The organism is Rhodococcus sp. TAF43, from assembly GCF_052113525.1.
GTDB lineage: Bacteria > Actinomycetota > Actinomycetes > Mycobacteriales > Mycobacteriaceae > Prescottella.
Genome location: NZ_JBFRDL010000028.1, coordinates 1 through 56441 on the forward strand (window position 1 = coordinate 1; position 56441 = coordinate 56441).

Annotated in this window: 43 protein-coding genes and 4 tRNA genes; 23 read left to right on the forward strand and 24 right to left on the reverse strand. The window is 68.3% G+C overall.

The window, feature by feature from the left end:
• Nucleotides 1–388 precede the first annotated feature (388 nt).
• The 7 genes from AB4Z09_RS17575 (at nt 389) to AB4Z09_RS17605 (ending at nt 8165) form a co-directional block, all read left to right on the forward strand.
• Nucleotides 389–1702, forward strand: coding sequence for a sodium:solute symporter family transporter (locus AB4Z09_RS17575; protein ID WP_442240296.1), 1314 nt, complete (start codon nt 389–391; stop codon nt 1700–1702).
• Between the two features lie 63 nt (nt 1703–1765).
• Nucleotides 1766–1897, forward strand: coding sequence for a putative transporter small subunit (locus AB4Z09_RS17580; protein WP_217487143.1), 132 nt, complete (start codon nt 1766–1768; stop codon nt 1895–1897).
• A 108-nt stretch (nt 1898–2005) separates the two neighbouring features.
• Nucleotides 2006–2569: a PadR family transcriptional regulator gene (locus AB4Z09_RS17585; RefSeq protein ID WP_114724085.1), complete on the forward strand. Its 564-nt coding sequence runs from the start codon at nt 2006–2008 to the stop codon at nt 2567–2569.
• A 19-nt stretch (nt 2570–2588) separates the two neighbouring features.
• A complete protein-coding gene (locus AB4Z09_RS17590) occupies nt 2589–4619 on the forward strand; it encodes an FAD-dependent oxidoreductase (protein ID WP_442240297.1) in 2031 nt (676 codons plus the stop codon).
• A 45-nt stretch (nt 4620–4664) separates the two neighbouring features.
• Nucleotides 4665–5468 carry a mycolate reductase gene (cmrA, locus tag AB4Z09_RS17595; RefSeq protein ID WP_114724083.1) on the forward strand — a complete coding sequence of 268 codons (804 nt, stop codon included), beginning with the start codon at nt 4665–4667 and terminating at the stop codon, nt 5466–5468.
• Between the two features lie 141 nt (nt 5469–5609).
• Nucleotides 5610–6953, forward strand: coding sequence for a diaminopimelate decarboxylase (gene lysA, locus AB4Z09_RS17600; RefSeq protein ID WP_442240298.1), 1344 nt, complete (start codon nt 5610–5612; stop codon nt 6951–6953).
• A gap of 93 nt (nt 6954–7046) precedes the next feature.
• A complete protein-coding gene (locus AB4Z09_RS17605; RefSeq protein WP_442240299.1) occupies nt 7047–8165 on the forward strand; it encodes an NDMA-dependent alcohol dehydrogenase in 1119 nt (372 codons plus the stop codon).
• A gap of 24 nt (nt 8166–8189) precedes the next feature.
• Here the strand turns inward: AB4Z09_RS17605 and AB4Z09_RS17610 are convergent, their stop codons facing one another.
• On the reverse strand, nt 8190–9932 hold the full coding sequence (locus AB4Z09_RS17610) for a helicase HerA-like domain-containing protein (protein WP_442240300.1): 1743 nt from the start codon (nt 9930–9932) through the stop codon (nt 8190–8192).
• Nucleotides 9933–10016: 84 nt separating this feature from the next.
• On the opposite strand from AB4Z09_RS17610, the gene orn reads away from it, so the two are divergent.
• The 3 genes from orn to AB4Z09_RS17625 all read left to right on the forward strand — a co-directional run bounded on the left by orn (nt 10017) and on the right by AB4Z09_RS17625 (nt 11272).
• On the forward strand, nt 10017–10616 hold the full coding sequence (gene orn / locus AB4Z09_RS17615) for an oligoribonuclease (RefSeq protein WP_114724110.1): 600 nt from the start codon (nt 10017–10019) through the stop codon (nt 10614–10616).
• Nucleotides 10617–10699: 83 nt separating this feature from the next.
• Nucleotides 10700–10772, forward strand: a tRNA-His gene (locus tag AB4Z09_RS17620).
• Nucleotides 10773–11131: 359 nt separating this feature from the next.
• Entirely contained in the window at nt 11132–11272 is a 141-nt protein-coding gene (locus AB4Z09_RS17625) for a hypothetical protein (RefSeq protein ID WP_429519314.1), read from the forward strand.
• An 85-nt stretch (nt 11273–11357) separates the two neighbouring features.
• Here the strand turns inward: AB4Z09_RS17625 and AB4Z09_RS17630 are convergent, their stop codons facing one another.
• Both AB4Z09_RS17630 and AB4Z09_RS17635 read right to left on the reverse strand, forming a co-directional pair.
• Nucleotides 11358–11591: a hypothetical protein gene (locus tag AB4Z09_RS17630; RefSeq protein ID WP_114724079.1), complete on the reverse strand. Its 234-nt coding sequence runs from the start codon at nt 11589–11591 to the stop codon at nt 11358–11360.
• Nucleotides 11592–11637: 46 nt separating this feature from the next.
• Nucleotides 11638–12882 (reverse strand): L,D-transpeptidase, encoded by a 1245-nt coding sequence (locus tag AB4Z09_RS17635; protein ID WP_442240301.1) that lies wholly within the window; start codon nt 12880–12882, stop codon nt 11638–11640.
• A 274-nt stretch (nt 12883–13156) separates the two neighbouring features.
• Here AB4Z09_RS17635 and AB4Z09_RS17640 point away from each other — a divergent pair.
• Both AB4Z09_RS17640 and AB4Z09_RS17645 read left to right on the forward strand, forming a co-directional pair.
• Nucleotides 13157–13229 (forward strand) — tRNA-Lys (locus tag AB4Z09_RS17640).
• Between the two features lie 41 nt (nt 13230–13270).
• Nucleotides 13271–13343 (forward strand) — tRNA-Lys (locus AB4Z09_RS17645).
• 158 nt (nt 13344–13501) lie between these two features.
• Here the strand turns inward: AB4Z09_RS17645 and AB4Z09_RS17650 are convergent.
• On the reverse strand, nt 13502–13723 hold the full coding sequence (locus AB4Z09_RS17650; protein WP_031936604.1) for a DUF3618 domain-containing protein: 222 nt from the start codon (nt 13721–13723) through the stop codon (nt 13502–13504).
• Nucleotides 13724–13909: 186 nt separating this feature from the next.
• Between AB4Z09_RS17650 and bcp the strand changes: the two genes are divergently transcribed.
• Nucleotides 13910–14380, forward strand: a complete 471-nt coding sequence (gene bcp, locus AB4Z09_RS17655; protein WP_442240302.1) for a thioredoxin-dependent thiol peroxidase — start codon at nt 13910–13912, stop codon at nt 14378–14380.
• A 10-nt stretch (nt 14381–14390) separates the two neighbouring features.
• Here the strand turns inward: bcp and AB4Z09_RS17660 are convergent, their stop codons facing one another.
• Both AB4Z09_RS17660 and AB4Z09_RS17665 read right to left on the reverse strand, forming a co-directional pair.
• On the reverse strand, nt 14391–15764 hold the full coding sequence (locus AB4Z09_RS17660; RefSeq protein WP_442240303.1) for a dipeptidase: 1374 nt from the start codon (nt 15762–15764) through the stop codon (nt 14391–14393).
• 58 nt (nt 15765–15822) lie between these two features.
• Nucleotides 15823–16551: a TetR/AcrR family transcriptional regulator gene (locus tag AB4Z09_RS17665; RefSeq protein WP_442240304.1), complete on the reverse strand. Its 729-nt coding sequence runs from the start codon at nt 16549–16551 to the stop codon at nt 15823–15825.
• A gap of 104 nt (nt 16552–16655) precedes the next feature.
• Between AB4Z09_RS17665 and AB4Z09_RS17670 the strand changes: the two genes are divergently transcribed.
• From AB4Z09_RS17670 to AB4Z09_RS17680, 3 genes are all read left to right on the forward strand, one after another.
• Entirely contained in the window at nt 16656–17609 is a 954-nt protein-coding gene (locus AB4Z09_RS17670; protein ID WP_429519307.1) for an ATP-binding cassette domain-containing protein, read from the forward strand.
• A complete protein-coding gene (locus tag AB4Z09_RS17675) occupies nt 17606–18406 on the forward strand; it encodes an ABC transporter permease (protein WP_397484757.1) in 801 nt (266 codons plus the stop codon). Before AB4Z09_RS17670 ends, AB4Z09_RS17675 begins: the two co-directional genes overlap by 4 nt.
• 105 nt (nt 18407–18511) lie before the next feature.
• Nucleotides 18512–19165 carry a TetR/AcrR family transcriptional regulator gene (locus AB4Z09_RS17680; RefSeq protein WP_397484756.1) on the forward strand — a complete coding sequence of 218 codons (654 nt, stop codon included), beginning with the start codon at nt 18512–18514 and terminating at the stop codon, nt 19163–19165.
• A 22-nt stretch (nt 19166–19187) separates the two neighbouring features.
• Here the strand turns inward: AB4Z09_RS17680 and AB4Z09_RS17685 are convergent, their stop codons facing one another.
• Both AB4Z09_RS17685 and AB4Z09_RS17690 read right to left on the reverse strand, forming a co-directional pair.
• Nucleotides 19188–20780 (reverse strand): MFS transporter, encoded by a 1593-nt coding sequence (locus tag AB4Z09_RS17685; protein WP_429519304.1) that lies wholly within the window; start codon nt 20778–20780, stop codon nt 19188–19190.
• Between the two features lie 7 nt (nt 20781–20787).
• Nucleotides 20788–21222, reverse strand: coding sequence for a hypothetical protein (locus AB4Z09_RS17690; RefSeq protein ID WP_114724072.1), 435 nt, complete (start codon nt 21220–21222; stop codon nt 20788–20790).
• Between AB4Z09_RS17690 and AB4Z09_RS17695 the strand changes: the two genes are divergently transcribed.
• On the forward strand, nt 21221–21358 hold the full coding sequence (locus AB4Z09_RS17695) for a hypothetical protein (protein WP_174911557.1): 138 nt from the start codon (nt 21221–21223) through the stop codon (nt 21356–21358). The two genes, AB4Z09_RS17690 and AB4Z09_RS17695, sit on opposite strands and share 2 nt — an antisense overlap.
• 215 nt (nt 21359–21573) lie before the next feature.
• On the opposite strand, the gene acpS is transcribed toward AB4Z09_RS17695, so the two are convergent.
• Nucleotides 21574–21975, reverse strand: a complete 402-nt coding sequence (acpS, locus tag AB4Z09_RS17700; RefSeq protein ID WP_114724071.1) for a holo-ACP synthase AcpS — start codon at nt 21973–21975, stop codon at nt 21574–21576.
• Nucleotides 21975–31289 carry a fatty acid synthase subunit beta domain-containing protein gene (locus tag AB4Z09_RS17705; RefSeq protein WP_442240305.1) on the reverse strand — a complete coding sequence of 3105 codons (9315 nt, stop codon included), beginning with the start codon at nt 31287–31289 and terminating at the stop codon, nt 21975–21977. The genes acpS and AB4Z09_RS17705 overlap by 1 nt, the downstream gene beginning before the upstream one ends.
• A 446-nt stretch (nt 31290–31735) precedes the next feature.
• Here AB4Z09_RS17705 and AB4Z09_RS17710 point away from each other — a divergent pair, with 446 nt between their 5' ends.
• Nucleotides 31736–32443, forward strand: coding sequence for a hypothetical protein (locus AB4Z09_RS17710; RefSeq protein ID WP_442240306.1), 708 nt, complete (start codon nt 31736–31738; stop codon nt 32441–32443).
• A gap of 78 nt (nt 32444–32521) precedes the next feature.
• Nucleotides 32522–32603, forward strand: a tRNA-Leu gene (locus tag AB4Z09_RS17715).
• Between the two features lie 68 nt (nt 32604–32671).
• Here AB4Z09_RS17715 and AB4Z09_RS17720 read toward each other — a convergent pair.
• Both AB4Z09_RS17720 and AB4Z09_RS17725 read right to left on the reverse strand, forming a co-directional pair.
• Nucleotides 32672–33937, reverse strand: coding sequence for a glycosyltransferase (locus AB4Z09_RS17720; RefSeq protein WP_442240307.1), 1266 nt, complete (start codon nt 33935–33937; stop codon nt 32672–32674).
• Nucleotides 33934–34677: a TetR/AcrR family transcriptional regulator gene (locus tag AB4Z09_RS17725; RefSeq protein ID WP_442240308.1), complete on the reverse strand. Its 744-nt coding sequence runs from the start codon at nt 34675–34677 to the stop codon at nt 33934–33936. The genes AB4Z09_RS17720 and AB4Z09_RS17725 overlap by 4 nt, the downstream gene beginning before the upstream one ends.
• A gap of 363 nt (nt 34678–35040) precedes the next feature.
• Here AB4Z09_RS17725 and AB4Z09_RS17730 point away from each other — a divergent pair, with 363 nt between their 5' ends.
• Nucleotides 35041–36123: an ester cyclase gene (locus tag AB4Z09_RS17730; protein WP_442240309.1), complete on the forward strand. Its 1083-nt coding sequence runs from the start codon at nt 35041–35043 to the stop codon at nt 36121–36123.
• A gap of 95 nt (nt 36124–36218) precedes the next feature.
• Here AB4Z09_RS17730 and AB4Z09_RS17735 read toward each other — a convergent pair whose 3' ends face one another.
• From AB4Z09_RS17735 to AB4Z09_RS17785, 11 genes are all read right to left on the reverse strand, one after another.
• On the reverse strand, nt 36219–37304 hold the full coding sequence (locus AB4Z09_RS17735) for an amidohydrolase family protein (protein WP_442240310.1): 1086 nt from the start codon (nt 37302–37304) through the stop codon (nt 36219–36221).
• Between the two features lie 8 nt (nt 37305–37312).
• Nucleotides 37313–38893 (reverse strand): signal recognition particle protein, encoded by a 1581-nt coding sequence (gene ffh, locus AB4Z09_RS17740; protein ID WP_442240311.1) that lies wholly within the window; start codon nt 38891–38893, stop codon nt 37313–37315.
• Nucleotides 38894–39083: 190 nt separating this feature from the next.
• Complete coding sequence (locus tag AB4Z09_RS17745) at nt 39084–41621, reverse strand: [protein-PII] uridylyltransferase (protein WP_442240312.1); 2538 nt, start codon at nt 41619–41621, stop codon at nt 39084–39086.
• Nucleotides 41611–41949: a P-II family nitrogen regulator gene (locus AB4Z09_RS17750; protein ID WP_114724063.1), complete on the reverse strand. Its 339-nt coding sequence runs from the start codon at nt 41947–41949 to the stop codon at nt 41611–41613. Before AB4Z09_RS17750 ends, AB4Z09_RS17745 begins: the two co-directional genes overlap by 11 nt.
• Nucleotides 41950–42007: 58 nt before the next feature.
• Nucleotides 42008–43267 (reverse strand): ammonium transporter, encoded by a 1260-nt coding sequence (locus AB4Z09_RS17755; RefSeq protein WP_442240318.1) that lies wholly within the window; start codon nt 43265–43267, stop codon nt 42008–42010.
• Nucleotides 43268–43472: 205 nt separating this feature from the next.
• Nucleotides 43473–44036, reverse strand: a complete 564-nt coding sequence (locus AB4Z09_RS17760; protein ID WP_442240313.1) for a phosphodiester glycosidase family protein — start codon at nt 44034–44036, stop codon at nt 43473–43475.
• Between the two features lie 150 nt (nt 44037–44186).
• Nucleotides 44187–44633, reverse strand: coding sequence for a hypothetical protein (locus tag AB4Z09_RS17765; RefSeq protein ID WP_442240314.1), 447 nt, complete (start codon nt 44631–44633; stop codon nt 44187–44189).
• Nucleotides 44634–44828: 195 nt separating this feature from the next.
• Complete coding sequence (gene ftsY, locus AB4Z09_RS17770; protein ID WP_442240315.1) at nt 44829–46334, reverse strand: signal recognition particle-docking protein FtsY; 1506 nt, start codon at nt 46332–46334, stop codon at nt 44829–44831.
• A 128-nt stretch (nt 46335–46462) separates the two neighbouring features.
• Nucleotides 46463–46996 (reverse strand): glutathione peroxidase, encoded by a 534-nt coding sequence (locus tag AB4Z09_RS17775; protein ID WP_114724105.1) that lies wholly within the window; start codon nt 46994–46996, stop codon nt 46463–46465.
• Between the two features lie 80 nt (nt 46997–47076).
• On the reverse strand, nt 47077–50682 hold the full coding sequence (smc, locus tag AB4Z09_RS17780; protein ID WP_442240316.1) for a chromosome segregation protein SMC: 3606 nt from the start codon (nt 50680–50682) through the stop codon (nt 47077–47079).
• A 22-nt stretch (nt 50683–50704) separates the two neighbouring features.
• Entirely contained in the window at nt 50705–50986 is a 282-nt protein-coding gene (locus tag AB4Z09_RS17785) for an acylphosphatase (RefSeq protein WP_114724059.1), read from the reverse strand.
• A 269-nt stretch (nt 50987–51255) separates the two neighbouring features.
• Here AB4Z09_RS17785 and AB4Z09_RS17790 point away from each other — a divergent pair, with 269 nt between their 5' ends.
• Together AB4Z09_RS17790 and AB4Z09_RS17795 are read left to right on the forward strand one after the other, a co-directional pair.
• The gene (locus AB4Z09_RS17790) at nt 51256–52605 is read left to right on the forward strand and encodes a lipase family protein (RefSeq protein WP_114724058.1); all 1350 of its coding nucleotides are present in this window, start codon (nt 51256–51258) and stop codon (nt 52603–52605) included.
• Between the two features lie 495 nt (nt 52606–53100).
• Nucleotides 53101–54039, forward strand: coding sequence for a hypothetical protein (locus AB4Z09_RS17795; protein ID WP_442240317.1), 939 nt, complete (start codon nt 53101–53103; stop codon nt 54037–54039).
• Nucleotides 54040–54415: 376 nt separating this feature from the next.
• Here the strand turns inward: AB4Z09_RS17795 and AB4Z09_RS17800 are convergent, their stop codons facing one another.
• On the reverse strand, nt 54416–55024 hold the full coding sequence (locus tag AB4Z09_RS17800; protein ID WP_174911596.1) for a leucine-rich repeat domain-containing protein: 609 nt from the start codon (nt 55022–55024) through the stop codon (nt 54416–54418).
• Between the two features lie 721 nt (nt 55025–55745).
• On the opposite strand from AB4Z09_RS17800, the gene AB4Z09_RS17805 reads away from it, so the two are divergent.
• Nucleotides 55746–56210, forward strand: coding sequence for a hypothetical protein (locus tag AB4Z09_RS17805; RefSeq protein ID WP_147283604.1), 465 nt, complete (start codon nt 55746–55748; stop codon nt 56208–56210).
• Nucleotides 56211–56441: the final 231 nt, after the last annotated feature.

Sequence of the window (56441 nt, forward strand, 5' to 3'; positions counted from 1 at the left end):
TACGGGGACGTAGACTTGGCCACCTGAAAGGTGCCTGAAAGGTGCTCCTTGATCACGCGATTGTTCAACCTTAGACAAGTCGAATTATCGCAGGTCGGAGCACCTTTCTTCGTCAGTGACACAGGTGTTCAGCCGAATTACCGTGAAAGCGGCAGGCTAGTGTTCTTCTACGGCGGAACATTTCTCATCTCCCTCCGCATCGGCCGGAAGAGGGAAAACGCCGACAACTTCATGACGGCCGGAAACCAGGTCGGTTTCGGCATCTCCGCGGCCAGCATGACGGCCACCTGGATCTGGGCATCGTCGATGTACGCATCGGCGACTGGCGCCCCGGGCCCACACCCTCGCGGAGATCATGTACGCCCGGCACGGGCGATCGAGCCAGCTCATGCTGGCCGGATCCAACGTCGTCGGCAGCCTCATCAGCCTGATGTCGAACTTCCTCGCGGGCGGCGTACTCATCTCCCTGCTGTCACCGCTCAACTTCATCCAGGGTGCGCTCGTCATCGCGGGCGGTGTGCTGCTGTACACGTTGTGGTCGGGATTCCGGGCCTCCGTGTTGACCGACGTGATCCAGTTACTGGGCATGCTCGGCGCCGTCGCCATCCTGATCCCGATCGTCTTCTTCGCCGCGGGATTCCCGGCAGCGTTCGAGACGGGTGCCGCGAATCTGACTCCCGCCCAGGGCAACTTCTTCTCGAGTGAGGCGTTCTTCAATCAGGGCGCCCCCTACATCGCCGCCGTCCTCGCCTACGCGATCGGAAACCAGACCATCGCGCAGCGACTGTTCGCGGTCCGCGAGGACCTCATCAAACCGACGTTCATCACCGCCGCGGTCGGATACGGCGCCACGGTGATCGGCATCGGCATGTTCGGCGTCCTCGCGTTGTACCTGGGCAGCGATCCGCTGGACGGGGACGTCAACAACCTCATTCCGCAGATGGCGGGCACCTACCTGCCGGCGGTACTGGTCGCACTGTTCTTCCTGCTCATCCTCGGAGCCTTGTCGTCCACCGCGGACTCCGATCTGGCGGCGCTGTCGTCGATCGTCATGACCGACGGGTACGGCCACACCGTCGCCGGCCGAGCGGCCGCCGATCCACGCCGGATGCTGCTGATCGGCCGCGCCACCATGGTCGTCGCGACCGCGCTGGCCGTGGCGTTCGCGAGCATGCGACTCAACATTCTCGATCTCCTGGTGTTCGTCGGCGCCCTGTGGGGCGCGCTGGTCTTCCCGGTGATCGCGAGCTTCTACTGGAACAAGGTCTCCAACAAGGCGTTCACGATCTCGACCCTCGCCGCAGTGGCCACGTTCCTGCCGGTGCGCTTCGGTTGGTTCCCCACCGACGGGGCGAGCGGGTTCCTCATCGACGTCGTGTCCGTCGTCGGCGTCGGTGTGGTGCTCGCCCTGATGGCCTTCGGGTTCTTCGGACTGCGCGTCGCGAAGATCGTCGGCGCGGTCGCGATCGTCGTGGTCGCGCCCTTCGGCATCGGCTTCCTGCACGACTACGCCACCCTGAGCGGCTCACTCGTCGCGTACGCCGTGAGCACGGTGGTCTGTTACGTGATGTCGGTGCGCAACCCCGAATCGTTCGACTTCGCGACGATCAAGGAACGGGTCGGCGACTTCGACAGCGAGCCCGGGTCCACCGACATCGACGACGACCGTCCGTCGCTGGGGGAAGCGGCCGTCCGGGGCTGACCGCTCCGAACCGGCCCCGGCTCGATCCGACTGCAGACTCGATCCGATTACAGAGGAGTACCTGTGAACACCGTGTTCCTGACCGTCTACGTCCTGATATGGCCGATCGTCGTCGCCGCGACACTGTTCGTCATCACCCGCGGCGCCGTCCGCGAGTGGGCCGCCGCCCGCAGGAAGGGCGAGCGCCTCGTCTGACCCGACGCGCGTGACCTCGGGGTGTCCCGGACCGAACTAGGTCCGGGGCACCCCGCACGCGTTATACGCACAGTTGCATATTCACCTCGTTGCATACAGACTGGGGACGTGGCACTCGAACACGCGATCCTCGTCTCCCTCAGCGAGCAGTCCGGCTCCGGATACGAACTCGCGCGCCGATTCGACAAGTCGATCGGCTTCTTCTGGAGTGCCACCCACCAGCAGATCTACCGCGTACTCAAGCGGATGGACGACGCCGGCTGGGTCACGGGAGAGGCGATCGCACAGGACGGCCGCCCGGACAAGAAGGTGTACCGCGTATCCAGCGCGGGCCGGGCCGAGCTGGCCCGCTGGATCGCCGAGCCCACCGAGCCCGGCCACCTGCGCAACGAACTCGCCGTGAAGATCCGCGGCGCCGCGTACGGCGACATGGCGTCGCTCATCGCAGAGGTGCGCCGGCACCGCGACGAGCACGTCGCACGCCTGGACCTGTACCGCAGGATCCAGGACCACGACTTTCCCGAATCCCGCCGTCGCGCCGGGTCCGTCCTGCACCAGTACCTCGTCCTGCGCGGCGGCATCCGCGTCGAGGAAGGGTTCGTCGGCTGGTGCACCGAGGTGCTCGCCGCCCTCGAATCCGAACAGCATCCCGATTCTTCTTCACAGCCCTGACCTGACCGAAAGGCCCGGCATGACTTCCCAGTTCCCGCATCTGCTCTCGCCACTCGACCTCGGATTCACGACGCTGAGGAATCGCGTGATCATGGGGTCGATGCACACCGGCCTCGAGGACCGCGCGAAGAACACCGCCCGCCTGGCCGAGTTCTACGCCGAACGCGCCCGCGGCGGCGTCGGCCTCATCGTCACCGGCGGCTACGCCCCCAACCGGACGGGCTGGCTGCTGCCCTTCGGCGCGAAGCTCACCAACCGGTTCGAGGCCCGTCGGCACCGCGTCATCACCCACGCCGTCCACGACGAGGGCGGCAAGATCGCGCTGCAGATCCTGCACGCCGGCCGGTACAGCTACCAGCCGCTGAGTGTGTCCGCGTCGTCGATCAAGGCGCCCATCAACCCGTTCCGGCCGCGGCGCCTGACGAGCCGTGGCGTGCGCTGGCAGATCCGCAACTTCGTCCGCTGTGCCCGTCTGGCCCGTTCGGCCGGGTACGACGGCGTCGAGATCATGGGCGGCGAGGGCTACTTGATCAACCAGTCCCTGTCCGAGCGCACCAACCGTCGCACCGACGAGTGGGGCGGCACCCCCGAGAAGCGTCGCCGGATGGCTGTCGAGATCGTGCGCCGCACCCGCGCCGCCGTGGGCCCGCACTTCATCATCCTGTTCCGGCTGTCGATGGCCGACCTCGTCGAGCGTGGACAGAGCTGGGACGAGATCGTCGCGCTCGCACAGGAAGTCGAGGCCGCCGGCGCCACCATCATCAACACCGACATCGGCTGGCACGAGTCGCGGGTGCCGACGATCGTGACGTCGGTACCGCGCGCAGCGTTCGCCGACATCACCGACAAACTCGCGAAGCACGTGTCCATCCCGGTCGCGGCGTCCAACCGCATCAACATGCCCGAGACCGCCGAGGAGATCCTCACCCGCGGCGACGCCCGGCTGATCTCGATGGCCCGGCCGATGCTCGCCGACCCCATGTGGGTCCGCAAGGCCGAGGCCGGCGCACCCGACGAGATCAACACCTGCATCGCCTGCAACCAGGCGTGCCTCGACCACGCGTTCGTCAACAAGCACGTCTCGTGCCTGCTCAATCCGCGTGCGGGGCGCGAGACCGAGCTGGTCCTGCTGCCGACGCGACGAAAGAAGACCCTCGCGGTCGTCGGCGCCGGACCGGCCGGACTGTCGGCGGCACTCAACCTCGCGCAACGCGGCCACACCGTCACCCTGTTCGAGGCACGTGACGACATCGGCGGCCAGTTCGGTATCGCGCAGAGGATCCCCGGCAAGGAGGAGTTCGCGGAGACCATCCGCTACTACCGCCGCCAACTCGACCTCGCGGGTGTCGACGTCCGGCTCGGCACCCGCGTCACCGCCGCCGACCTGATCGCCTCCGGCTACGACGAGGTGGTCCTCGCGACCGGCGTGACCCCACGCGTCCCGAACATCCCTGGCGTCGACCACCCGAAGGTGCTGTCGTACGCCGAGGTTGTGCGGGACAGGAAGCCGGTCGGCAGGACGGTCGCGGTGATCGGCGCCGGCGGCATCGGCGTCGACGTAAGCGAGTTCCTCACCCACGAGCACTCCCCCACTCTGGACCTGAAGGAGTGGAAGCAGGAGTGGGGCGTCACCGATCCCGAGTCCGCTCCCGGTGCGCTGACGACGCCGCGGCCCGCACCGTCGCCACGCGAGGTGTACCTGCTGCAACGCAAGCCCGGACGGATCGGCGCCGGGCTCGCCAAGACCACCGGCTGGGTGCACCGCGCCGCGCTGAAGGCGAAGGGCGTGCACGAGCTGTCGGGCGTCAACTACGAGCGCATCGACGACGCCGGTCTGCACATCACGTTCGGCGAGAAGCACGAGCGTCCTCGGACGCTCGACGTGGACACCGTCGTGATCTGCGCGGGGCAGGAGTCGGTGCGCGACCTCGTCGACGAACTGACGGTCGCCGGTGTGACCACGCACATCATCGGCGGCGCCGACGTCGCCGCCGAACTCGATGCCAAACGCGCGATCGAGCAGGGCACCCGGCTGGCGGCGAGCATCTGAGCGCATGACCACCACGAATCCGGGCACCGACTACGCTGCATTCTCGTGAGCCTGCCGAACCCCACCCCAGACGCCCGCGCGGTCGTGACCGGCGCCTCCTCCGGCATCGGCGAGGCCCTCGCCGCCGAACTGGCCGCGCGCGGACACTCGCTGATCCTCGTCGCCCGCCGAGGCGACGTCATGGAGAAGCTCGCCGCCCAGCTGCGCGAGAAGTACGGCGTCGAGGTCGAGGTCCGCGCCGTGGACCTGTCCGACCGCGAGGGCCGCGCCCCGCTGGTGACCGAGCTGTCCGAGCGCGAGATCTCGATCCTGTGCAACAACGCCGGTATCGCGACGTTCGGTCCCGTGAGCGAGCTCGATCCGTCGTACGAGCGCGACCAGGTCGAGCTCAACTCCGTCGCCGTGCACGACCTCACCCTCGCGGTCCTGCCGGGCATGGTGGCGCGCAAGTCGGGCGCGATCCTGATGGTGGGCTCGGCGGCCGGCAACATGCCGATCCCCAACAACGCCACCTACGCCGCCACCAAGGCGTTCGTGAACACGTTCTCCGAGTCGCTGCGCGGCGAACTCAAGGGCAGCGGCGTCAACGTCACGCTGCTCGCGCCGGGCCCGGTGCGCACCGAGACCCCCGACCCCGCCGAGGCGTCGATCGTCGACAAGCTGGTCCCCGACTTCCTGTGGATCTCGAGCGAGTACGTCGCGAAGGTCTCGCTGGACGCGCTGGCCGAGAACAAGATGCGGATCGTGCCGGGCATCCTGAGCAAGGGCATGTCGGTGGCCGGGCAGTACAGCCCGCGCGCCGTCGTCGCCCCGATCGTCGGCACGTTCTACCGGAAACTGGGCGGCTGACGCACCGCGCGTCAACCGCGCGTCAGGGCTCGGGCGGGCGCCGTCAAGTACCCGTCAAGAACCGACCGATGAGCACGAGACCGGCGTAGTCCTGAAGGTGACCCCGCTCCACCTGGATGCGGGCACCCTCAGGAGACGCCGGTGACCCTGCTCGATCTCTTTCCGTCCCTTCGCACGACGATGACGCCGCGACTGGATCCGGCGCTGTGGCCGACCACCACCGACCACGACGACCGGGGCCGGATCCGGGTCGGCGGAGTCGCGCTCGACGACATCGCCGACCAGTTCGGCACACCCACCTACGTCCTCGACGAGACCGACGTGCGGCACCGTTGCCGCGCATACCGCGCCGCGTTCCCCGAGGCCGAGATCGCCTACGCGGGCAAGGCCCTGATGATCCGCGCGGTCGCGGACTGGGTGACCCGCGAGGGGCTGTCGATCGACGTGTGCTCGGGCGGCGAACTCGCGATCGCGCTGTCCGCGGGCGTCGATCCGGCTCGGATCATTCTGCACGGCAACGCCAAGACCGCGACGGAACTGCGGGCCGCGGTGGACGCCGGAGTGGGTCGGATCGTGGTGGACTCTCTCACCGAGATCCGCCTCCTCACCGCGATCGCGAACCGGCGCGTCCAGGTGCTGGTGCGGGTCACGCCCGGCATCGACATCAACGGCCATCGCGCGGTGGCGACCGGGGTCGACGACCAGAAGTTCGGATTCCCGTTGTCCCACGATCAGGCGGGCGATGCCGCGCGACTGGTCCTCGAGCAGCCGAACCTCGAACTCGTCGGCCTCCATTGCCATCTCGGGTCCCAGATCGCCGACGCCGAGTACTTCCGGTCCGCCGTCGCCCGCCTCGTCGGGCAGATGGCGCAGATCCGCAGCGATCACGGCGTCATCCTGACCACCCTCGACCTGGGCGGCGGACACGCCGTGCCCTATCGTCCCGGCGACCCGGAGTGTGATCCGGCGGTCCTGGCCGCCGTCGTCGACGACGCCCTCGACGACGCCTGCGCGCGCAACCGCTTCCCCCGCCCACAGATCGTGCTCGAACCGGGACGGGCGATCGTCGCCCGGGCCGGGGTCACCCTGTACCGCGTTGTGTCGACGAAGACTCATGCCGGCGGACGCACCTTCRTCGCCGTCGACGGCGGCATGAGCGACAACCCCCGGGTCGCGCTGTACGGCGCCCGGTACGACGTCGTGATCGCCAACCGGCATCCACTGGGCCGCCACACCACGGTGACCGTGGTGGGACGGCACTGCGAGGCCGGCGACGTCGTCGCCGAGGACGTCTCACTCCCCGTCGACCTGCATCCCGGGGACGTCCTCGCCGTGCCGTGCACCGGCGCCTACCACCACAGCCTCGCCTCGACGTACAACGGCGTCGGCCGGCCACCGGTAGTCGCGGTGCGGGACGGGCACATTCGCGAGCTGATCCGCCGCGAGACCGTCGCCGACCTCATGGCGCGCGAATCCGACGCCTGACCGATTCCAGTGAGTGGGATCACATCCGCCACGCGGACCCGCCGGGACTGATAGTGATGCACAACACACTGTTATGTCCACTGGGAGGAACCTGTGAAGACCCGCGGCGCCGTCATCACCGAAGCACCTGGGACCTACAAGGTCGTCGAGCTCGAACTCGCCGGCCCACGACAGAACGAGATCATGGTCAAGATGTTCGCGTCCGGCCTGTGCCACTCGGACGATCACCTCGCCAAGGGCGACCACGCTTACAGCCACCTGCCGATCTGCGGCGGTCACGAAGGCTCCGGCATCGTCGTCGAGGTCGGACCGCACACCGACGGCTGGGAGGTCGGCGACCACGTCATCTTCTCGTTCCTCGCGGGCTGCGGGCGGTGCCGCTGGTGCGCGAAGGGGCTGCAGAACCTCTGCGACCGCGGCGCCACCATCATGAGCGGAAGCCGCCCGGACGATCCGGAGAGCTTCCGGCTCTCGATGGACGGCACCCCCGTGGCGCAGATGTGCGGGCTCGGCACCTTCAGCGAGTACTCCACCGTGCACGTCGATTCCGCGGTCAAGGTCGACAAGGACCTCCCGCTGGACAAGCTCTGTCTCCTAGGGTGCGGTGTCGGTACCGGCTGGGGTGCGGCCGTCAATTCCGCCGAGGTCTATCCCGGCCACACGGTCATCGTGGTGGGTATCGGCGGGATCGGCATCAACGCCGTCCAGGGCGCGGCTCACGCCGGCGCGGCGCACATCATCGCCGTCGACCCGGTCGAGTTCAAGCGCACCACCGCCCTCGAACTCGGCGCCACCCACGCGGTCGCGACGATGGAGGAGGCCACCGAGATCGCCCGATCGTTCACCAATGGTCAGGGCGCGGACTCCGCGATCGTGACGGTCGGCGTGACCACTGGTGAGCATGTGGCGCAGGCATTTTCGTCCATCCGCAAGGCGGGCACCGTCGTCGTCACCGGTCTCGGCAAGGGCACCGACATCGGCATCCCGGTCAGCCTGCTCGAGCTCACGCTCTACCAGAAGCGCATCCAGGGTTCGCTGTTCGGCGCGTCCGCGCCGAGTGCCGACATCCCGTGGATGGTCGAGCTGTACCGCAGCGGCAAGCTCGAGCTCGACAAACTGATCACCACCACCTACACGCTCGACAACATCGCCCAGGGGTACATCGACATGCACGAGGGCAAGAACATCCGCGGCGTCGTCCTGTTCGACTGACCGCCACCTCGGTGCCGGGCGCACTCACCTCCGTCGCCTGCGCCCGGTACCGAAGATGCTCCGCGAGATCTCCCGCCCGGCAGCCGACGCCGCCGACCGGAGGAAACTCTTGACCGCCGTGTTGCCGAGGATCTGCTCGGCAACACTCGGCCCCTCGTTCGGGGCGGGCGGCGGCGGCAGATCCGGAAGGTCCGGCAAGGGCGGCACATCCAACGTCGGGTCGAGGTTCGGCGCGCCCACGACCTTCGCCGTCAGCAATTCGTACGCCGACTCCCGGTCCACGGTCTGCCCGTACTTCGCCTGCAACCCGCTGGCGCCGGACGCCGCCCGGATCCCGTCGTCGCCGATCGTGTCCATCAGCGACCGCGGCGGCCGGATCCTCGTCCACGCCACCGGAGTCGGAGCGCCCTTCTCCGAGAGCACGGTGACGATCGCCTCACCGGTCCCCAGCGAGGTGAGCGCCTTCTCGAGATCGTAGTGCGCGGTCTTCGGATACGTACGGACCGTCTTGGTCAGTGCCTGCTGGTCGKCCGGGGTGAAGGCGCGCAGCGCGTGCTGGACCCGCGCACCGAGCTGCGAGAGCACGGCATTGGGGACATCGGTGGGCAACTGGGTGCAGAAGAAGACGCCGACGCCCTTCGACCGGATCAGCTTGACCGTCTGCTCCACCTGCRCCAGGAACGCCTTGGACGCGTCCTTGAAGAGCAGGTGCGCCTCGTCGAGGACGAAGACCAGCTTCGGCTTGTCGAGGTCGCCTTCCTCCGGCAGCGTCTGGAACAGGTCGGCCAGCACCCACATCAGGAACGTCGAGAACATCGCCGGACGCGCGGCCTGCGCGCCGAGTTCGAACAGCGTCACCACCCCGCGCCCGTCGGCGCCCATCCGCAACAGATCCTCGGTCTCGAACTCGGGCTCACCGAAGAAGGTGTCACCGCCGTCGGCCTCGAGATTGACCAGCGCGCGCAGGATCACACCCGCGGTGGCCGCCGACACGCCCCCGATGCCCTCGAGGTCGGCCTTGCCCTCGTCGGACGTGAGATGCGCGATCACCGCGCGCAGGTCCTTCAGATCCAGCAGGGCGAGCCCACGGGTGTCGGCCCAGTGAAAGATCAGCCCCAGCGTCGACTCCTGGGTCTCGTTGAGTCCGAGGACCTTGCTGAGCAGGATCGGCCCGAAACTCGTGACGGTGGCACGCACCGGGATCCCGATGCCCTCGGTTCCCAACGACACGAACTCGACCGGGTAGCCGGTGGGCACCCAGTCCGGGTCCCCGGTCTCCGCGGCTCGACCGGTGATCTTGTCGTTCGGTTCCCCCGGCGCGGACAGCCCGGACAGGTCGCCCTTGACGTCCGCCATCACGACGGGAACACCTGCCGCCGAGAGCTGTTCGGCGATGCCCTGCAGTGTCTTCGTCTTGCCCGTGCCAGTGGCGCCGGCGATCAGTCCGTGGCGGTTGACGGTCGCCAGCGGAATCCGCACGCGGGCAGCCGCATCCACTGCACCGTCGACGACGACCGTCCCGAGCTCGAGGGCCGCTCCCTCCGACGCGTATCCGGACGCGATCTCGGCGGCGGCGCCGAACCCCTCGGCCGAACCCCCGTTGTCCGGACCGGCCTTCGCGCCTTCACGCTCCGCCCGCTCCGCGTCGGCCGCCTCACGCTCGGCCGCTTCCGCAGCCGCTGCCGCTTCCGCAGCGACGCGAGCCGCCTCCTCGGCGGCCGCTTTCGCGATCCGAGCCTTCTCCGCCGGCGTCGGGTCAACCGTCATGTGGTGTCCTCCTCGAGCAGAAAGCGTGCGGGAAGTTCTCCACCGTGGACAATATCCCGCCCGGGCGTGACTACTGTGTTTCTCGTGCAGGACAAATTGGTATGGATCGATTGTGAAATGACGGGCCTTCGGCTCGGTACGGACAAGCTCATCGAGATCGCGGCATTGGTGACCGACAGCGACCTCAACATCCTGGGTGAAGGCGTGGACATCGTGATCCACGCCGACGACGACGCTCTGGCGGACATGCCCGACGTCGTGACCCAGATGCACGCCAAGTCCGGACTGACCGAAGAGGTACGCGCGTCGACGGTGACCGTCGCCGAGGCGGAACAGATGGTGCTCGCCTACATCCGCGAGCACGTGCCCGTCGCCGGCACCGTGCCGCTGGCAGGCAACTCCATCGCGACCGACCGCGGCTTCATCGCCCGGGACATGCCCGAACTGGACGGGCACCTGCACTACCGCATGATCGACGTCAGCTCGATCAAGGAGCTGTGCCGCCGCTGGTACCCGCGGATCTACTTCGGCCAGCCGGAGAAGGGCCTCTCGCACCGGGCCCTCGCGGACATCAAGGAATCGATCCGCGAACTGCAGTACTACCGGCGCACCGCGTTCGTGGCGGATCCGGGCCCCTCGACCACCGAGATCGCGGCCGTCGCGAAGGAGTTGGGACCGGCCTGACCAGCCGATTGGCACTTTCCTCGATCGACAGGCTAATATTCATCTCGCTGCAGCAACCGGTTCCGCCGGAAGCGACAGCGATGGTGACTGTAGTTCAGTTGGTAGAGCACCAGGTTGTGATCCTGGCTGTCGCGGGTTCGAGTCCCGTCAGTCACCCCGAAGAAAGGCCCCCGGCATCGCCGGGGGCTTTTCTCGTTTCTCCGGCGGCACCTCACCCTCACGTCGTGCGCTCCGCCGCCACCGCGCGTTCTGCGCACCGATCGCCCGCCGAGGCCCTCCGAAGTCCGCCACATACACAAAAGGCGAGATAGCAACGCCGGCGTGATGCAGTTCACTTTTCAAGTACCCGGCGACACACACAAATCGCCCTGAACAGGAAAAACTCACAAGTCCCACTCAGTGGGACCTCCAATTAACCGTTTGTTCATCCGGCCCCTACTGTGACGCACAGCATCATCGATGCCCGGGCGTGAATGCCGTCATGCCTGCACCCTTTCACGACAGGAGTCTCCCTCATGGGTTCCCTCGACACGAAGACCATCGCCGATCTCGGCAACATCCAGAAGGTCATCACCGCAGGTGGCGGCGTCATTGCCGGCCTCGGTGCAGTCATGGGCCTCGTGCTTGCACTGGCCGCCTTCGCCCCGGCAGCCTGATCAGCCCGGCCTTCAAACGACTCCGGCCCGCCTACCGACGATCTAGTCGGCAGGCGGGCCGGAGTCGTTCTGCTATTTGCTGCTGTCAGTCGAACAGCGTCGGCGAGTCGCCGCTGTCCGCGTCGTCTACCGAACGTGCGGCGCGCGCACCTGGTTCAGCCTTACGCACCACGGTCAGCGTCGTCGTCCGACGCGAGAGCCGGTGCCCATCCGCGTGTTCGAGCAACGCCATGCCATGCCGGACCTCGAGAACAGTCCACGGGCCCGCATGGCCCGCCGCCTGAACGAGATCCCCGACTCCCACCGCTACCACGCTCAGCTCCCGTTCCTTCGGACGATTCGGTCACACCCAGAATAATCGCCCGCTACGCGTTGCCGGCCCGCCAGGTCTCCCAAGGGATGTTCCAGTCCCCGAGTCCGTCGGTGCCCGACAGGGTGCCGCCCACCGTGTTCTTGACCAGGACGATGTCGCCACGCTTGGTGTTGTCGTAGATCCACTTCGCGTTGGACGGGCTCATGTTCAGGCAGCCGTGGCTGGTGTTGGTGTTGCCCTGCTCGCCGAGGGACCACGGCGCGGAGTGGAAGAAGATGCCGCTGTACGACATTCGCGTGGCCCAGTCGACCGGCGTCTTGTAGCCGTCCGGCGAACTCACCGGGACACCGTAGGTCGACGAATCCATCACCAGGTGATCGAACCGGTCTCCGACGATGTAGACCCCGTTGTCCGTGGGGGTGCTGTTCTTGCCCATCGACGTCGGCATCGTCTTGACATCGCGAYCGGACACGTTGACGGTGACCTGCTTGGTGTCGTCGTCGGCGGTGATGACCACGGCGTCGCCGATCGTGAACGACGAGTGCACGTCCTCCTGCCCGAACAATCCCTTGCCGAGATCTCGGCCGTACGCCTTGACGTCGACGGTGACCGTGGTGCCCGGCGCCCAGTAGTTCTGCGGCCGCCAGCGCACCTCACGATTGTTGAGCCAGTAGAAGGCGCCCTCGACCGGCGGCGCGGTGACGATCTCGATCGCGCCCTCCGCAGCCTTGCGGTCGGGGATGTTCTCGTCGAACTGGATCGCGACGGGCTGGCCGATACCGACGACGCTGCCGTCGCCGGGCATCACGTACGGCTTGGTGAGGTTCCCGGGGGCACTGGTCGTGAACGACAGAGTGGTCGATGTCGAGCCACCGAGTCCGTACGCGTCGGCCTGGAGCGTGTACTTGCGGTTGTATCCGAGTGGTTCGGTGTTCGTCCACGACAGCCCGTCCGGAGCCACCGCTCCGGCGACCGTCTTGCCGTCCGGGTTGCGCAGCGCCACGTTCGCCAACCGGCCGTCGGCCACCCGGACCGAGACCGGGTCGCCGGGCGAGAAGCCCACGGCGCCGTCCACGAYGGTGGTGGTGAGCTTCGGCTGGATCAATGCGACGAGCGGATTGGAGTCGACCGGCCCGGTATCGGAAGTGGAGGCGCCGGCCGCACCGGTCGAGATGGTGCACCCCGTGACGAGCATCACCATCCCCAGAGCCGCTGCGACCACTGCCGCGGCGGCAGGCAGCCTCGATCTCGTCGCTCCACCCCCGCGCCGACGACCCTCACCGCGACTGACCTTCATGAAAACCCCACTTCACACTGCACACCTACCGAGGCAAGTCCCTTCGACCCACCCCACCCACGTGCCGACCAGACAATCCCTCCGGCACCCGCGCTCCTGCATGATGCCAGGTTCGCGCAGCCGACTTCCCCGACGTGCCGGACACGTGAGTAACGGTCGAATACCAATCGCCACCTGCGGCTCGAGGGTTACAGGACCACTGATTTGCTTTCGCTCGAAGCCGTCCGCTAATGTTCTCCTCGCACCGAACGAGGGACACCTCGCGACGAGCAATGCGCCTATAGCTCAGTTGGTAGAGCAAGTGACTCTTAATCACTGGGTCCGGGGTTCGAGTCCCTGTGGGCGCACGCTAGTTCACTAGCAGCCGGTTCTCCGGCAAAATGGGCATGCGCCTATAGCTCAGTTGGTAGAGCAAGTGACTCTTAATCACTGGGTCCGGGGTTCGAGTCCCTGTGGGCGCACCGTGAAAGGCCCCCGCACATCATGTGCGGGGGCCTTTCGTCGTTTCCGATCGAAGGCTCGATGCCTCCGAAACGACGAACGGGACGTCAGGTCACACGATCCCGGGGAATGTGTGACCTGACGTCCCGTTCGAGCTGCCGGACCTGGTCCGGTCGCGTCAGCGGAAGATCTTGCGCAGCACCAGCAACCCGACGACAGCACCGGCACCGATGAGCGCCGCCTTCACGGCGGGCTCGTTCAACTTCGCGAGGACACTCTGCTTGGTCGTCTCGACGAGCCGCTTGGGGTTGGTGCGGACGGCGAGCACGTCGAGTGTCTGCGCGAGTTGATTGCGGGCGTTCTCGATGTCCCGCTCGATGCTCTCGGTGTCCCTGGGCACGTGTCCTCCAACTGGTTCGAATCGGTGCGGCGGTGATGCTGCTGTGCCGGTCACGCTACCGGCACAGCTCGACACAACCGTAGAGCAGAAGGGAGTGCGGGGCGTCGTGCGGACCGTCGCTCGTGCCGTCCGCGCCCGTCCGCGGTCGGCCACAGCCGTCGGGGGCCTTCGGTAGCCTCAGTCGCTGTGACCGAGAACAGGCTCGCCCCCGGCGACATCGCACCCGACTTCACCCTGCCCGACGCCGACGGCAACGAGGTGTCGCTCGCCGACTACCGCGGCCGCAAGGTGATCGTGTACTTCTACCCCGCCGCGAGCACGCCGGGCTGCACCAAGCAGGCGTGCGACTTCCGCGACAGCCTCGCCGAACTCAACGAGGCCGGTCTGGACGTCGTCGGCATCTCCCCCGACAAGCCCGCCAAGCTCGCGAAGTTCCGCGACAACGAGGGCCTGACCTTCCCGCTGCTGTCGAATCCCGAGAAGACGACGCTCACCGCATGGGGCGCGTTCGGCGAAAAGAAGATGTACGGCAAGGTCGTCCAGGGCGTCATCCGCTCGACGTTCCTCGTCGACGAGAACGGCAAGATCGAGGTGGCCCAGTACAACGTGCGCGCCACCGGCCACGTCGCCAAGCTCCGCCGCGACCTGTCGGTCTGACGCCGCCCCGTCAGCCGAGGCCCTGTAGGAACAGGGCCTCGGCGACGGCCAGATTCTCGATCTCCGACGGGTCAACGCTCTCGTTGGGCGCGTGGATCAGCGCCCGCGGCTCCTCGACACCCATCAGCACGATCTCGGCGTCCGGGAGCTGTCCGGCCAAGGTGTTGCACAGCGGGATCGTGCCGCCCTGCCCCGCCACCGCGACGTCGGCGCCGAACGCCTCCGCGAGCGCGGACGTCAGAGCGGTGTAGCCGGGCCCGGACGTCTTCGCCCGGAACGGCGACCCGACCGCCTCACGTTCCACCGTCACGTGGGCGCCCCACGGCGCCGCTTTCTCGAGATGCGCGATGAGCGCGTCCTGCGCCTTGTGCGGATCCATCCCCGCCGGCACCCGCAGATTGAGCCGGGCCGACGCCCGCGGCTGGATCGCCGCCGCGGACCCGACGACCGGCGGAGCGTCGATCCCGAGGATCGTCAGCGCCGGACGCGCCCACACCGCGTCCGCGACCGAGCCCGAACCGGTGAGCCGGACCCCGTCCAACACGCCGGCATCCGCCCGGAACTGGTCCTCCGGATAGTCCACACCGTCCCAGTCCTGCGCGGTGTCGAGCCCGTCGACGACGGTGTTGCCGCCGTGGTCCCGCAAGGTGGAGAGCATCTGGACGAGCGCTGCCAGAGCGTCCGGCGCGGAACCGCCGTACATGCCCGAATGCAGTTCGCCCGCGAGGGTTTCCACATGCACCACGACATTCGCGATTCCCCGCAGACTCGTCGTGAGGGTGGGCCGGCCGACTGCGACATTGCCGGTGTCCGCGATCACGACCACGTCCGCGGCGAACAGTTCGGGCCGCTGCTCGACCAGATCCTCGAGCCCCCCGCCGCCCATCTCCTCGGCGCCCTCCGACACGATCCGGATCCCCACGGGCAGCGGCTCCCCTGCTCCCGCGAGCGCCCGCAGCGCGAGCAGGTGCATGACGACGTTGCCCTTGCAGTCCGCGGCACCGCGCCCGTACCACCGGCCCTCGCGCTCGGTGAGTTCGAACGGCGGCGTCGCCCACAGCGCCTCGTCGCCCGCAGGCTGGACGTCGTAGTGGCTGTAGAGCAGCACCGTCGGCGCACCCTCGGGTCCCGGCTGATGCCCGACGACCGCGCGGGAACCGTCGGACGTCCCGATCAGTTCGACGTGGCCGATCCCGGCCGCCCGGAAGGCGTCGGCGACCCAGTTCGCGGCGGCGGCGCACTGCTCGGGCGGGGCCTGCCTCGGATCCGCGATGGACCGCAATGCCACGAGCGCGGCGAGTTCGTCACGCGCGGTCGGCATCAGCTCCCGAACCCGGGCCCGGATCTCGTCCGACTTCTGCACCACCACGGCCACCTCCAGCATTCTCGACGCGTCGCATCCGAGCCTACGAGCCGGAGACGGCCGACGTGGCGTACTGCCGCTAGGTGTCGTACTGCGCCACGAGACGTTCGACGCCATCGAGGAGCAGCGACAGCGCGAACCGGAAATCGGCGTCCTGCCAATCGACGTCGTCCTCCGCGAACGCACCGCTGTCCAGCGCCGACATCAGGGCCGGAAACTGCGCCGGGTCGAGGACCCTCGGCAGGATGCTGGCGTAGTTGTCCTCTTCCGCGTCGGGGACCAGATCGATGGTGAACCGGGCCCGGCCGATGACGTGTACCGAGACGTTCAGCGCAACCTGCACCTTGAGCGGCTCGGGCAGCGTCGTCGATGCCAGAGTTCCGAGAGCGGCCTCGAGCCACGCGATGTTGTTCGGCCCGAGAGGGGCCCCGCTGATCGGCAGGTGCAGCCACCACCGGTGGCGCATGAGCGTGTCGTACTCGGCGCGCGCCCACACCTCGAGCCCCTCCCGCCACGACAGCTCCGGCGGAATCGTCGGCGGCGGGCCGATGACGCGATCGGAGATCAACTCGAGCAGTTCGTCCTTGCTCTCGACGTACCGGTACAGCGACATCGTGGTGAAGCCCAGACGCTTGGCGACCCGCGCCATCGACAGCGCCGCCACGCCCTCGTCGTCGGCGAGTTCGATGGCGGCATCGAGGATCTCGCTCACGCTCAGGCCCCGCTTGGGGCCACGGCTGCCGGCTTCGCCCAGTCCCCAGGCGAGTTCGACGATCCGAGGCAGCGCCGCGCCCTCAGTGGTCTCCATCCGCGTCACCGCTCCTCTCTCGAGCCGACTCTTGCGCTCATCCTAAAACTGCGTATGTTGTAAACAGTTGTGTATCACGTACGCAGTTTTGGGGAGGACGGCTCATGAACCGACCACAGACCACGCACGCCATCTCGGCGACCGGGTTACGGAAGACCTTCGGCGACCGCACGGTGCTGGACGACGTGGATCTCCACGTGCCCACGGGCAGCGTGTTCGCGCTGCTCGGCGCCAACGGCGCCGGCAAGACCACCACGGTCCGCATCCTGTCGACCCTGCTGCCGTTCGACGCCGGGCAGGTCGAGGTCGCGGGACACCACCTGCCGTCGCAGGCGCGTGCGGTCCGCGCCGACATCAGCGTCACCGGCCAGTACGCGTCGGTCGACACACTGCTCACCGGCCGCGAGAACCTCACCCTCATCGGCGACCTGCATCACCTCGGTCGCCGTGAATCACGGCGCCGCGCAGACGAACTCCTCGAGCAGTTCGACCTCACCGACGCCGCGAACCAGCGTGCCGACACCTACTCCGGTGGAATGCGACGACGCCTCGACCTCGCGATGAGCCTGGTCGCGCGGCCGCGGGTGCTGTTCCTCGACGAACCGACGACCGGGCTCGACCCCCGGAGCCGTCGAGACATGTGGGCGATGGTGCGCGAACTGGTCCGCGACGGCACCACGATCCTGCTCACCACGCAGTACCTCGACGAGGCCGACGAGCTCGCCGACCGGATCGCCGTCCTCGACGCCGGAAGGATCGTCGCCGAAGGCACCGCGGACGAGCTCAAACAGCTGGTACCGGGCGGGCACGTGGAGATCGCCGTCCACGACCCGGCCCAGCTCGCGCGGGCGAGCGCAGCGCTGTCCGACGCCGTCGTCGACCTCGACGCCTCGACGCTGCAGATCCCGACCGACGGCAGCATCCGCTCCCTCAAGGCGCTCCTCGACCGCATCGACGACCCGACGCTGTCCGTCGATCGGTTCACCCTGCACACCCCCGATCTCGACGACGTGTTCTTCGCCCTCACCGGTGGAGCCCGCAAGGAGGAAGTCCGATGACCGTGCCATCTACGACATCGACCCTGACCGTGAACGAACCCGTGTTCGCACTGTCCGACTCCTGGACGATGTTGTGGCGGAACCTCACCCACATCTCGCGCAGCCCGGACACGATGCTCACGGCCCTCGCCCTGCCGATCATGTTGATGGTGATGTTCGTCTACGTGTTCGGTGGCGCGATCGACACCGGCGGCGCCTACATCGATTACGTCGTGCCGGGCATCATCCTGTTGTGCGCGGCCTTCGGCGCGTCCACGACGGCGGTGAGCGTCTCCAGCGACATGACCGACGGCATCATCGACCGGTTCCGCACACTGCCCATCGCACGGTCCGCGGTCCTGAACGGACACGTGCTGGCGAGCGTCGTGCGGAACATGATCACGACCGCGATCGTCGTCGCATTCGCGCTGCTGATCGGGTTCCGCCCGACGGCAGACCCCGTGCGGTGGCTCGGGGCGATCGGGATCATCGCGTTGTTCGTGTTCGCGCTGTCGTACCTGTCGACCGCGCTCGGGTTGCTCGCGAAGAACCCGGAAGCCGCGAGCGGCTTCACGTTCGTCATCCTGTTCCTGCCCTACGTCAGCAGCGCGTTCGTGCCGGCTGCCACGATGCCGAGTTGGCTGCAGTGGTTCGCCGCGAACCAGCCGGTCACCCCCGTCATCGAGACGGTTCGGGGGCTGCTGATGGGCACGCCGATCGGCGACAGCGCCGTGCTGGCCGTCCTGTGGTGTGCCGCCGTCACCGTCGTCGGATTCGTCGGCGCCACGGTGCTGTACCGCAGGCGGACGACGCGTTAGCGGTACCGCGGGAAACACCAGAACGGGCAGGTCGTCGAATCTGACGGCAAAGACCGATAATCTGTGCTCGTGGAGTCCACTACCAGCCGCCGTCCCCCTCGCAGGGTGGACCCCGCGCTGGAGGTCCAGAGCGACCCCCAGGAACTCATGCCCCGGCGGCGCCCGACGCAGGAGCGCAGCCGCCGCAAATTCGACGCCCTACTGGCCTCGTCGCGGGAACTGCTGGTCGACGTCGGCTTCGAGTCGTTCACGTGCGAGGAGGTGGCGGCCAGGGCGGATGTGCCGATCGGCACGCTGTACCAGTTCTTCGCGAACAAGTACGTGATCGTGTGCGAGCTCAACCGCCAGGATCTCGTGGGCGTGCAGCAGGAGTTGGAGGCGTTCAACGGCGAGGTACCGTCGCTCGACTGGCTCCGGTTCCTCAACAAGTTCGTCGATCACATGGCGGGGCTGTGGACGTCGGATCCGTCGCGGCGTGAGGTGTGGCTGGCGATGCAGTCGACGCCGTCGACCCGGGCCACCGGCGTGATCCACGAGAAACAGTTCGCCGAGCAGGTCTCGCGAATGCTGGCGCCGCTCACCCCGCACACGCCCCGCGAGCGCCGCAAGATGATGGCCGAGGTCCTGGTCCACGTCGTCTACTCGATGTTGAATTTCTCGGTACAGGACGGCCAGAGCCACGCCGACGCCGTCGCCGAACTCAAACGGCTCATGGTCGCGTATCTGCTGGTGGCCGAGAAGGAATCACGCTCGACCTGAGGTCCACCGCACCCGACCGGGGTCAGCGGGCCTCCACCTCCGCCACACCGTCGTAGCCACCGCTGGTCCTGCCACGCACCCGCACTGCTGCGACGACCGTGATGGCGGCCGCGACGAAGATCATGCTCGCGGAGACCAGCAGCGCCGTGTCGAGGCCGGCATGGAACGCCGCGTACGTCGCGTCGATGACCTGGTCGACGATCGGACCGTAGGCCGACGACGCCTCCTCACTTCCGCCGGCCGGCACGGCCCCGGTCTTGATCGCGTCGATGACGATGGACTGGAAGTTGGCGGGAATGTCCAGATCGTTGAGCCTGCCGGTGAGGTCCTCCGTCAGGTGGGAGTTGACCAGCGCGCCGAGCGCCGCGACCCCCACTACGGCCCCGATCTGACGCATCGTGTTGGTGGCCGCAGCCGCCATCCCCGAGTGCGCGGCGGGCACCCCGGACAGGACGGCAGACGTCAACGGCACCACCGCGATCCCGAACCCGAGACCCGCGACGGTGAGCGCGCCGGCCAACGGAACGAAGGACGGGTCGCCGCTCAGTGCCGCTCGGGTGAGCAGGATGCCCACCGCCGCCAGAATGCACCCCACGATCATGGGCACCGCGGCCGAACTGCGGGCCACCCAGAATCCGCACAGCGCGGAGCCGACCACGATCGCGACCGCCATCGGCGTGAACATCGCCGCGGCGTGCAGTCCCGAATAGGCGTAGACCTCCTCGAGATACAGCGCGGTGAAGAAGAAGATGGAGAACACCCCGAAGTAGACGGCGAACGCGACGATCAGCGCGCTGCGCACCATCGGCGGGTGCAGGTACCGGAAGTCGAGCATCGGGTTGCGGACCCGCAACTCGACGATCACGAAGGCGACCAACGAGATTCCGCCGACGACGAACAGTGTGATCACCGACGGTGCGTCGTAGCCGACGTTCTCCCCCGAGATGCCCGCAAAGATGACGCATCCGAGGAAGGTGGAACCCAACACGAACCCCGCCAGGTCCAGTCGCCCCGGCTGCGGATCGGAACTCTCGGGAACGAATCGAACAGCCGCGACGAACAACACGGCGCCGAGGACGAGGTTGAACCAGAACACCGCGCGCCAGTCGTACGTGCCGACCAGCAGACCGCCGACCACCGGGCCCAGCGCGAGCGCCAGACCGGACACACCGGCCCACGCACCGAGCGCCTTGGCACGGTCGCTCCGATCAGGGAACACGTGGCGGATCACCGACAGCGTGCCCGGCTCGGATGCGGCCGCTCCCACGCCCATCACCGCGCGCCCCACGATGAGCACCGCGACGGTCGACGCGACCGCCGACACCGCCGAACCGACGCAGAAGATCACGATGCCCGCGACCATGACCCGCTTGCGTCCCCACCGGTCGCCGAGCGAACCCGCCGTCAGCATCAGAGACGCGAACACCAGCGTGTAGGCGTTCACGACCCATTGCAGCGACACCACACCCGCATGCAGGTCCGACTGCACGCTGCCGAGCGTGACACTGACGATCGTGGTGTCGAGGAACGTCAGGAACAGCACCGCGCAGACAGTCGCGAGCGCGGCGCGCGGTTGCGCCGTCGCGCCGATCGGCGCGACGACACCGCGGCTCATGTCGAACTCAGCTCGGTGTCGCCGCCGATGTCGTCGGCTGTCCGCACACCGGCGGCGGGTTTCCCTCGAGGGTCAGCAGGTCGCAGAACGTGCCCTGTGCGACCTTCCACTGGCCGTCCTGCTCGACGGCCTCACCGATCCGGTCTGCCAGCACGGGTTGACCGTTCATCTCGATCGTGTACGTGACGGTCGCGTGGCCGGGGGCGTCCATGTCCACGTTCGTCACGGTCGCCGTGGTGCCCTTCGCCATCGGCGATTCGGCCTGCGCGTTGATGGTGTCGGCGAACGCCTCGCCGTTCTGCACCAGCAGGATCTTCTGGCCTCCCGATGTCTCCCCGGAGAAGAATGCGACGAAGGCGTCGTTCACGTCCTTCGACGCCCCGGTCATCGGCATCGCCGTCCCCGTCCCGCTCGGGGAGGTCATCCCCGTCCCGAATGTCATGGACGCGGATGTCATGGAGGCGCTGGTCGAACCGGACGAGTTGTCGTCGTTCGACGAGCACCCGGTCACGGCCAGCAGTGCCGCGAACCCCACCGCGGTCACCGCCCGGATCGTGCCGGGCCTGCGGAAAATCTGATCGTTCTGTGTCGAGTGGAACACGGTTTAGCCCTTCCGTCTCGGATCACCCCGGAACAGGTTCGGAACAGCCTCGCCTCCGTTTCTACGCCGATTACCGTCCCTCGACCCCCTGTTCGGCGGCAATCCGGCGCGATTTCCGCCCGCGGTCCGGCAGAAACGACGAGACCGGCCGACGGATTTCTCCGTCGGCCGGTCTCGTTCGTCCGGGTCCGGTCAGGCGATCGGGTCCGGCTCCTCGATCACGACCATCGCTCCCGCCACGTCCCCGTCGTGGGTGAGCGACAGGTGGATCTTCGCGGACGGCAGGAACTGCGCGGCCTCGTCGTGCAGCTTGATCGTCGGGCGCCCCCAGGCGTCGTTGACGACCTCGACCTGCACGTAGGCGTTGTCGCCGACGGCCGGCGGCCGGGCGAACCGGGAGGCCGCCCACGCCTTGATCACGGCCTCCTTCGCCGCCCAGCGCACCGCGTAGTGCCGGGCCGGTTCACTCTTGGCCTCGCAGTAGCGCCGCTCCCCCGGACGGAAGCTCGACTTCATCGCCGTACCGGGACGCTTCAGCTGCTCCTCGAACTCCGAGATCGTGACGACGTCGAAGCCGATTCCGAGAATGGCCATCACTGGCACCCCGGATTCCCGAGGCGGTACACGTGATCGCTGCCCAGGCGCGCATCCTCGGCGAGGAGCATGTCGGCCTCGAGCTGCCGGGATGCCTTGGCGGGCACCGAGTCCCCGCCGAAGCGACGGTCCGCCGGACGCTCGTACAGGCTGTCGCCACCGCACATCGCCGCGGCCAGACGGCGCTGACCGTCGACGGTGCGCTGCTGTGCCTGCGCCAGGTAGGCCTCGCGCTGGTCCGCCGGGATCGACTCGACGAACGCCTGCGGGTGAACCACCGCGATCAGGCCCGACACGTGACCGAAGCCGAGGCTGGTCAGCAGGCCGGCCTTGAGCGCGAACTGGTCGCCGAAGCGCAGCGGGGTCCGCGGCCACACCAGGTGCGAGAACTCCGCCATCTTGTCGTCGACGCAGTCGAGGCTGCGGTTCGGCGGGATGACGCCCTGGCCGAGGACCTGGCACAGGCCGATCAGCTGGAACGCCGCCGCACCACCCTTGGCGTGACCGGTGAGGGTCTTCTGCGAGATCACGAACAGCGGGGCACCCTCGCTGCGGCCCAGGGCCGCGGCCAGACGCTCGTGCAGTTCGGCCTCGTTCGGGTCGTTCGCCGCGGTCGAGGTGTCGTGCTTGGAGACCACCGAGATGTCGTCGGCGGTGACACCGAGCGCATTGAGCGACAGCGCGAGCTGCGAGTCCTGTCCCCCGCGTCCGGCGCCGAGGGCACCGATGCCGGGGGCCGGGATCGACGTGTGGACACCGTCGGCGAACGAACCCGCCCACGCGACCACACCGAGGACCGGCAGGCCCATCTCCAGGGCCAGGTCGCCCCGGGCCAGCAGGATCGTGCCGCCACCGGCCGACTCGACGAATCCGCCGCGACGGCGGTCGTTGGCCCGCGAGAAGCGACGATCGCTGATGCCCTTGGCGGTCATCTCGTCCGACTTCGCGGTCGCCGACATGTCACCGAAGCCGATGATGCCCTCGATACCGAGGTCGTCGAAGCCACCGGAGACGACCAGCTTGGCCTTGCCGAGCCGGATCTTGTCGACGCCCTCCTCGACGGAGACCGCAGCCGTGGCGCACGCCGCAACCGGATGCACCATCGCGCCGTAGCCACCGACGTACGACTGGACGACATGCGCCGCAATCACATTCGGCAGGGCTTCCTGCAGGATGTCGTTCGCGCGGGACTCACCGAGCAGCGTGTCGATGTACAGCGAGCGCATCGACGTCATGCCGCCCATACCGGTGCCCTGGGTGTTGGCGACGAACGCCGGGTGCACCCAACGGAGCAGTTCGGACGGGGTGAAGCCGCCGGTGAGGAACGCGTCGACGGTCGAGACGATGTTCCACAGGCCCACACGGTCCACGGATCCGGCCATGTCGGCGGGGATGCCCCACTTGGTGACGTCGAACCCGGTCGGGATCTGGCCGCCGACCGTGCGGGTCAGCTTCGCCTTGCGCGGCACGCGGATCTCGGTGCCGGCCTTGCGGGTGACGGTCCAGTCGCCGCTCTCCGCGTCGACCGCGGCGGTCGTGTTCTCCGGATCGGAGTCGACGAACGCCCGGGCCTCGGCCTCGGAGCCGACCACGAACGACAGGTCCTTGTCGATGAACACCGACGTCAGCAGCGGCGCCGTGTTGTCGACCATCGCGCCCTCGTCACCGTAGGTGCGGATACCGCACCGCTCGACGACGGCGTCGTGGTAGCGGTCGGCGATCTCCGCCTCCGGCACCAGGTCTCCGGTCTCGGCGTCGTACCAGCCGGCGACGGGATCGTTCTCCCACGTCACCAGGCCGGTGTTCCATGCCAGCTCGAGTACGCCGGCCGCCGAGAGCTGCTCGTCGACCTCCATCTCGAAGCGGGTCCGGGACGAACCGTACGGGCCGAGCTCACCGGCGCCGACGATCACGACCAGATCGGCAGGATCGACGTCCAGCTCGGGCCAGGACCCGACGGCCGGCAGTTCGACCGCACGCGGCGGAGCAGGCAGCGCCGCAATGGAATTCGCGTCGACACCGGCCTCGTCGGCCTTCTTGCCGGCGTTCTCGGCCGCCTCGGCGGCCTCCTTCGCCAGCGCGGGCAGATCCAGGTCGACCTCGGCGAGTCCGCCGGTCAGGTCGACCACACGCGGTGCATCCGCAGCAGCACGCCGGACGTCCGCCGTGCACGAGCCCAGCAGTTCGGTGGCCATCTCGTCGGTGGACCAGGTGCGCACGCCCTTGGCCTCGACGGCCTCGACCATCGGGTCGTTGCCGCCCATCAGGCCGGTGCCGCGCACCCACCCGATCAGCGCGTGGACGATCGTGACCCGCTCGGCCCACGTGCGCTCGGCCGACCAGCGTCCGACGACCGCGTCGAGCGCGGCCTTCGACTCGCCGTACGCGCCGTCGCCGCCGAACAGGCCGCGGTTCGGGGAACCGGGCAGCACCACGTGCAGGTGGGTGTCGACGTCGCTGTCGTAGCCGATCTTCGACAGACCGCCGATCAGTCGCTCCACCGACCACAGCAGGACCCGCATCTCCATCTCGGCGCGGGCGCCGGCGTCGGAGAGCTCACCGGCCACGCGAGGTGCGGCGAACGGGAACAGCATCGTCGGAGTCATCGCCTCCTTGATCAGCTTCTTCGCGCCACCCGCGGTCTCCGTCTGGACCGTGCCGACCCAGTCGATGAGCGCGTCGACGTCCGCGTAAGACGCCATGTTCGCGGGGACCACCCACAGGGCGGCACCGGCGCGGGCGTTGTCGGCGTAGAGCTTCCGGTAGAAGCCCAGCCGCGCGTCGTCGAGGCGCGAAGTGGTCACGACCACCGTCGCACCGCCGCCGAGCAGCTTGCCCGCCACCGAAGAGGCGATCGAGCCCTTGCTCGCACCGGTGACGACCGCGATCTCACCGGACCACTGGCCGGCCTCGTCGATCGGGGCGATCGCGACCTGCGCGATGCGGCCGTAGATCTCGGCGAGCGTGGTGCGGCCGCCGTCGGTGGCGCGCTGCTGCCACCACTGGGCGTGGGCAGCCACGGCAGCACCGGCACCGTCGAAACGCTCGACGGTCAGCTCGGTCTCGCCGATCCAGGCACGGGCCAGGTCCTCGCGAGCGGTGGCCCAGCGGTCGTCGATCAGGACGGCCTTCTTGGCGTCGAACGCGGGGGCGACCAGGCGCGGCCAGTCCGAACCCAGCTCGGCCGACACGAGGTCGACGAGCGCGGTGTCCTCGGTTGCGACCGCGGCCGCCGCCGCGTCGCTGAAGCCGAGCTGCTCGAGCACCAGACGGGCAGCAGAGGCGAGAACGCCGTTGCGACCGGTGATGTGCTCGGTGAACTCGCCGAGCGCGGCAGCGTCGACGGTTCCGCCTGCACCGCCACCGGCGGCCGGCAAGGAAACTGCGAGACCGCGTCGCGAGGCGACCGACTGCACGGCCGCGTCGACGAGCGCGTCGACCGCTGCGCCGTCGGCGATCGCACCCTCGTGCAAGCCGCCCATCGCGCCACCGCGGACGCTGGAGCCGTCACGGGTGCCGAGTGCGACCTCGGCGGTCACGTGGTGGGCCCAGCCGTCGCCGAGCTCCCAGACCTTCTTGACGCGGTCCGCGATCGCGGCGGGGCGGCGACCGGACGGGCCGAACACCTTCCGCAGGTGATCGTTGATCGAGTCGGACAGCACCGGGCCGAACGGCTTGTAGGTGCGCGCCAGGCGGTCGACCGTCACTGCGAGCGAGCCCATGTCGGCATCCGCGGCGCCGTCGATCGCGCCGAGCGACAGCTCGGCGCCGAGGTCGACGAGCAGCTGGTTGCGGCGCGAGGACACGCCGTCGCACAGCGCCTCGATGGTGTCGGCGGGACCGATCTGGTCCGGGCGCAGCTTGGTCCACAGGGCGATGAGCACCTTGGTGGCGTCGGCGGCCTTGAACGCGATGTCGTCCGGGCGCGGACCACCGGCCGGCGCGGCCGGGGCCGCGGCGGGCGCGGCGACAGCCGGAGCGGCTGCCGCTGCGGGAGCGGCACTTTCGATGGGCTCGTCATCCTCCACCGGCGCCGGGTCGACATCGGTGCTGTAGACGACGGACGCCTCACGCTCGATGTTGAGGACCTCGACCGTGCTGTTCGCATGCTCGGGCAGCTTCATCGTCTGCGACGCGAGGTTCGCGACGGTCGGGGTGGCACCCAGACCGATCTCGACGAACCGCTCCACCCCGAGGCCGCCGTCGGCCTCGTCGGTGAACAGCAGGTCCTGCGTCTCGATCCAGCGGACCGGGCTCGCGAACTGCCAGGCCAGCAGCTCGACGAGGATGACGCGGGTCAGCGCGACGGGGCGCTCGCTCCAGCTGTCGAAGTCGGCGAGCACGGCCTGCAACTGCTGCGACGGCACCAGGTCGGCGATCTCCTGGACGAAGTCGCGGCCCAGGTTGAACAGCTTCGGCACCAGGTTCGGGATGTAGCGGCCGATCAGCACCGACGGATCGATGTCCTGCGGCAGCAGCTCGTCGAGCTTGGCGCGGAAGTCGTCGACACCGCCCCGCAGCACGGTCGAGTGGAACGGCACGTCGATGCCGGGCACCACGATGAACGCGCGCTTGCCGCCGAAAGCCTCACGGCGGATGTCGATCTCACGCTCGAGCGCGGCGAGACCGTTGACCGTGCCGGCGATCGCGTACTGCGAACCCTTCAGGTTGAGGTTCACGATCTGCAGGAATTCACCCGTCGCGTCCGCGACGCCTCCGACGAAGGCCTGCAGCTCGTCGTCGGCGACACCGATCTGCGACGGACGGATCGCGGCCATGCGGTAGTCGCTGCGGCCGGCCGCGTCGCGCGGGACCAGCTCGTGCATCGCCGAACCGCGCTGGAACACGACCTCGAGCAGCGCCTCGAGCGGCAGCACACCGGCGACCGCGGCGAGCGCGTTGTACTCACCGACCGAGTGGCCGGCCAGGTACGAACCCTCCACGTAGGCACCGGATTCGCGCAGCTCCGCGACCTGGGCCACGCCGAGGGTGGCCATCGCGACCTGCGTGAACTGGGTCAGGTGCAGCACGCCGTCCGGGTGGCGATGCTCGACGCCCCGCGCCTTGACCAGCGTCGGGTTGTCACGGACCACGGCCAGGATCGAGAAGCCGAGGGCCTCACGGGTGTGCTTGTCGGCGCGCTCCCACACCTCGCGGGCGGCCTTGCTGCGGGCGCGGGCGTCGAGGCCCATGCCCGGGCGCTGGATGCCCTGACCGGGGAACGCGTACACCGTCTTCGGCGTGGCGGTGCGGCCGGTGGCGACCATCACCAGGTCGCCGTCGACACGGCAGCCCACCTCGACGATCTCGGCACCGCGGTCGGTCGCGACACGGTCGACGCGGACGTCGATCTCGGCGCCGGGACGGACCATCCCGAGGAAGCGGGCGGTCCACGCGGTGAGACGACGAGCCGGAGTCTTCGACTGCGGATCGACGGCGGTGACGGCCTGCTGTGCCGCGGCGGACAGCCACATGCCGTGCACGATCGGGCTGCCGAGCCCGGCCAGCAGTGCGGCCGCGTCGGACGTGTGGATCGGGTTGTGGTCACCGGAGACGCGGGCGAACGCCGCCATGTTCCGCGGCGCCACCATCTTCAGGTCGCGGCGACGGCGACGCGGGGTCTCGGCGACGTCGTCGCCGAGCGAACCGCCGGCGCGGGCCGGATCGGCCAGCTCACCCTTGCCGGTGCGACCGCGGATCGCGAAGCGCTCGGTGAGCGTCGCGACGGCCGGGGCGTCGAGGCCCTCGCCGAGCATCGCGCCGACCTCGACGCGGACCTCGACGACGCGACCCATGTCGGTGTCGACGATCTCGCCGGCCTCGGCACGGACCACGAGAATGCTGGTCTCCGTGGGCAGTTCACCCACCAGGTGCACGGCGTGGTCGAGGTGGACCAGGTCGAGCATGCCCTCGATGACGTGGACGCCCGCCGTGGTGGTCGCGGCACCCAGAGCGGCGAACACGGCCGGCCAGCAGGCGCCGACGACGACGTCGGGCACCGCATTGCCGCTGGTGCTCACGGTCTCCGGCAGGCCGACGCCGGTGACACCGGCGTGGTCGGCGACCAGGTCCGGGGTCCACGCGAGGTTGATGTGCGCGACACCACCCTTGACCGCCGGAAGCTCCTGTCCGGCAGCGACGCCGAGCAGTGCGGACATCGACGCCTCGGCGTCGGCCTCGGTGACGACCGGGGCACCGCCGTCGCGGACCGCGGCCGGGACGGTGATCCGGATCTCGACGGCCTTGCCCAGCGCGAGCGGGACCGTGAGGTCAACGTGCTCGGCGCCGGCGACGACCAGGCGGGCGCCGGTCTTGTCGTGGCTCGCGACGGTGTCGGACTCGATGGTCCACTCGGCGACCTCGCCGAGGCGACGGACCGGGTTCTGCGTCAGGCGCGCGGCCCACAGCACGTCGGGCGCGGTGAGGACGGCGTCGAGCAGACCCGTGCCGAAGCCACCGTGGCGACGACCCGCGACCTGGGCCGGGGTGACACCGGTCGCGACGAGCTCGTCGGCCGTGGCCTTCTCGAAGCGGTCGAGCAGATCGCCCACCGGCTCGTCGACGCGGGTGATGCCGGCGACCGCGACGGTGCCGGGGATGACGCACACCTGGTCGGCGCCGTAACGCGGATCGTGAGCCTGCCACAGCGAGTCCGAGCGCCACCAGCGACGGACGTCGCCGTCGACGACGGGCACGAAGTTGACGGGCTTACCGGGCGTCTTGCACAGCGCGGTGAAGAACGGGACATCGGCCGGGTGCAGCACCGTGGTGGCGTAGTCCGGGTATGCGGCCTCGAGCGCGCACAGCGCGGCGAACGGCTGGTCGAGCGTGGCCGAATCCGCGAACAGGGTCTCGATCGGTCCGCGGTCGTTGCGGTGCAGGCGGGCCTCGGCACGCTGGAGCATCTCACCGAAACGGGCACGCCACGAGACGTCCAGCCACACCGACTGCGTGGCCTCCGCGATCGCGTCCTGCACGTCGCCGCCGCAGTCGAACGCCTGCGGGGAGTCGACGCCGACGGCGAGCTCGAGGTAGCGGCGCAGCCACTGCTGGTAGGTCATGGCCGCGACGTCGCCGAAGTACGGCTTGGCGGTCACGTCCAGCGCGGCGATGATCTCGTCGCGGCGGGCAGCGACGGCCTCGGCGTCACCGGCGACCTCGTCGAGCAGACGACCGGTGCGCGATGCGGCGTTGTCGATCTCGTGGATGTCGGCGCCGAGCTGGCTGCGGCCGGAGGCCATGCCGCCCTCGGCGGTGCCCGCACCGACCCAGTCGGGGGTGCCGGGGGTGTCGACCAGCAGCTGCTTGACCTCGGGCGAGGTGGTGGCCTCGAGGGCTGCCATCGCGGCGGTGCCGACGAGGATGCCGTCGAGAGGCATTGCCGGGAAGCCGTATTCGGTGGACCAACGGCCGGTCAGGTAGTCGGCGGCCCGCTCCGGGGTTCCGATGCCGCCGCCGACGCAGAGCACCAGGTTCTCCCGGGTGCGCAGCTCGGCGTAGGTGTCGAGCAGCAGGTCGTCGAGGTCCTCCCACGAGTGGTGACCACCGGCGCGGCCGCCCTCGATGTGGACGATGACGGGGTACGTCGGGACCTCGTTGGCGATACGGATCACCGAACGGATCTGCGCGACGGTGCCCGGCTTGAACGCAACGTAGCTGAAGCCGGCCTCGGTGAGCTCCTCGATGATCGAGACGGCTTCCTCGAGCTCGGGGATGCCTGCGGTGACGACGACGCCGTCGAACGGGGCGCCCGCGGCCCGGGCGCGCGGCACGAGGCGCTTGCCGCCCACGTGCAGCTTCCACAGGTACGGATCCAGGAACATCGAGTTGAACTGCACGGCGCGCCCCGGCTCGAGCAGGCCCTTCAGTTCCTCGACGTGGTCGGCGAAGATCTGCTCCGTGACCTGGCCGCCGCCGGCGAGCTCGGCCCAGTGACCGGCGTTGGCCGCGGCGGCGACGATCTTCGGATCGACCGTCGTGGGGGTCATGCCGGCGAGCAGAATCGGCGAGCGACCGGTGAGCTTGGTGAACGCGGTCTCGACGGCGACGCGGCCGTCCGGCAGCTGAACTGCTTTGGGCGCGAACTCGGTCCACGCGCGCGGTACCTCGGGTGCGGCGCCCGGAGTGAGCAGGTTGCGGTGACCGCCGCGGGTGGACGCGGCGATGATGCCGACGCCGTGGCCGCGCAGGCCCGCAGAGGTCATGCGGGTGAGCAGGTCGCCGGGGCCCAGGTCCAGGATCCACGCGGCACCGGACTCGACGGCGCCGTCGACCGCGTCGACCCAGTCGACCGGATCGACCAGCACGGCCTGCGCGAGGGCGCGCACCTGCTCGGCGTCGAGGCCGCAGCGGGTGGCCCAGCCACCGATGATGTCGACGGCCTCGTTCAGGGCCGGGTGATGGAAGCCGACCTCGACGGACAGCGACTCGAAGACCGGCGAGAACACGGCGCCGCCGCGAGTCTTGGCGTCACGGGCGCGGGTCTCGTCGGCCGCGATCTGCTCGCAGCGCTGCTGCACGCGGGCCAGCTGGGCCGGCGGACCGGACAGCACGACACGACGGCGGCCGTTACGGATCGCCATGACGGCGGCGCGCTCAGGCTCCTGGCCCTCGGCGAGCTCGGCGACGATTGCCTCGAGACGATCGGGGTCGACGTTCGAGACGGCCAGCATCGGCGCGCGGTCGGCGGTGGCGATGATGCCGCGGCGACGGCCGACGAGACCGGCTCCGGCGCCGATGAGCTGGGCGGTGGCGAGCAGCGCACCATCAGCGGCACCGCCACCCTCCACGGCGGCGGCAGCGATGAGGCCCTGCGAGTGGCCGATCGTCGCGACCGGGGCTGTCTCCGCCGGATCGAGGCCCTGCTGCTGCAGCGCACGCAGCGCCGCGAGCTGGGTCAGGAAGACGCCGGGCAGCGACACTGCGGCGGAGGTGAGTGCGGCCGCGGACGGGCCGGCGGGCGCGCCGGCAGTGTCTTCATCGTCCGCGAGTTCCTGCTCGAGGATCCACGCGATCGGATCGAAACCGACCGGGCGAACCACCAGAAGGTCCTGCGCGACCGGCGCGAGGAGCGCGGCAGCCTCGTTCACCAGCTCGGTGAGCGTCGGCTCCAGGCCGCTGTCACGTGCGAGCTCCGCGAGGGCGCTCAGCCACGGCGCGCCCTGGCCACCGAAAGCCAGTGCGTACGGCTCGCCTGCCCGCAACCGGTCCACGAGCGGACCCTGCGCGGAGGACCGGGCAGAACCCCGATCCGATCCGAACTGGCTGCTCTCCCTCGAGGTTCGTCCGTTTCCTGCAGTGTCGTCGATCGTCACTGAAGTTAAGTCCTCTCCTGGTTCCCTGACGGGAGGTAGGTCGTGGTCGGCCGCCCTCGGCAGAGCTGTCGCGGCGATGTCGCGGCACCCCTCGAACACGCTTCGAAATCCAGCGAATCCGGGCGCGTCAAGGTTGGCACAAAATCATGAGGGAAGCCTCACGTTTGCCACCGACCCCCTTCCCTACCAGCGAGTATCAAGTGACATTGCGCACAGGATCGCGCGAAAGTGACCCGCCAGTAGACCGTGTAACTGCGGGTCACAGGCCATGCATGGACGTCCACAAACCTGAGGGAACCCTCACGTTGATTGTTATCAATTCGTGACCTCCTTGACGGCGGGCCTCGAACGTGCGGTCGGTTCGAAATCGGGGGTCGCGGTCGCGTCGGAGTCTGTCGGGATGCCCGGATAGCGTCCGCCCGGACAACCGAACACCAGGGGGGAACATGGATACACCGGAGGTTCACGGACTCGCCGATGCATTCGTAGATGATGCATTCGTCGATGCACTCGTCGAACACATCGCCGCGACACTGCCGAGCGAGCGGTCGCAGTGGCCGCCGGCCTGGCCGGAGGAGGCCGAGGCCGCCCTGCTCGACGCCGTCTTCTCGGCACGGGCAACGTACGGCACACCGCGCACCGGTGTCCGACGCGTGATCGAGAACTGGCGCTGTCATCGCAGCACGCGACTCGACGACATCAGCGCGCTGGCGGACTTCGCCGACACCCCGGACCGACTCGCCGAGATCCTGGGCAACCGGCAACGCGTTCCGGGCAACTACACCACCAAGGCCGAGGCGACCGCTCTCGCCGCCGTAGGCCTCGCGCACGCCGGCATCGACACCTCCCGGAAACTGGCCGACGGGCGGGGCGCCTGGTCCGTCATCACCGCCATCCCCGGACTCGGCACCACAGCATGGGAGACGTTCGTGTTGCGCCTCGGGCTCATCGGCCCTCGAACGCTCGAGGCTCTGTGCATGTTCGTCACGGAGGCAACCGGATCGGCGCAACCGGTCACCGAGTCCCATGCCCTGGAGTTGCTGGCCGGCGCCGCGGAGACGGCCGACCTCGATCCGGCAGCGCTGCTGAACGCGGTATGGCGGCACCAGCGGGCACAGGCCGGCAGGCGGGCACCGAAGCCGTTGTCCGCGTAGACGAACAGCCGTACGCCGACCGTCGGCCGGTCCTGACGATGGAGACCGGTCGACGGTGGCGTAGTCTGACAAGCGCTCGCGCGAGTGGCGGAATTGGCAGACGCGCTGGATTTAGGTTCCAGTGTCTCAGGACGTGGGGGTTCAAGTCCCCCCTCGCGCACTCAAATCAAACGAAATGACCCCCGACTCGGTTTCATGAATCTCGGGTCGGGTGTCATTGCCTGTTCGTCAGTGGCTCTCATGCATGCCCCTGCGGGCGAGGTCGAGGATCGCTGCAGCACTGTTCACGGCGCCGACTGGCTGCGCCAGCGGCTGCACCGTACGGGCGGCGTGCCGGAGACTCTCGTCGTGCAGCAGGCGCTCCACGATATGGGGCAGTCTTCCGCGACGGATGTCCCGCGGGGTGAACCGGAGGGCGTTGCCGTACCGGGCGCACTCGTCGAGGTTGATTCGCTGTTCCGACTGCAGGCCGATCCCCGCGAAGGGCGCTCCGGATGCGCAGGCGGTCTGCACGGTGCCCTCGCCACCGTGAATGATCGAGGCGTCGATCATCCCCGCCAGCAGGTGCGCGGGCAGGAAGTCGTACACCTGCACGTTTTCGGGGAGGGCCGCGCAGTCGTCCTCGGTGACGTATCGCCCCGCGCTCGACACGATGTCGATGTCCATCCGGGAGAGCTGTTTCAGCACCTCGAGCACGAGTCGTCGTCCCGCGGACGACCCCATACCGATGTACACGGCGGGTCGCTTCCTTTCCGCAAGAGACGCTACGCGATGCGGAAGCTCGCCAGCACTCTGAGCGAAGAGGGGGCCGACCGCGATCTCCCGGGCCGCGAGGGGCCGCTGGTCGGCGAACGGAAACAATGACGCGATCAGATTGAGGTCTGCGTCGAGCGCTGCCAGCGTGCGCTCGGGCAGGTGGACGGCATGCTCGGCGGCAACGCGGCGGAAGGAGCCAGGTTTCCACCGGGCCTTGGTAGCGGCCTGGCGCAAGAACCATGCGGCTGCACGGTTCACGTCAGCGGCCACCGCACCCTGGCCGGCCGTCAGCGGGAACATGGTCATCCGGGTCAGGTGACCATGGCTCATCGCATAGGGACGGACATACACGAGAGGAACCCGCGCCGCCCTCGCCGAGATGAACAGCGTCAGCGTGGTGCCGATCACGATGCAATCGGGCCGCCACCGTTCGATCAACGCGAGTTCACTCGCAACCCGCGTTCGCACCATGGAGTCGGTGAACGGGTGCCGCAGCGCGCGCCCCTGATCCACCGCGATGAGCTGCTCCGCTTCCCGTTCGCTCAGTTCAGGGTCGAGAAGCTCGAGCGCGAGCCCGGCCTCCCGGACGTAACCGGCGAAGCGTCGCGAGTATCCCATGAAGAGCACGTCATGCCCGCCGGCCCGTATCTCCTTCGCGACCTCGACCGCACGGGAGGTCTCGCCGAGATTGAACGTTTCCGGCGCGAACAGGACCCGCAGGCGCCGGGTACCGCTCATCCCTCCTGCCCTTCCGGGAAGTACGCAGCGACGGATCGAAACATGAGGTCACGAACGTGCCGAGCGCTCGACAGGGATGCTGGTTCCCCGTCGCTTCCAGTCCGAGACAGTCCAGCGAGATGGGGGTACCGCTCGCCGGACAACCGCCGGCCTGCACTCACGGCGGATTCCAGCAGAAAATCAAGATCATCGACAGGATCGCCCGCTGCCTTTCGTCGGCGAGCCTCGAACCGGATGTTCTCGGTTATCAGCAGCACCGTGCTCAAGCGCTCACTCGATGGAAGCAGACTCTCATCGAACAGGCTCAGTGCCCTGTCGATCCACGCGAGATTCTGCGGAGTCACGCCGTTCACGTCCGTCGGCAGTTCGAGTAGCCAAGGGTCGGACGCATAGATACCGAGCAGGGCATCCCACAGTGCCGTAAACCGTTCTCGCCAAGAGCCGTTCAGCTGCGGTGGTTCACCGAGTGCTCGGTCGAGCATGGCGGAAAGTAGATCGTCCCGGTCGCTGACGTGGCGGTACAACGCCATCTTCGCGCACAGTGCGGTTTCGGCCACGCGCGCCATCGTGACCGCCGCCAACCCGTCGGTCCGGGCGAGCGTGATCGAGGCATCGACAATTTCGGTGAGCGACAGCCTCGGCTTCGGACCCGGGCGGAGCACCGAAGGAGTGCCCCAGAGTCGCGAGAGCGCCAAGCCCGGTTCAGTCATGCACCCCTCCGGTAAAGATTGCTCAGACATCCACAATAGCGTCCTATGGACGCAGATAGAGTTCCGGGCCCGAGTGTCACGCGACGACGAGCTCCGCCGATAGCGACGCCCCTTACCGGGTGACAACGGAACGAGACAGCGGCGGAACGAACCGGCAGAACGCGCCTACGCGTCCTCCGGCGCGAGGAGAGTCAGCGCGAGGAGTACCGACCAGTTCGCATCCTCGCTCGCACACCACACCGGTCGGGCACATCGCGAGTGTCTGTGTTGCAAACATCTGCGGATCCGGGTCCATGAGCACCCCCCTCCCGACTAGCGTCGGTTCTCACCGCCCGTCCCATGCACGGCGCGGCGGTCCACCGAGGCAGCTCTCCACCACGACGGGAGGCCGGGATGTCCACTCGAACGCTCTCCGACTCGACCTTCATCCACATCATCGATGTGCAGGCAGACAAGGTCGACATCGCCGAATGGCTGTTCACGCTTCCCGAAGCGGAGTTCCAGCAATGTTGCCCCCCGGACCACGTCACGGTGGGCGTCGGCACCGGGGCGGACGGTAGGCCGATGTCCATCGGCGTGGAGCAGATCGGCAAGACACTGCTGATCCACCACTACATCGGTGAGGTAGTCGCGCCACACCACTGCCGGATGGTGTCCACGTCCGACGCCGTCACCCCCGACGGACGCACGACCGTCCAGGCCACGTGGGAACTGCGCGCGGAGGCCACCGACGACGGACGCTGCACCATCACCAACCGCGTCGTGCTTACGCCGACCGGCGACTACTTCGCGTTCCTCGACGGGCACGGCATCACCTACGAGGACGCCGCCGGCACCGTCAACGCCGCCGCGGCCGACCACAACCGGCGCGAGACGCCCGGCCTCGCGGCAAGCATCGCCCGCCGCGCATCGACGCCGAACGGGCGGCACGCGATGGATTCCGTTCCGGCAGCGAAGATTCGGAACGGCGATTCCGCGGCCGGGCCCGACGGCGAGGCCGCCAAGGCCGTGGTCCGCCGGAACACCGAGGAGGTGCAGGGCGGTGGCGATTACGCGGTGTTCGACGAACTGTTCGCGGACGACTACGTCGACCACACCCCGCAACCCGGCACCACCCCGGACAAGGCGGGCACGAGACTGCTCTACCAGTCACTACGGGCGGCGTTTCCGGACTTCCACCCCGAGATCCATTGGCAGGCGGTGGACGGCGACCTCGTGACGACGCACAAGACGTATCACGGCACCCACCGGGGAGTGTTCCTCGGTGTGGCACCGACCGGCCGCGAGATCCATTTCGAGACGGTCGACGCGATGCGGGTGCACAACGGCCGGATCGTCGAGCACTGGGGTGTAGCCAACCTGTTCTCGCTGATGAAGCAACTCGGCCGAGTCGACGCGACCACCGCCCACCGGAGCGACGTCGCCGACATGGTGTCGCACACCCAGCGCCGTTGCCGCAGGCGTATTCAGTGCTGAGAAGCTCCGCGACACCGGCACAGGGCATGCGACGACCGCTCGTCGGACGCGGGGCCCGCCGACCTCATCGGCCGGCTCCGCCAACAGAATCGGGGTCAGCCCCGCGTCGTGACGACCTGTCCCCCGACCATCACGAGCGACGGCTCCGCGAGAACTTGCGGCCCGGTGCGCGGATCCTTTTCGTACACAATGAGATCGGCCGGGGCGCCCGGCTCGAGTCCGCCACCGCCGAGCCACGTCTGCGCATTCCAGCACGCGGCGCCGAGAGCCTCGGTGGGCGTCATGCCGACCTTGCCGAGCGAGGCGACCTCGTCGGCGATCCGCCCGTGCTTCACGTGTCCGCCGGCGTCGGTGCCCGCGTAGATCGCGATGCCGGCATCGCGGGCGGCACCGATGGTGTCGTTCACCCGCGCGTACAGGTCGCGCATGTGCGCGGCGTATACGGGGAATCGCGTCGCGCCGTCGGCGATCTCCGGGAAGTTGTCGATGTTGATCAGCGTCGGCACCAGCGCGGTGCCGCGTTCGACCATCATCGCGATGGTGGTGTCGGTCAGGCCGGTGCCGTGCTCGATGCAGTCGATCCCGGCGTTGATCAGACCGGGCAGCGCGTCTTCGCCGAACACGTGGGCGGTGACCCGGGCGCCCTCGCGGTGCGCCGCCTCGATCGCGTCGACGAGGATGCCGTCGCTCCACAGCGGTGCCAGGTCACCGACCTCGCGGTCGATCCAGTCGCCCACGAGCTTGACCCAGCCGTCACCGGCGCGAGCCTGCCGCACCACCTCGTCGGGCAACTGGGACTCGTCCTCGAGATCCACCGGCAGCCCGCGGATGTACCGCTTCGGGGCGGCGATGTGCCGTCCGGCGCGGATGATCCGCGGCAGCCCCGCGACGTCGTCGAGCGAGCGTGTGTCCACCGGCGATCCGGCGTCGCGGATCAGCAGGACGCCGGCGTCACGCTCGGTGCGGGCCTGTGCCAGCGCACCGTCCAGGTCCTCCGCACCGCCGCCGTACCGGATCCCGACGTGGCAGTGCGCGTCGACGAGACCCGGCAGGATCCAGCCGTCCGTGCACAGCGTCCGCGCGCCGGGCACCGGCTCGGCCGAGAACACACCGTCGCGCACCCACAGGTCGAACGGTTGCTCGTCGGGCAGTCCGGTGCCCCGCAGGTGGAACGAGCTCACGGATGTGCCTACTTCTTGGGGAGCTTGAGCTGCGACAGATCGATGCCCTCGAGTCCCGGCGGCAACTGGTCGAGACCCTTGGGCATGTTCGACAGGTCCGGCATGCCGGCGGGCATGCCACCCATGCCCGGCATTCCGGCGGGGAAGCCGCCCGGGAAACCACCCCGGATCTTGGGCTGCGTCGGGCCCTTGCCGCCCTTCTTGCCCTTCTTCCCCTTCTTGCCCTTCATCTGCTTGCGCGCACCGGGCATGCCCATGCGTCCGGCCATCGCGGCCATCATCTTGCGGGCCTCGAAGAAGCGCTCGACGAGCTGATTGACGTCGGAGACCTTGACGCCCGAGCCGTTCGCGATCCGCAGTCGACGCGAACCGTTGATGATCTTCGGGTTCTCGCGCTCCTCCGGGGTCATGCCTCGGATGATCGCCTGGATCCGGTCGAGCTGCTTCTCGTCGACGTTGGCGAGCGCGTCCTTCATCTGCCCCGCGCCGGGCAGCATGCCCAGCAGGTTGCCGATGGGGCCCATCTTGCGCACGGCCATCATCTGGTCGAGGAAGTCCTCGAGCGTCAGCTGGCCGGAGCCGATCTTGTGCGCGGTCTCCTCAGCCTGCTGCGCATCGAACACCTGCTCGGCCTGCTCGATGAGGCTGAGCACGTCGCCCATGCCGAGAATGCGGCTGGCCATACGGTCCGGGTGGAAGACGTCGAAGTCTTCGAGTTTCTCGCCGGTCGACGCGAACAGAATCGGCTCGCCGGTGACCTCGCGGACGCTCAGCGCGGCGCCGCCGCGGGCGTCGCCGTCGAGCTTGGTGAGCACGACGCCGGTGAAACCGACGCCCTCACGGAACGCCTCGGCGGTGCTGACCGCGTCCTGACCGATCATCGAGTCGAGCACGAAGATCGTCTCGTCGGGCTGGACGGCGTCGCGGATCCCGGCGGCCTGCGCCATCAGGTCCGCATCGATGCCGAGACGTCCGGCGGTATCGACGATCACGACGTCGTACTGCTTGTTGCGGGCTTCCTCGACACCGGCCTTGGCGACCTCGACGGGGTCGGCGGCCGAGACACCGAGCGCGTTGTCGCCACCACCGATCGACGTGCCGGGATGCGGCGCGAACACCGCGGCACCCGCGCGCTCACCAACGATCCGCAGCTGGCTGACGGCGCCGGGACGCTGGAGGTCACACGCGACGAGCAGCGGGGTGTGGCCCTGGTCCTTGAGCCACTTCGCGAGCTTGCCGGCGAGGGTGGTCTTACCGGAACCCTGCAGACCGGCCAGCATGATCACCGTCGGCGGCGTCTTCGCGAACTGCAGACGACGCGTCTCGCCGCCCAGGATGCCGACGAGTTCCTCGTTGACGATCTTGACGACCTGCTGCGCCGGGTTGAGCGCGCCGGAGACCTCAGCGCCCTTCGCGCGTTCCTTGATCTTGGCGATGAAGGAGCGGACGACGGGCAGCGCGACGTCAGCCTCGAGGAGTGCGAGACGGATCTCGCGGCACGTGGCGTCGATGTCGGCTCCGGAGAGTCGACCCTTGCCACGCAGATCCTTGAGGGCTCCGGTCAACCTGTCGGAAAGGGATTCGAACACCGAGTGCGCTCCTGAGCTCTGAGAGAAGGCCGTGAATATTCTCGCAACCAGGGTAACCGCTCGACGCGGTCGGACCGCGCGGCAACCCTGTACCCGGCACCGATGAACCGGCGAACGGCGCCGCGGGCGGTTCCTGCGACAACGCCCGAGAGCGCACCGCAGCAACCGCCCGATGTCGACCGCGCCGGGCTCAGGTGGACTCGGAGTCCGGCTCCTTCTCGGGTTCCGGCGCCGGGACGACGGACAGGATCGCACGCTCGAGCCGCTCGCGCCCGGCCCTGGTGTCGGACTCCGACAGCCGGATACAGAACGCGTCCACCACCGACGAGCCCAGCGTGCTCACCCGCGCCCAGCGCACGTCGGCGCCGTTTCGCTCGAGTACCCGGGCCAACCGGCTGAGCAGGCCCAACCGGTCCTCCGCACGCAGTTCCACGATCACCTGACCCGATTCGTCGGCTCCCTCGGTTTCGAACCAGATCACCCGAGGCGGAGCCTGCGCGTACTGCACCGGAACGGCCGCCGCGGTCCGATCCTCGAGCGGCTGCGTCCCGCGCGACTCCAGCTCCCGCGCGTCCAGTTGCTCGAGGACGTCCACCTCCCCCGCCATCGCCCGGATCAGCTCCTGCCGCAGCAGGCCGGCCTGGGGCGGGGCCCCGAACCGCGGCGCGACGACGAACGAGTTGATCGCCGAGGTGCCGTGGCTGCCCAGCGACGCCGACAGCACACGCAGCGAGTTGAGGGCCAGCACGCCCGCCTCGTGGGACAGCAGTCCGGGCGTGTCGGGCGCGACGACGGTGACCACGAACGTGTGCGCGGCAGACCCGGGATGGAGGGACACATGCACCCCGCCGCGGGCCGCCAGGCCGATCAGCGCAGGATCGATCGGATCCGGCACCGGCAGCTTCTCCCCCGCCATCGCGAGGCGGCAGCGCCGCACCAGCTCACCGATCAGGGACGACTTCCAGTCGCCCCACACACCCGGTCCGGTCGCCAACGAGTCGGCCTCGGCGAGCGCGTGGAGCAGCTCGAGCAGCACCGGGTCGCCGCCCAGCTTGTCCACCACCATCTGCACGGTCCCCGGATCGTCCAGGTCCCGGCGGGTAGCCGTCTGCGCCAGCAGCAGATGGTGCCGCACCATCGCGGTCAGCAGCCCGATGTCCGACGGCCACAGCCCCAGCCGGGTCCCGATCTGCGTGGCCAGTTCGGCCCCGACCTCGCTGTGGTCGCCGCCGCGCCCCTTGCCGATGTCGTGCAGCAGCGCGCCGAGCATCAGCAGGTCGGGGCGCGCGACACGGGTAGTGAGCGCGCCCGCCTGCGCGACGGTCTCCACCAGGTGCCGGTCGACGGTCCACGTGTGGACGGCGTCGCGCGGCGGCAGGTCGCGCACCGCGCCCCATTCCGGCAGCAGCCGTCCCCACAGCCCGGTCCGGTCCAGGGCCTCGATCGTCGGGATCGCCCGCGTGCCCGACCCCAACAGCACCAGTAGGTCGCCGAGTGCGCCCTTGGGCCACGGCTCCCGCAGTTCGGGGGCGCTGTCGGAGAGCCGACTCAGCGTCGACGCGGAGATGGGCATCCCGGTCGACGCCGACGCGGCCGCGACCCGCACCACCAGGCCGGGGTCCCGCTTGGGCCGCGCGTCACGCGCCAGCACCACCTCGCCGGCATGCTCGACGACGCCCTCGTCGATCGGCCGTCGCACGGGAATCCCACGGAGCTTCGAAAGACCGCGCCGCGGAAGCGAATTGTTCGCCGTCCGCAGCCCGACATCCACCGAATAGCTGATGGTTCTGGCGCAGTCGCTGAGCGTGCGGGCCAGATCGAACCGATCGCCGATGCGCAGCGCCGCACCGATCTCGTCGGCGTCCTGCGCCCGCAACTGATCCCGCGAGCGGCCCGCAACCCGGTGCAGTTCGGTGCGCACGTCGAGCAGGCGCCGGTGTGCGAGCGCCAGCCCGCCACCCGGCGCGTCCGGCCCGAGACCGGGCATCCCGTCGGTGAGCTGCGCGATCGACAGTGCGTTGAGCAACTGGACGTCCCGCAGTCCGCCGCGTCCGTTCTTGAGATCCGGCTCGGCGCGGTGCGCGATCTCGCCGCTGCGCGCCCACCGGGAACGCGACTGCTCGACGAGTTCGTCGAAGCGCGAACGAATCCCGGTGCGCCACTGTCGCCGAACGCCACCGATGAGCAGGTGGCTCAGCTCGACGTCGCCGGCGATGTGGCGGGCCTCGAGCATGCCGAGCGTCGCGGTCAGGTCGGCTGTCGCGACCTGCAGGGCCTGCGGGACGGTTCGCACACTGTGATCGAGCTTGATGTGCGCGTCCCACAGCGGATACCACAACTGGTCGGCGACCTGCGAGACCACCGCGGGGTCGACGTCGTCGTGCAGCAGGATGAGGTCCAGGTCGGAGTAGGGCAGCATCTCGCGGCGCCCCAGTCCGCCGACCGCGACGATCGCGAACCCCGAGTCCGGGCGGATGCCCAGTTCGTTTCCTTTTGTGGTGAGCCAGAATTCGTGCAGATCGACCAGGGCGTGGCGCAGCGAGGGGGCGTCGAGACGGTGGTGACGGGAACCGCCCGTCAGCAATTGTTCCCGCGCCCGGGCAAGGTCCCGGGCCTCGTCCGGATGTCCCGACTCCGCACCGCGAGACGCGGACGGCCCCGACCCGGCCGCCGTGGCGGCGACGGGATCAGGGCCGTCGAATCCGGACCCGTGAGGGTCAGAGCGCATCCGAACCTCGTTCCCCGGTTCGCACTCGGACAACCGATTCGACCGGTGTGACCCAGACCTTGCCGTCACCGATCTTGCCGGTGCGGGAGGCCTCGACGATGACCTCGACGACCTTGTCGACCGCGGCGTCGTCGACGACCACCTCGACGCGAACCTTGGGCACGAAGTCGACCGAGTACTCAGCTCCGCGGTAGACCTCCGTATGGCCCTTCTGCCGCCCGTAGCCCTGCACCTCGCTGACCGTCATCCCGAGCACACCTGCCTGTTCGAGGCCGGTCTTGACGTCCTCGAGTGTGAACGGTTTGACAATCGCCGTGATCAGCTTCATCTCTGTATCCCTTCGAAAAGTCTCATGTGCCCGATGTTCACTTTCCTTCAGTATCGCGTCAGGCGAAGTCGTATGCAGTTTCTGCGTGCTCACCCTCGTCGATTCCGCGTGCTTCCTTCTCCTTCGACACCCGCCATCCGAGGGGCTTGAGTGCGAAGGCGATGACCGCGGTGAGAACTGCGGTGAAGGTCAGCGCACAGGCGGCGATCACGATCTGGATCACCAGCTGCTTGTAGTCGCCGCCGTAGAAGAGCCCGGTCTTGGTCGCGAAGAATCCGATCGCGACCGTGCCCCACAGGCCGGAGACCAGGTGGACACCGACGACGTCGAGCGAGTCGTCGTAGCCGAACTTGTACTTCAGGCCCACCGCGAGGGCGGACAGGATGCCGGCGATGGCGCCGAGCACGAGCGAACCGACCGGGCTCAGAGAACCTGCCGCCGGCGTGATCGCGACCAGACCGGCCACGGCGCCCGATGCCGCACCCAGGCTCGTCGCCTTGCCGTCGCGGATCCGCTCGGTGGCGAGCCAGCCGAGGATCGCGGCCGCGGTGGCCGAGGTGGTGTTGACCCAGGCGAGACCGGCAGCACCGTCGGCGGCGAAGGCCGAACCGGCGTTGAATCCGAACCAGCCGAACCACAGCAGCGCGGCGCCGAGCATCACGAGCGGCAGGTTGTGCGGACGGAACGCGGTCTTGCCGAAGCCGATCCGCTTGCCGACGATGACCGCGAGCACGAATGCGGCCATGCCGGCGTTGATGTGGACCACGGTGCCGCCGGCGAAGTCGATCGGTGCGACCTGCGCGACCAGACCGCCCTCACCGTCGTCCATGGTTCCGAAGATCTTGGCGGCCAGTCCGTTCTCGGAGCCGGAGAGCAGCCCGCCGCCCCACACCATGTGTGCCAGCGGGAAGTAGACCACCGTCACCCAGATCGCGGAGAACGCCATCCACGTGCCGAACTTGACGCGCTCGGCCAGTGCGCCGCTGATGAGCGCGGTGGTGATGATCGCGAACGTCACCTGGAACGCGATATCGATGACATTCGGGTAACCCCATGCGCCGGCGATGAAGTTGCCGTCGGCGTCGGTGATGCTGTCCTTCAGGCCGAAGAACTCGAACGGGTTCGCGAAGACCCCGCCGATGTCCTCGGTCCCGTAGGACATCGACCAGCCCCACAGCACGTAGATGACGCCGATCACGGCCATGGACCCGAACGACATCATCATCATGTTCAGGACCGATTTGGACCGCGACATCCCGCCGTAGAATAACGCGACGCCGGGTGTCATCAACAGCACCAGCGACGCGGCCATCAGCATCCATGCGGCGTTGCCGGAGCTCGCCAACACTTCCTCGGGACTCACTAGAACCTCCCTCTCGCGCGCCGGGCAGCACGTCGTCATGGAGAAGAGTGGTCACGCGGTGTTTCCGGCAGGGCTCTCGGCTGTTTCGCGTAGGTGAACGCATGGCCAGACTATGTTGCGGGCACGTTTCATCAGGGAGTTTTCGCGAGGATCCTGCCCGTTACGAGCCCAACTGCTCGCGCATATCGACGCCCAACCACCCCGGAACGGGACGCTTCGGACCCGGCGAACAGTACGCATCCGGGGCCTCCGGACAGAAGCCGAGCGGGGCGATTCCGGCATTGATTCCCTGTCCTGCCCAAGGGATTCCCGCCGCCTTGTTCACCACGAGGGCGGACGATCCACCGCCGTCGAGCCCCACGGTCAGGTCGGCGCCGAGCGCCCGGTACAGATCCTGCACGTTCCCGAGGGTGAAGCCGTCCGGCTCGTTCGATCCGCCTTGCAGGATGTACAACTGGTCGCGAGCAGTGTTGTAGCCGATGGCGGTTCGGGCCGCGCGTCGGATCGGGTTGTCGACGAACTGGAACTCCCCGGCCGGCCCACGCAGCTTGACGCCCGCGAACGCCGTGAACTCGCGCCCGCCGAACTCCAACTGGTCGACCCGCCGTCTGGTCTCCTCGTTGCTGAACGGGCCTTCGGCGTCGTGCAGCTCGAACGACACCGGCATCGGCAGTCCCGCGACGTTGTCGTCGACGACGAAGAACGTCGACAGCGGCGACCACACCTGCCCGGCACCGTCGCTCAGGCCCTCGGACCCGACGAAGTACCGGTCCCAGAACTTCGAGAAATCCAGGCTCCGCGTCGCCAGGTGAGTGTCGTAGTACGTCCCGAGCGGCGACGAGCACCCGCTGCGTGCCCAACTCGTGCCTTCGGACTACGGGCGCACATCGAAGAAGTTGGTGTTGATCGCAATTGCGGGCTGCCCCATGCGGTTCCACGCATCGACGGGCGGGTACAGCTCCGACGTCTGCTGGATCCCACCGGCGACCGCGGTGGGCGTCGCCTCACATCGCAACGAGTCACCGGCCTTGCGATCCACGAGCAACTCCGACGTGAGCGGTGACCGCGAGGCCCCTGGGATCACGATCAGCCGGCTGTCGGTGCCCATGTCGTAGACGCTGCCGTCCGCACGCTGCATCGGCAGCCGGAAGTCGGGGCCGAACTGGTAGACGACGGGGCTGCCCCCGGCTGCCGCGACGGCGCCGTCGAGCCGCGCCCGGGCATCGGTGAACGGGTCGGCCGACGCGGGGGCGGTGCCCACGAATCCGGCCAGCACAACGGCCCCTGCCGCGGCGGTCAGAAAGGTCCGGACGGTTCGCACTACGCGCCTCCCCCAGCGTGAACTCGTGACCGAGCAACGCGGATGCGCTCGACTCCCCCGACACGTCACGAACAACGGGCCCCAGTAGATCGCTCTACCGAGGCCCGTTGTCCGAGTGCATGTCATCCGTTACGTCGTCGTGACCCCCGTCCGGACAACGCGGACGGAAGGGATCGGCGCACCGGACGAAACCGGCTATCCGAGAAGTGCGTCGACGAACGCCCCCGGCTCGAACGGCGCCAGATCGTCGGCACCCTCGCCGAGGCCGACGAGCTTGACCGGAACGCCCAGCTCGTGCTGGACCTGGAACACGATGCCACCCTTCGCGGTGCCGTCCAGCTTGGTCAGCACGACGCCGGTGATGTCGACGACCTCCGCGAAGACCCGGGCCTGCATCAGGCCGTTCTGCCCGACGGTGGCGTCGAGGACCAGCAGGACGTCGTCGACGGCCGCCTTCTTCTCGACCACACGCTTGACCTTGCCGAGCTCGTCCATGAGGCCTGTCTTGGTGTGCAGGCGGCCGGCGGTGTCGATCAGGACGACGTCGACGCCGTCCTCGATGCCCTTGGCAACCGAGTCGAACGCGATCGCGGCCGGGTCGCCGCCCTCCTTGCCGCGCACCACCTCGGCGCCGACCCGCTCGGCCCACGTCTGCAGCTGATCCGCTGCCGCGGCACGGAACGTGTCGGCGGCACCGAGCAGGACACGGCGGCCGTCGGCGACCAGCACGCGGGCGAGCTTGCCGGTCGTGGTGGTCTTGCCGGTGCCGTTGACACCGACCACGAGCAGCACCGCGGGATGATCACCGTGCGGCAAGGCATGGATGGAGCGATCCATCTCGGGGCGCAGTTCCTCGACGAGCACCTCGCGCAGGAGCGCGCGGGCATCGGCCTCGCTGCGCACGCCGCGGGCCGCCATCTGCTCACGCAGACGTTCCACGACCTTGGTCGTCGTTGCGGTGCCGAGGTCCGCGATCAGCAGGGTGTCCTCGACCTCCTCCCACGAATCCTCGTCGAGGTCACCACCACCGAGCAGGCCGAGCAGGCTCTTGCCGACCGCGTTCTGCGACCGCGACAGCCGACCGCGCAAGCGGTCCAGACGGCCCTCGGTGGGTTCGATCTCCTCGATCGCCGGCGCGGGGGCGGCCTCGACAACAGGTTCGGGCTCGACGACCGGCTCTGGCTCCGCGACCGGCGCGACAGCCGGCTTCTCCTCGACAGCCGGCTTCTCCTCGACAATCGGCTCTGGCTCCGCGACCGGCGCGACGACCGGCTTCTCCTCGACGACCGGCTCCGCCGCGGGGGCGGGCTCGGGCTCGACGACGGGTTCCGGCTCCGCGACGGGCTCGGGGGCGAGCGGCGGCGTGGGCTCCGGGGCAGGTGCGGGCGCGGCCGGCGGGACGGGGGGCGCCGTCGGAGGAACGGGCGGCGCGGCCGGCGGCACCGGGGGTGCTGCCGGCGGCGTCTTCGGCGCGGCCGGGGGCACCTTCGGCGGCGCGGTGGCCGTCGGCCCCTGGCTGAAGTTGAATCCGCCACCGGCTTGATACCCGCCCGAACGGTCCTTCGGCTGCTCCGTCAGCTCCGGCTTTTCGGGCGCGGTCAGGCTGATGCGGCGACGTCGGGCCATGGTGAGGCCGACGACGAGCGCAACGACAAGGACGGCCAGCACGGCCGCTATTGCTATCCAGGCTCCGGTAGTCACCCCAACATCCTGTCAGGCTGCTCGCGGCTGTGACGTGTCCGGGCAAGAGAGGCGACGCGGGGCGGCGATCCGCACGTGACACCCGAGGATCCGATCCCCGGGTGTCACGTGCCGCCGCGGCGCGCCTTCTACAGCAGTCCGGCGATCTCCTCGGCGATCTGTTCGGGGGTGACGGTCGGCTCGAAGCGGCGAACGACCTCGCCGTCGCGGTCGACGAGGAACTTCGTGAAGTTCCACTTCACCTCGTCGGTGCCGATCGCCTCGGGACGGGTCTTGCTGACGTGCTCGTAGAGGAATCCGTGGTCCGGCCCGAAGTCGCCCGGGGCGGCGGCGCGCAGGTACGTGAACAGCGGGTGCGCGTCGTCGCCGTTGACCTCGAGCTTGGCGTACACCGGGAAGGTGACGTTGTAGTTGACGCTGCAGAACTGCTGGATCTCGGCGTCGTCGCCGGGTTCCTGGTCCCCGAACTGATTGCACGGGAACCCGACGACCTGAAGCCCGCGATCCTTGTTCGCCCCGTAGAGCGCCTCGAGCCCCTCGTACTGCGGGGTCAGTCCGCACTTGCTGGCCACGTTGACGATCAGCAGCAACCGGCCCTTGTAGGTACTCAGATCCTCGGTTGTTCCGTCCGCGGTCTTCACCGGGAAATCGTGGGCGTTCATCGGTTCTCCCATTCGTCTACTCATCGAGTGTTATCGAGTGCGGACACGCGGTCGCGTGCACGTGGATGAAGGTTCCGGCGTCACCCGGCGACCAGGTCCTGACCGCGCAGCCTCTGCGAGATCACGGTGGTGATGCCGTCGCCGCGCATGCTCACGCCGTACAGCGCGTCGGCCACCTCCATCGTCGGCTTCTGGTGCGTGATGACGATCAGCTGCGACTTCTCCCGCAACTGCTCGAACAGACCGATCAGTCGACGCAGGTTGGTGTCGTCGAGTGCGGCCTCCACCTCGTCCATGACGTAGAACGGCGACGGCCGGGCCCGGAAGATCGCGACGAGCATCGCGACCGCGGTGAGCGACTTCTCGCCACCGGACAGCAGCGACAGCCGCTTGACCTTCTTGCCGGGTGGCCGGGCCTCGACCTCGATGCCGGTGGTGAGCATGTCTGACGGGTCGGTGAGCACCAGGCGGCCCTCGCCGCCGGGGAACAGCTTCGCGAACACCTCGACGAACTCGCGCTCGACGTCGGCGTAGGCCTCGGTGAACAGCTCGAGGATGCGGGTGTCGACATCGACGACGACGCCGAGGAGATCCTTGCGCGCGTTCTTCACGTCCTCGAGCTGGGTGGACAGGAAGTTGTAGCGCTCCTCGAGCGCCGCGAACTCCTCCAGCGCCAGCGGGTTGACCTTGCCGAGCGTCGCGAGGTCCTTCTCGGCCCGCTTCGCGCGACGTTCCTGCGTCGCGCGGTCGTACGGTACCGGCGCGGGCCTGGTGACCTGCTCCCCGCGCTCGCGGGCCTGCTCGTACTCGGCGATCTCGAGCTCGGTGGGCGGCAGTGGGACGTCGGGCCCGTACTCGGCGATCAGGTCGTCGAGTGCGATGGCGTACTGCTCGAGGATCGCCTGCTCGAGCTGTTCGATCCGCAGCGCGGCCTGCGCGCGGGCCACCTCGTCGCGGTGGACCGCGTCGGTGAGCGACGCCATCTGCGCGGTGAGCTGCCGGACCTGTTCCCGGACGGCCTCGACCTGTTCGGTGTGAGCGGCGCGCAGGCGGGCGAGTTCGTCCCGATGGGCGGCGGCCGCTGCGACCACCCGTTCGAGTCGTCCCGCGATCCGTCCACCGGCGTCGGCCACGGCGGCCGCGACAGCGGCCGCGGTCTGCCGGGCCCGCAACGCCCGTTCCGCGCGGGCTCGGGCCTCACGCTCGGCCTGGGCCGCCCGGCGGAGCGAATCAGCCTTGCCGCGAACGGATTCCGCACGTTCCTCGGCGGTGCGGACCGCGAGTCGTGCCTCCACCTCGACCGCGCGCACCTCGGTCAGAGCCGCAGCGGCTGCTTCACGCTCGAGGGTGGTGGCGTCGGGACCGTCGGCATCGGCCGGATCCCCACCCGACTGCTCCTCCTCGGCCCGCCGCAACCGTCCCTCGAGTTCCGCGAGCGACGCCAGGGTCTCGTCCCGGCCGGTCTCCGCCTTCAGCCGCTGCGCGACGAGCCGCTCGGATTCGGCGTGCGCGGCCCGGACAACCTGCCCCAGCCTCCCCAACTGCTCGTAGACCGCGGACAGCGCGGCGTCGGACTCGTGCAGCGCGGCCAGGGCCTGCTCGGTGACCTCGGCCCGATCGGCCTGTTCGGCGACCGCGCCGGCGAGCGCCGCCGTCAACTCCTCGGCACGCCGCTCGGCGGCCTCGAGGCCGGCGACGGAGGTGTCGATCGCGGCCTGCACCTCGAGCGTGCTGGGCCGACGGTCCGAGCCGCCGGTGATCCAGCCGGCCCCGACGAGGTCGCCGTCGCGGGTCACCACACGCACCGACGGCATCGCCCGCACCAGTTCGGTGGCGTCGTCGAGCGAGTCGACAACCGCGACGCCCGCGAGGAGCGCCGTGATCCCGGAGCGCACCGACTCGGGGCACTCGACGACGTCCGCAACCCACTTCGCCGTCCCAGTCAGCGTGGGACGTGTTGTACTACCGCGGTTTTCGATCGTGAAAACGATTGCGGCCCGTCCGCCGTCCGCGGCCTTGAGCTCCTGCACCGCACTCGCGGCGGCAGCGGCGGACTCCGCGACGATCGCGTCGGCCGCGGGGCCCATGACGGCGGCGACGGCAGCCTCGAAACCCGCGTCGACGCGGATCAACTCGGCCACCACACCCGTCAGGCCCAGGTCAGCGTGATGCTCGAGCAGCCACGCGCCACCGTCCTGGCGTTCGAGACCCATCGACAGGGCGTCGATCCGAGCCTTCAGCGACGCCACTTCCTGACCCGCGGCACGCTCGGCCGCCTGCAGTTCGGTGACCCGGTCGGTCACGAGAGTCAGTGCCGCGACGGCACGTTCGTGGTGGCCGTCCAGACCCACCTCGCCGGCGTCGAGGTCGTCGACCGTGGCCTCGACGGCGTCGAACTCGGTCTGCGCCGCGTCCCCGCGCTGTCGGGCCTCGTCGATCGCGACGTCGAGGCGGGCGACCTCAGCGTCCACGGATTCTGCCCGGGTCCGCAATGTGTCGACCTGCCCCGACAGCCGGGCCAGTCCTTCACGTCGGTCCGCGATCGCCCGCACCGCCGCGAGGTGGGCGCGCTCGGCGTCGGCAGCGGCCTCCTCACGTTCGGCGAGTTGCTCGCGGGCCGCCTCCAGGGTGGCGCGCGCGATCTCGACCGCCGCGACGAGTTCGGCCTCCTCCTGCGCGATCCGCTCGGCGCGGGCCTCCATCTCGTCCGGATCCTGTCCGCGACCGGCGTCCGGCTCGGCGTCGAGATGACGCGCCCGCTCCTGCGCGATCCGGATCGTGGCACTCACCCGTTCGGCCAGCGCCGACAGCTGGAACCATGTCTGGCCCGCGGCCTCGGCCTGCGGTGTCAGGCGGGCGAGGGCCTGCTCGTGCCCACCGAGTTCGGCGGTGGCCGCCTCGAGCGCGGCCTGCACCGCTTCCTGCTGCTGCCGGGCGAGCTTCTCGTCGTGCGTCTGGCTGGCGAGTTCGGTGCGCCGCGTGACGAGGTCGTCGGCGGCCAGTCTCAGGCGCGCGTCGCGCAGGTCCGCCTGCACGCTCTGCGCTCGCCGGGCGACCTCGGCCTGCCGGCCGAGCGGCTTGAGCTGTCGACGCAACTCCGCGGTGAGGTCGGTGAGCCGCGCGAGGTTGGCCTGCATCGCATCGAGCTTGCGGACGGCCTTTTCCTTGCGCTTGCGGTGCTTGAGGACACCCGCGGCCTCCTCGATGAACGCCCGCCGGTCCTCCGGACGGGATTCGAGGATCGCGGACAACCGCCCCTGACCGACGATGACGTGCATCTCGCGGCCGATGCCGGAGTCACTGAGCAGTTCCTGCACGTCCATCAGCCGACACGAGTTGCCGTTGATCTCGTACTCGCCGGCGCCATCGCGGAACATGCGCCGCGTGATGGACACCTCGGAGTACTCGATCGGCAGCGCGCCGTCGGAGTTGTCGATCGTCAGCGTCACCTCGGCGCGACCCAGCGGCGCGCGGCCGGCGGTACCGGCGAAGATGACGTCCTGCATCTTGCCGCCGCGCAGCGCCTTCGCGCCCTGCTCGCCCATCACCCAGGTGAGAGCGTCGACCACGTTGGACTTGCCCGAACCATTGGGGCCGACGACGCACGTGATGCCGGGCTCGAACCGCAGAGTCGTGGCAGACGCGAAGGATTTGAAGCCCTTCAACGTCAGACTCTTCAGGTGCATGACGGTGGACTCTACCGGCGGATCAGCGCTCGACGAACCCGGAAAGGCCCCCGCGTGCCGCGCCGAAGTGCTCGACGACGAGCGTCACACTGCCCGGCGTCTGCCCCGACCGCAGCAGCGCCAGGAGCCGCTCGAGCGCATCGCGCGGCCCCTCGGCGATCACGAGCACCCGGCCGTCGACGTGATTGGTCGCATGGCCGGACAGACCCAGTTCGAGGGCGCGCGCCCGGGTCCACCACCGGAATCCGACACCCTGGACATATCCGTGGACCCAGGCGGTGAGGCGTTCGGTGTCGGGACTCATGACGGCAATTATCCGACGGGCGCCGTGAGCCTGCGGACGTGCGGGCCATCGGCTCGGCCGCGCCCCATCCCGAGAACCCCCATGCCGGCCACCGGTCCGCAGTGCCCGTCGTCTGCAATGCCGGATCAGTCCTACCGGACCCGCGGAGCGTTGCGATGCGAAGTGATCACAGTGGTCGATTCACGCCACGCTACTGATCAGCAAATATATCGTGGTCGTCATGTCGCGGCCACATGGTCAGACGTGGCCCATTCCAGTGGGGGTTGAGCATGTCGCCAAGGGGCCTGTCACGCACCGCCGTAGCGCTACTCGCTGTTGCACTGACGTGTGCTGCGGCGCCGGCCGCCCTCGCAGAACCAACGGGCGACCCCTTCTACCGATATGACGGCACCGCACCATTGGCGTCCTACGAGCCTGGTGCGGTTCTCAAGACACGCAGCGTGCCGTACCACGTGGTCAACGTCCCGACACCGGTGCAGGCAGTGCAGGTGCTCTACCGATCGACCGACGCCCTCGGGCAGCCGTCCGCAAATGTGACCTCGATCCTGCGACCGGAGAATGCCCAGCCGAACAGAGTCGTTTCCTACCAGTCCTTCTACGACTCGCTGAACCCTGAGGACGGCCCGTCGAGAGCAATCGCCGGCGACATCACGATCGGTGGTGTGACCCCCAGCGGGCGCAACCCCAACATCGGCGGCACACTCCCCTCCGTCGAAACGGCCGTGTTCGGCCCACTGTTCGCGGCGGGCTACACGATCGTCGTCGCCGATACCGAGGGTCCGGATGCGCACTTCGCTGCCGGACCCGAGTACGGCATGATGACCCTCGATTCCCTACGCGCCGCCCGCAACGTTCCCGAAACCGGAATCACCGACGACGCCAAGATCGGCCTGATGGGGTATTCCGGTGGTGCGATCGCCACCAACTGGGCATCGATCCTCGCGCCCGAATATGCACCGGATATCAACGACGATCTGATCGGTGCCGCCCAGGGCGGCGTGCTCGTCAATCCGGTCAACAATCTCCGATACGCCAGCGGAAGCATCGGATGGGGCGGTGTTGTCGGAATGGGCGTGGTCGGTGTGGCCCGTTCGTACGACATCGACTTCAGCCCGTATCTCAGCGACCGGGGACGTGAGGTCATGGCTCGACTGGACGACGCGTCGATCAGCAATGTGATCGGGCAATATCCCGGCCTGACCTGGCAGGATCTCGTCAAACCGGAGTACGCGGATCCCAACTCGATTCCCGAGTACGTCGATGCCGTCAACCGGATCAACATGGGTACCGCGCCGATACCCACGATCCCGATGTTCATCGCTCAGGCAGCCAACGGAACCCTCGAGGGCACCCAACCGGGTGGCCCCGGTATCGGAGCGGGTGACGGCATCATGGTCACGGGAGATGTCCGTAGCCTCGCCATCAGATACTGCGACGCCGGACTGCCTGTTCAGTACGACCAGTACGACACCATCAGCCATTCCCCCGGCGGCGCGCTCTGGCTACCGGGCGCCCTCGTCTGGATCAACGACCGATTCGACGGTAAGCCCGCCCCGTCCAACTGCGCGAGCATCGCACCCGGGAATTCCCTTGCGCCACAAGAACACGCCAACCCCTGACCTGTCGCATCACATCCGCAGAACAGCGGGGTCGCACTCGACGTCGTCAGAGACCTCCGATACGCCGACCACCAACCCGAGCAGCCTCCGTCAGATATCGAATGCGATGACGTCCGGCCGCCGGTCGGCCACTACACGAGCATCGACTCGGAGGACGACTCGAAGGCCGGCCCAGCGAATTCGAACTTGGGACCGAACAGGTCGTTCAGCGGTCTTCAGGATGAGGGTGTTCGGTGCTCGGAATCTCGGTGACACGCCACCCTGCGAAGAATCGACGGGCGTTCACGAGATAGTTCCTCAGATGCCGGAAGAGCGCCGATACCTCCCAAAACTGCATGTTCATACCCAATGGCCTCATACCGAGAGTGCAGTCATATCAGTCCGCTTCCGGTAACRCAGCCGCCTTGCGAACCGGGTAGGGACACCCCCCACTAGGTCGTGTCTGACAAAGCCTTTGTCCAGTCGATGACCGCCCGTGCTCGATACAGTGATCGAATGCTCATTTCCGCTGACGTGATCGACGTCCTGGACCCGATGTCGGGTCTCGTTTTTGCCGGCGAGGCGGGTGGGCGTCTGACTTTCGCGCTGTGGCGAGACGGTGCAGTGCGTCTTCTCGACGACAGACTCGCCGAGAACTCGCAGCGAGAGCTCCCTCTGGAGGATGACGTCTGCGTCCTTGCGGCGTCCAGCCTCGATCTGCTCATACTCGCCTCCGCCGGCGGGCTCGTCATCGCCGGAGAGGAAGTGGTCACGGTGCCCGGAATACCCGCCGACGCGGCTGCGCTCCTGGGCGGTCTACTTGTCGTCGCTGTCCCGGACGGCGAGAGGCACCGGCTGCTCGCGCTCGATTCCGCGACCGGGGCGATCCTCGACGACCAGGCGATCGACGCCGACGATGCTCGCGCCTTCCTGTATCAGCATCCTGCCGAAGATACGGCGATTCTCGAGCTCGCCATGGGGCAGGATGGCGTTCTCGCGTTCCGCGTCGATGTCGAGGGATCACGCCTACATCTGACCGAGATCCTCGCAGGAGATGATCCCGTGATCGCGGGCTTCAGTCCGTCGGGCGCGAGGCTACTTGTCACCCCGTATCCAAGCGATCCGCAGACCGTACGGATGCTGTCGTGGCCTGATCTGAAGGAGATCTCACGGCTCGACGCGAGTGACGTCGACGCCGCGTACGGTTTCGGGCTCGCCGGGTGCTGGATCAACGACGACCGAGCCGCCGTGTACGCGACCGAGGACGCATTGATCGTCGCCGACGAGAACTTCGACTCGTCCGAACGCATCGCACTGCCGATCGACTTCGGCGACGAGGGAGAGATCGAAAGCCTCACGCATCTGGGTTCGGGGAACGTCGCCGTCGGCGCGTGGACGCCAGCCGGTCGACTCACCCTCGTCGTGCGCCTCAACGAAGGAAAGGACTGTGACTGACAACTCCTATGTACAGGCGACGACGGCGTTGAGGACGACCGCTGTGAACTGCCAACGAAGTTGGCAAATCCCGGAGCCCTGACCTGCGGTGTGACAACTAGCGTGTCAACGCCAGGGTGCGATCGTGGTCATCGAAGTTGGCAATAGTTCTGTCTGATTCCCAAGGCGGCCTTGGATCTCGTCGGATGCGGTCCACGGCCGACGGCCAGGCTGACCCGCGAGACATTGTCGTCAGCCCGCGCACTCCGTCGACGTCTCAGAGCTCGATGTCTGCCAGGTGTAGCTGTTCAACGGCCTACCCGAAATCTGACTGGTCCATGACAAGGAGACGGCACGAGYGGCTTGCACTGGCGCACCTAGTCGTCCTTCCGTCCACTCACCCGTCGATGATGGTCAGGTTGGCCATGCTGCGCAGTGATGAAACATCTGTGACGTGTGATCCGGAGAGTTCGAGCATTCCCAGATGCGGCAAGCCGGCCAGTGGCGAGACGTCCGTGATCGAGGTCCCCTCGAGGTCGAGCCAGGTCAGGCCCGTCAGGCCCGCCAGCGCAGCCACGTCGACTACCTCGGTCTCCGCGAGTTTGAGGCAGGTGAGGCCGCTCAGGCCCCCCAGGGGGTCGACGTCCCGGAGTGGCGTCCAGCGCAGATCCAGAAACTCCAGTCCGGTCAGACCGGCAAGCGGGGATACATCACTGACTTGCGTTGCGCTGAGGTAGAGGTGGGTGAGACCGTTCAGGCCCGCCAACGGGGACACCTCCCGCACAGGCGACCAGCGCAGGTCGAGCCTCTGCAACGCGGTCAGCGTCGACAGCGGGCGAAGATCGATCACTACCTCCCCGTGCAATCGCAGTTCGGTCAGGTTCGACAGTTCGGACAACGGGGCCAAGTCCGCCACGGGCAGCTGATCAAGCTCGAGAAACTCAGTCCGGGCGATGGCTTCAGCATCCAGAGGTGTCGAGATCGGACGGCCCAGCTGCGCGTTCACCGCAGCAACCACACCAGCCGCCCCACGACGCACGCTACGTCTCGGGCTCATCGTTCCGATCCTTCGCCTGTTCGGGACATGGTCCGGCGGGTCACGCCACCCTGGTTTTCGGGGCCGATGACCTCCGTGAGGAACTGCACCCGCGGGATCGGGGTTCGTGCCGCTTTGACAACTACCTGTCAAATTGCCAACTACGGTGTCAACTGTGACAACTAGCTGTCAAATTGCCAACTACGGTGTCCGTTCACAACCGCGGTGCGGTAGATGACTGCATGCTTGTCGTATCTCGTATCTCGTATCTAGTATCTCGTATCTAGTAGCGAGGCCGCGCCATCGCTTGATCTGGTTTCAGTTTCCTCGCCGAAGCCCCCCGAGGTTCGCCATCTCGGTGTTCGCCACCCACACCGCGATCACTCGACCAGTGTGGACGCGTACGTTGCTGCTGCGCCCGGCGACAAATCTCGGCACACGATAACTGTCTTGCGTCAAGAATCTGGCCGGCGATCACCACTGGGCCAAGTACGCACCCCCTGCCACAGCCTGCCTCTTCGCAGCACGCCCCGCCATGCCACCGCCGCGAGCGCGACTTCATAGCCGCCGATATCGCGATCGGCCGGGAGTCGGGGCAGACGAGCTCTCGGCCAACGACCGTATGTGATCTGCCACGAGAACCGCCACAAACCAGACCGATTTGTCGGCTTCGTCTGCTACCCATAGACCCATGAGACGCACGCTACTGGTAGGAATCGCAGCAACCGCCCTTCTCGTCGCCGGCTGCAGTTCGAACGATTCGGACACGAGTGCTTCCCCCACATCAACTGCTTCTAAGCAACCCGCCGCATCCACCTCGAGCGCAGTGGCCGAGGCAACTTCCTCCGGGAAGGCCCCCTCCGGGCAGGCCCTCTACGACGAAACATGCGAGGACATTGCTGAGTCATTCGCCTCGCTTCGTGAGTTCGCAGAGAGCACGGGAGAGTCGTGGGATGCACAGAAGGCTGCCGACGACTTCATGGCGACCATGAAGGATCAGACTGGCTGGACTGTGCAGTTTGGGGCGGAGAGCGTCACGGTCACCGGAGGCGACCCGAGTCAGGGCATTCGCGTTGATGACTGGGACGACTTGAGCAAGTCCGATCAGGAACAGATCCGAAAGGCCGTCGAGGCCGCCGCAAAGGGCGAATGCTAGGACCAGCACTAACTTGCTGGTGACGACATCGGCCTGTATGGCCAATACCAGCCGCCGGAGACGTAGAACAACGAAAGACGCCCCACCCGTCGACTGAACTGACCCCCGGGAGTTGGACTGAGAAATCAGTTCAGACTCCCGGGGGTCAGTGTTTTGGATAGACGAAGTTCGCTGACGCAAGAGCAGCGCATCGCAGCAGTAGTGTTGTTCGAGAAAGGTGCGGCTTCGAGG

Coding starts and splice junctions, on each gene's coding strand:
- AB4Z09_RS17575 (WP_442240296.1), top strand. CDS start 389: ATGCTGGCCGGATCCAACGTCGTCGGCAGCCTCATCAGCCTGATGTCG.
- AB4Z09_RS17590 (WP_442240297.1), top strand. CDS start 2,589: ATGACTTCCCAGTTCCCGCATCTGCTCTCGCCACTCGACCTCGGATTC.
- AB4Z09_RS17625 (WP_429519314.1), top strand. CDS start 11,132: ATGGGTTCCCTCGACACGAAGACCATCGCCGATCTCGGCAACATCCAG.
- AB4Z09_RS17660 (WP_442240303.1), bottom strand. CDS start 15,764: ATGCTGGAGGTGGCCGTGGTGGTGCAGAAGTCGGACGAGATCCGGGCC.
- AB4Z09_RS17665 (WP_442240304.1), bottom strand. CDS start 16,551: ATGGAGACCACTGAGGGCGCGGCGCTGCCTCGGATCGTCGAACTCGCC.
- AB4Z09_RS17670 (WP_429519307.1), top strand. CDS start 16,656: ATGAACCGACCACAGACCACGCACGCCATCTCGGCGACCGGGTTACGG.
- AB4Z09_RS17675 (WP_397484757.1), top strand. CDS start 17,606: ATGACCGTGCCATCTACGACATCGACCCTGACCGTGAACGAACCCGTG.
- AB4Z09_RS17685 (WP_429519304.1), bottom strand. CDS start 20,780: ATGAGCCGCGGTGTCGTCGCGCCGATCGGCGCGACGGCGCAACCGCGC.
- AB4Z09_RS17695 (WP_174911557.1), top strand. CDS start 21,221: ATGGACGCGGATGTCATGGAGGCGCTGGTCGAACCGGACGAGTTGTCG.
- AB4Z09_RS17690 (WP_114724072.1), bottom strand. CDS start 21,222: ATGACATTCGGGACGGGGATGACCTCCCCGAGCGGGACGGGGACGGCG.
- acpS (WP_114724071.1), bottom strand. CDS start 21,975: ATGGCCATTCTCGGAATCGGCTTCGACGTCGTCACGATCTCGGAGTTC.
- AB4Z09_RS17710 (WP_442240306.1), top strand. CDS start 31,736: ATGGATACACCGGAGGTTCACGGACTCGCCGATGCATTCGTAGATGAT.
- AB4Z09_RS17720 (WP_442240307.1), bottom strand. CDS start 33,937: ATGAGCGGTACCCGGCGCCTGCGGGTCCTGTTCGCGCCGGAAACGTTC.
- AB4Z09_RS17725 (WP_442240308.1), bottom strand. CDS start 34,677: ATGTCTGAGCAATCTTTACCGGAGGGGTGCATGACTGAACCGGGCTTG.
- AB4Z09_RS17730 (WP_442240309.1), top strand. CDS start 35,041: ATGTCCACTCGAACGCTCTCCGACTCGACCTTCATCCACATCATCGAT.
- AB4Z09_RS17745 (WP_442240312.1), bottom strand. CDS start 41,621: ATGCGCTCTGACCCTCACGGGTCCGGATTCGACGGCCCTGATCCCGTC.
- AB4Z09_RS17750 (WP_114724063.1), bottom strand. CDS start 41,949: ATGAAGCTGATCACGGCGATTGTCAAACCGTTCACACTCGAGGACGTC.
- AB4Z09_RS17755 (WP_442240318.1), bottom strand. CDS start 43,267: ATGCTGATGGCCGCGTCGCTGGTGCTGTTGATGACACCCGGCGTCGCG.
- AB4Z09_RS17775 (WP_114724105.1), bottom strand. CDS start 46,996: ATGAACGCCCACGATTTCCCGGTGAAGACCGCGGACGGAACAACCGAG.
- smc (WP_442240316.1), bottom strand. CDS start 50,682: ATGCACCTGAAGAGTCTGACGTTGAAGGGCTTCAAATCCTTCGCGTCT.
- AB4Z09_RS17785 (WP_114724059.1), bottom strand. CDS start 50,986: ATGAGTCCCGACACCGAACGCCTCACCGCCTGGGTCCACGGATATGTC.
- AB4Z09_RS17790 (WP_114724058.1), top strand. CDS start 51,256: ATGTCGCCAAGGGGCCTGTCACGCACCGCCGTAGCGCTACTCGCTGTT.
- AB4Z09_RS17795 (WP_442240317.1), top strand. CDS start 53,101: ATGCTCATTTCCGCTGACGTGATCGACGTCCTGGACCCGATGTCGGGT.
- AB4Z09_RS17805 (WP_147283604.1), top strand. CDS start 55,746: ATGAGACGCACGCTACTGGTAGGAATCGCAGCAACCGCCCTTCTCGTC.